This window comes from Streptomyces sp. CLCI03 (assembly GCF_053615355.1).
Window position 1 is genome coordinate 5045504 of the sequence record NZ_CM132132.1, and the last position, 56068, is coordinate 5101571.

Annotated in this window: 52 protein-coding genes, 1 tRNA gene, 1 pseudogene and 1 riboswitch (1 of these 55 only partly in view); of the genes and pseudogenes, 31 read left to right on the forward strand and 23 right to left on the reverse strand. The window is 70.9% G+C overall.

Features of this window, described 5'->3' with window-relative positions:
* Positions 1 to 366, reverse strand: partial view of an SsgA family sporulation/cell division regulator gene (locus ACWG52_RS23255; protein WP_389816261.1) — the 5' portion only. Its footprint begins 114 nt before the window's first position; only the first 366 of its 480 coding nucleotides appear in the window; its start codon is at positions 364 to 366; its stop codon lies off the left edge, out of view.
* A gap of 257 nt (positions 367 to 623) precedes the next feature.
* Here ACWG52_RS23255 and ACWG52_RS23260 point away from each other — a divergent pair, with 257 nt between their 5' ends.
* Together ACWG52_RS23260 and ACWG52_RS23265 are read left to right on the forward strand one after the other, a co-directional pair.
* Positions 624 to 2132: an RDD family protein gene (locus ACWG52_RS23260; protein ID WP_453125796.1), complete on the forward strand. Its 1509-nt coding sequence runs from the start codon at positions 624 to 626 to the stop codon at positions 2130 to 2132.
* Between the two features lie 99 nt (positions 2133 to 2231).
* Positions 2232 to 2981 (forward strand): RDD family protein, encoded by a 750-nt coding sequence (locus ACWG52_RS23265; RefSeq protein ID WP_389816266.1) that lies wholly within the window; start codon positions 2232 to 2234, stop codon positions 2979 to 2981.
* A gap of 82 nt (positions 2982 to 3063) precedes the next feature.
* On the opposite strand, the gene ACWG52_RS23270 is transcribed toward ACWG52_RS23265, so the two are convergent.
* Positions 3064 to 3369: a hypothetical protein gene (locus tag ACWG52_RS23270; protein WP_389816269.1), complete on the reverse strand. Its 306-nt coding sequence runs from the start codon at positions 3367 to 3369 to the stop codon at positions 3064 to 3066.
* 484 nt (positions 3370 to 3853) lie between these two features.
* Here ACWG52_RS23270 and ACWG52_RS23275 point away from each other — a divergent pair, with 484 nt between their 5' ends.
* Positions 3854 to 6208 (forward strand): immune inhibitor A domain-containing protein, encoded by a 2355-nt coding sequence (locus ACWG52_RS23275; RefSeq protein WP_389816322.1) that lies wholly within the window; start codon positions 3854 to 3856, stop codon positions 6206 to 6208.
* A gap of 112 nt (positions 6209 to 6320) precedes the next feature.
* The gene (locus ACWG52_RS23280; protein WP_033226620.1) at positions 6321 to 6623 is read left to right on the forward strand and encodes a hypothetical protein; all 303 of its coding nucleotides are present in this window, start codon (positions 6321 to 6323) and stop codon (positions 6621 to 6623) included.
* 28 nt (positions 6624 to 6651) lie between these two features.
* On the opposite strand, the gene ACWG52_RS23285 is transcribed toward ACWG52_RS23280, so the two are convergent.
* Positions 6652 to 7254, reverse strand: coding sequence for an isochorismatase family protein (locus ACWG52_RS23285; protein WP_389816271.1), 603 nt, complete (start codon positions 7252 to 7254; stop codon positions 6652 to 6654).
* Positions 7255 to 7513: 259 nt separating this feature from the next.
* Positions 7514 to 8842 (reverse strand): nicotinate phosphoribosyltransferase, encoded by a 1329-nt coding sequence (locus ACWG52_RS23290; protein WP_033226622.1) that lies wholly within the window; start codon positions 8840 to 8842, stop codon positions 7514 to 7516.
* A gap of 145 nt (positions 8843 to 8987) precedes the next feature.
* Here ACWG52_RS23290 and clpS point away from each other — a divergent pair, with 145 nt between their 5' ends.
* From clpS to ACWG52_RS23325, 7 genes are all read left to right on the forward strand, one after another.
* A complete protein-coding gene (clpS, locus tag ACWG52_RS23295) occupies positions 8988 to 9302 on the forward strand; it encodes an ATP-dependent Clp protease adapter ClpS (RefSeq protein ID WP_030010601.1) in 315 nt (104 codons plus the stop codon).
* Positions 9302 to 9904: a DUF2017 domain-containing protein gene (locus tag ACWG52_RS23300; protein ID WP_389816275.1), complete on the forward strand. Its 603-nt coding sequence runs from the start codon at positions 9302 to 9304 to the stop codon at positions 9902 to 9904. Before clpS ends, ACWG52_RS23300 begins: the two co-directional genes overlap by 1 nt.
* A gap of 318 nt (positions 9905 to 10222) precedes the next feature.
* On the forward strand, positions 10223 to 11662 hold the full coding sequence (locus ACWG52_RS23305) for an amino acid permease (RefSeq protein WP_389816278.1): 1440 nt from the start codon (positions 10223 to 10225) through the stop codon (positions 11660 to 11662).
* Between the two features lie 145 nt (positions 11663 to 11807).
* Positions 11808 to 12230 (forward strand): M67 family metallopeptidase, encoded by a 423-nt coding sequence (locus ACWG52_RS23310; protein ID WP_266357140.1) that lies wholly within the window; start codon positions 11808 to 11810, stop codon positions 12228 to 12230.
* A gap of 77 nt (positions 12231 to 12307) precedes the next feature.
* Complete coding sequence (locus tag ACWG52_RS23315; protein ID WP_311736929.1) at positions 12308 to 12415, forward strand: putative leader peptide; 108 nt, start codon at positions 12308 to 12310, stop codon at positions 12413 to 12415.
* Between the two features lie 85 nt (positions 12416 to 12500).
* Complete coding sequence (locus ACWG52_RS23320; protein ID WP_389816280.1) at positions 12501 to 12788, forward strand: MoaD/ThiS family protein; 288 nt, start codon at positions 12501 to 12503, stop codon at positions 12786 to 12788.
* Positions 12788 to 13738 (forward strand): PLP-dependent cysteine synthase family protein, encoded by a 951-nt coding sequence (locus ACWG52_RS23325; RefSeq protein ID WP_389816283.1) that lies wholly within the window; start codon positions 12788 to 12790, stop codon positions 13736 to 13738. The genes ACWG52_RS23320 and ACWG52_RS23325 overlap by 1 nt, the downstream gene beginning before the upstream one ends.
* Before the next feature lie 139 nt (positions 13739 to 13877).
* Here the strand turns inward: ACWG52_RS23325 and ACWG52_RS23330 are convergent, their stop codons facing one another.
* Positions 13878 to 14267 (reverse strand): DUF488 domain-containing protein, encoded by a 390-nt coding sequence (locus ACWG52_RS23330; RefSeq protein ID WP_389816285.1) that lies wholly within the window; start codon positions 14265 to 14267, stop codon positions 13878 to 13880.
* Positions 14264 to 14683 carry a hypothetical protein gene (locus ACWG52_RS23335; protein ID WP_389816288.1) on the reverse strand — a complete coding sequence of 140 codons (420 nt, stop codon included), beginning with the start codon at positions 14681 to 14683 and terminating at the stop codon, positions 14264 to 14266. Before ACWG52_RS23335 ends, ACWG52_RS23330 begins: the two co-directional genes overlap by 4 nt.
* 195 nt (positions 14684 to 14878) lie before the next feature.
* On the opposite strand from ACWG52_RS23335, the gene ACWG52_RS23340 reads away from it, so the two are divergent.
* Complete coding sequence (locus ACWG52_RS23340) at positions 14879 to 15631, forward strand: MBL fold metallo-hydrolase (RefSeq protein WP_389816291.1); 753 nt, start codon at positions 14879 to 14881, stop codon at positions 15629 to 15631.
* Positions 15632 to 15708: 77 nt separating this feature from the next.
* On the opposite strand, the gene ACWG52_RS23345 is transcribed toward ACWG52_RS23340, so the two are convergent.
* Positions 15709 to 16983 carry a PTS transporter subunit EIIC gene (locus ACWG52_RS23345; protein ID WP_389816293.1) on the reverse strand — a complete coding sequence of 425 codons (1275 nt, stop codon included), beginning with the start codon at positions 16981 to 16983 and terminating at the stop codon, positions 15709 to 15711.
* A gap of 291 nt (positions 16984 to 17274) precedes the next feature.
* Complete coding sequence (locus ACWG52_RS23350) at positions 17275 to 18576, reverse strand: PTS transporter subunit EIIC (protein ID WP_389816325.1); 1302 nt, start codon at positions 18574 to 18576, stop codon at positions 17275 to 17277.
* Positions 18577 to 18794: 218 nt separating this feature from the next.
* On the opposite strand from ACWG52_RS23350, the pseudogene ACWG52_RS23355 reads away from it, so the two are divergent.
* The 4 genes and pseudogenes from ACWG52_RS23355 to rdgB form a co-directional block, all read left to right on the forward strand.
* Positions 18795 to 19037: pseudogene (locus ACWG52_RS23355) on the forward strand (glucose PTS transporter subunit EIIB); the annotation flags it as partial.
* Positions 19038 to 19141: 104 nt separating this feature from the next.
* Positions 19142 to 19867 (forward strand): ribonuclease PH, encoded by a 726-nt coding sequence (gene rph / locus ACWG52_RS23360; protein WP_030724328.1) that lies wholly within the window; start codon positions 19142 to 19144, stop codon positions 19865 to 19867.
* Positions 19868 to 19972: 105 nt separating this feature from the next.
* Positions 19973 to 20353 carry a hypothetical protein gene (locus tag ACWG52_RS23365; protein ID WP_389816297.1) on the forward strand — a complete coding sequence of 127 codons (381 nt, stop codon included), beginning with the start codon at positions 19973 to 19975 and terminating at the stop codon, positions 20351 to 20353.
* 37 nt (positions 20354 to 20390) lie between these two features.
* Positions 20391 to 21005 carry an RdgB/HAM1 family non-canonical purine NTP pyrophosphatase gene (rdgB, locus tag ACWG52_RS23370; protein ID WP_375945171.1) on the forward strand — a complete coding sequence of 205 codons (615 nt, stop codon included), beginning with the start codon at positions 20391 to 20393 and terminating at the stop codon, positions 21003 to 21005.
* Between the two features lie 84 nt (positions 21006 to 21089).
* On the opposite strand, the gene ACWG52_RS23375 is transcribed toward rdgB, so the two are convergent.
* The 4 genes from ACWG52_RS23375 to bcp all read right to left on the reverse strand — a co-directional run bounded on the left by ACWG52_RS23375 (position 21090) and on the right by bcp (position 22981).
* A tRNA-Leu gene (locus ACWG52_RS23375) sits at positions 21090 to 21165 on the reverse strand.
* Between the two features lie 41 nt (positions 21166 to 21206).
* On the reverse strand, positions 21207 to 21683 hold the full coding sequence (locus tag ACWG52_RS23380; protein ID WP_390169497.1) for an HNH endonuclease signature motif containing protein: 477 nt from the start codon (positions 21681 to 21683) through the stop codon (positions 21207 to 21209).
* Between the two features lie 38 nt (positions 21684 to 21721).
* Positions 21722 to 22363 (reverse strand): HNH endonuclease, encoded by a 642-nt coding sequence (locus tag ACWG52_RS23385; RefSeq protein WP_390169495.1) that lies wholly within the window; start codon positions 22361 to 22363, stop codon positions 21722 to 21724.
* Between the two features lie 150 nt (positions 22364 to 22513).
* A complete protein-coding gene (bcp, locus tag ACWG52_RS23390) occupies positions 22514 to 22981 on the reverse strand; it encodes a thioredoxin-dependent thiol peroxidase (RefSeq protein WP_030009033.1) in 468 nt (155 codons plus the stop codon).
* Positions 22982 to 23085: 104 nt separating this feature from the next.
* Here bcp and ACWG52_RS23395 point away from each other — a divergent pair, with 104 nt between their 5' ends.
* From ACWG52_RS23395 to ACWG52_RS23405, 3 genes are all read left to right on the forward strand, one after another.
* On the forward strand, positions 23086 to 23406 hold the full coding sequence (locus ACWG52_RS23395; RefSeq protein ID WP_208869448.1) for a DUF3618 domain-containing protein: 321 nt from the start codon (positions 23086 to 23088) through the stop codon (positions 23404 to 23406).
* A 43-nt stretch (positions 23407 to 23449) separates the two neighbouring features.
* The gene (locus tag ACWG52_RS23400; RefSeq protein ID WP_030009035.1) at positions 23450 to 23791 is read left to right on the forward strand and encodes a GroES family chaperonin; all 342 of its coding nucleotides are present in this window, start codon (positions 23450 to 23452) and stop codon (positions 23789 to 23791) included.
* 42 nt (positions 23792 to 23833) lie between these two features.
* Positions 23834 to 23905: riboswitch (guanidine-III (ykkC-III) riboswitch) on the forward strand.
* Positions 23906 to 23936: 31 nt separating this feature from the next.
* Positions 23937 to 24257: a DMT family transporter gene (locus ACWG52_RS23405; protein ID WP_030158619.1), complete on the forward strand. Its 321-nt coding sequence runs from the start codon at positions 23937 to 23939 to the stop codon at positions 24255 to 24257.
* Between the two features lie 6 nt (positions 24258 to 24263).
* Here the strand turns inward: ACWG52_RS23405 and ACWG52_RS23410 are convergent, their stop codons facing one another.
* Positions 24264 to 26714, reverse strand: a complete 2451-nt coding sequence (locus ACWG52_RS23410; protein WP_453125805.1) for a transglycosylase domain-containing protein — start codon at positions 26712 to 26714, stop codon at positions 24264 to 24266.
* 198 nt (positions 26715 to 26912) lie between these two features.
* Between ACWG52_RS23410 and ACWG52_RS23415 the strand changes: the two genes are divergently transcribed.
* From ACWG52_RS23415 to ACWG52_RS23435, 5 genes are all read left to right on the forward strand, one after another.
* Positions 26913 to 27716 carry an ABC transporter permease gene (locus ACWG52_RS23415; RefSeq protein ID WP_389816307.1) on the forward strand — a complete coding sequence of 268 codons (804 nt, stop codon included), beginning with the start codon at positions 26913 to 26915 and terminating at the stop codon, positions 27714 to 27716.
* Positions 27709 to 28605, forward strand: coding sequence for an ABC transporter permease (locus tag ACWG52_RS23420; RefSeq protein ID WP_390169491.1), 897 nt, complete (start codon positions 27709 to 27711; stop codon positions 28603 to 28605). The genes ACWG52_RS23415 and ACWG52_RS23420 overlap by 8 nt, the downstream gene beginning before the upstream one ends.
* A 4-nt stretch (positions 28606 to 28609) precedes the next feature.
* Entirely contained in the window at positions 28610 to 29578 is a 969-nt protein-coding gene (locus ACWG52_RS23425) for an ABC transporter ATP-binding protein (protein WP_389816309.1), read from the forward strand.
* A 97-nt stretch (positions 29579 to 29675) separates the two neighbouring features.
* Positions 29676 to 30326: a DUF1707 SHOCT-like domain-containing protein gene (locus ACWG52_RS23430; protein ID WP_389816311.1), complete on the forward strand. Its 651-nt coding sequence runs from the start codon at positions 29676 to 29678 to the stop codon at positions 30324 to 30326.
* 697 nt (positions 30327 to 31023) lie between these two features.
* Positions 31024 to 32313 (forward strand): DUF445 domain-containing protein, encoded by a 1290-nt coding sequence (locus ACWG52_RS23435; protein WP_389817221.1) that lies wholly within the window; start codon positions 31024 to 31026, stop codon positions 32311 to 32313.
* On the opposite strand, the gene ACWG52_RS23440 is transcribed toward ACWG52_RS23435, so the two are convergent.
* A complete protein-coding gene (locus ACWG52_RS23440; protein ID WP_453125807.1) occupies positions 32283 to 33305 on the reverse strand; it encodes a hypothetical protein in 1023 nt (340 codons plus the stop codon). The genes ACWG52_RS23435 and ACWG52_RS23440 overlap by 31 nt on opposite strands.
* A gap of 34 nt (positions 33306 to 33339) precedes the next feature.
* Entirely contained in the window at positions 33340 to 33876 is a 537-nt protein-coding gene (locus tag ACWG52_RS23445; RefSeq protein ID WP_389817226.1) for a GNAT family N-acetyltransferase, read from the reverse strand.
* 184 nt (positions 33877 to 34060) lie between these two features.
* On the opposite strand from ACWG52_RS23445, the gene ACWG52_RS23450 reads away from it, so the two are divergent.
* Positions 34061 to 34252, forward strand: a complete 192-nt coding sequence (locus tag ACWG52_RS23450) for a hypothetical protein (protein ID WP_389817229.1) — start codon at positions 34061 to 34063, stop codon at positions 34250 to 34252.
* 39 nt (positions 34253 to 34291) lie between these two features.
* The gene (locus ACWG52_RS23455) at positions 34292 to 34588 is read left to right on the forward strand and encodes a hypothetical protein (RefSeq protein ID WP_326748155.1); all 297 of its coding nucleotides are present in this window, start codon (positions 34292 to 34294) and stop codon (positions 34586 to 34588) included.
* A 134-nt stretch (positions 34589 to 34722) separates the two neighbouring features.
* Here ACWG52_RS23455 and drmB read toward each other — a convergent pair whose 3' ends face one another.
* From drmB to ACWG52_RS23475, 4 genes are read right to left on the reverse strand one after another with little or no spacing between them, the layout of a single operon-like run.
* Positions 34723 to 36579, reverse strand: a complete 1857-nt coding sequence (gene drmB / locus ACWG52_RS23460; RefSeq protein ID WP_389817232.1) for a DrmB family protein — start codon at positions 36577 to 36579, stop codon at positions 34723 to 34725.
* Positions 36580 to 39783 carry a helicase-related protein gene (locus ACWG52_RS23465; protein ID WP_390169458.1) on the reverse strand — a complete coding sequence of 1068 codons (3204 nt, stop codon included), beginning with the start codon at positions 39781 to 39783 and terminating at the stop codon, positions 36580 to 36582.
* Positions 39780 to 41684, reverse strand: a complete 1905-nt coding sequence (locus ACWG52_RS23470) for a UvrD-helicase domain-containing protein (RefSeq protein WP_453125811.1) — start codon at positions 41682 to 41684, stop codon at positions 39780 to 39782. Before ACWG52_RS23470 ends, ACWG52_RS23465 begins: the two co-directional genes overlap by 4 nt.
* On the reverse strand, positions 41681 to 46354 hold the full coding sequence (locus tag ACWG52_RS23475) for a DEAD/DEAH box helicase (RefSeq protein ID WP_453125813.1): 4674 nt from the start codon (positions 46352 to 46354) through the stop codon (positions 41681 to 41683). Before ACWG52_RS23475 ends, ACWG52_RS23470 begins: the two co-directional genes overlap by 4 nt.
* Before the next feature lie 404 nt (positions 46355 to 46758).
* Here ACWG52_RS23475 and ACWG52_RS23480 point away from each other — a divergent pair, with 404 nt between their 5' ends.
* From ACWG52_RS23480 to ACWG52_RS23490, 3 genes are read left to right on the forward strand one after another with little or no spacing between them, the layout of a single operon-like run.
* Positions 46759 to 48840: a helix-turn-helix domain-containing protein gene (locus tag ACWG52_RS23480; RefSeq protein WP_389817243.1), complete on the forward strand. Its 2082-nt coding sequence runs from the start codon at positions 46759 to 46761 to the stop codon at positions 48838 to 48840.
* A complete protein-coding gene (locus ACWG52_RS23485; protein WP_389817245.1) occupies positions 48837 to 49820 on the forward strand; it encodes a hypothetical protein in 984 nt (327 codons plus the stop codon). Before ACWG52_RS23480 ends, ACWG52_RS23485 begins: the two co-directional genes overlap by 4 nt.
* Positions 49817 to 50737, forward strand: coding sequence for a DUF6339 family protein (locus ACWG52_RS23490; protein WP_389817248.1), 921 nt, complete (start codon positions 49817 to 49819; stop codon positions 50735 to 50737). The genes ACWG52_RS23485 and ACWG52_RS23490 overlap by 4 nt, the downstream gene beginning before the upstream one ends.
* Here the strand turns inward: ACWG52_RS23490 and ACWG52_RS23495 are convergent.
* From ACWG52_RS23495 to ACWG52_RS23510, 4 genes are all read right to left on the reverse strand, one after another.
* Positions 50728 to 52080: a DNA cytosine methyltransferase gene (locus tag ACWG52_RS23495; protein ID WP_389817251.1), complete on the reverse strand. Its 1353-nt coding sequence runs from the start codon at positions 52078 to 52080 to the stop codon at positions 50728 to 50730. The two genes, ACWG52_RS23490 and ACWG52_RS23495, sit on opposite strands and share 10 nt — an antisense overlap.
* Positions 52077 to 53108: a DNA cytosine methyltransferase gene (locus tag ACWG52_RS23500; RefSeq protein ID WP_389817254.1), complete on the reverse strand. Its 1032-nt coding sequence runs from the start codon at positions 53106 to 53108 to the stop codon at positions 52077 to 52079. Before ACWG52_RS23500 ends, ACWG52_RS23495 begins: the two co-directional genes overlap by 4 nt.
* Before the next feature lie 51 nt (positions 53109 to 53159).
* Entirely contained in the window at positions 53160 to 53582 is a 423-nt protein-coding gene (locus ACWG52_RS23505) for a very short patch repair endonuclease (RefSeq protein ID WP_389817257.1), read from the reverse strand.
* Positions 53583 to 53734: 152 nt separating this feature from the next.
* Positions 53735 to 54739: a tetratricopeptide repeat protein gene (locus ACWG52_RS23510; RefSeq protein WP_389817259.1), complete on the reverse strand. Its 1005-nt coding sequence runs from the start codon at positions 54737 to 54739 to the stop codon at positions 53735 to 53737.
* Between the two features lie 56 nt (positions 54740 to 54795).
* On the opposite strand from ACWG52_RS23510, the gene ACWG52_RS23515 reads away from it, so the two are divergent.
* Entirely contained in the window at positions 54796 to 55620 is an 825-nt protein-coding gene (locus ACWG52_RS23515; RefSeq protein ID WP_389817262.1) for a class E sortase, read from the forward strand.
* A gap of 97 nt (positions 55621 to 55717) precedes the next feature.
* Positions 55718 to 56068, forward strand: coding sequence for a DUF6412 domain-containing protein (locus ACWG52_RS23520; RefSeq protein ID WP_375942032.1), 351 nt, complete (start codon positions 55718 to 55720; stop codon positions 56066 to 56068).

A 56068-nucleotide genomic window follows, 5' to 3' on the forward strand; every position in this document is an offset into this window, starting at 1 on the left:
GGTCTCGGTGCCGGGCGGAACGACGCGCAGGGTGCGCTCCAGCCAGGCCGACACCGAGCCGGCGGGGGCCTCCAGGAGGGCGTCGCCGTCGGGGGAGGTGAGCGCCATGCAGAGCACGGCCTTGTTGTCGACCTTCGTGGGCCAGATCCGGACGTCGCCGTGGCCGCAGGGGCGGAACACCCCCTCGACCAGCAGCTCGCGGGCGAACGTCCAGTTGACGGGGGTGTCCGAGCCGGTGTGGAAGGTGATGTGGACGGCGTACGGGTCGTGCGTGACGTAGAGCAGCCGGGCGGGCACGGCGATGCTGCGCTCGGGGGACAGGACCAGCTTCAGTTCCAGCTCGCGCTCGATGACGGGGTGGTGCATGACGGCCTCACTTCGGTTCGGTGCGTGGGGCCGGACGGTGCCCCACACCCGGAGAGAGCGGCAGTGTGCCCGGGTATGACGCGACTTCGTGCGGCGAACCGGAGATTGGCCGATTTCTTTCGGCTGACCGAAAACCGTCGTGCAGGGTGACGTTCGCTCGTTTGCTTGGATTCTCCCGTTACCGGACCTGTCGGGGGTCGGTTCTTGGCTATGGTCCTCCCTTGCACAAGCCTCAAGCCACGATCGGAGTTGGGGACATGACGGCCTCCCCTGGTGACGGCGAGCACGCGGCCCGCGAGGGCTACTACCCGGATCCGTCCATCCCGGGGTACATCCGCTACTGGAACGGAGCGGCCTGGGTTCCGGGTACGAGCCGCCCTGCCCCGCAGCAGGCACCTGTCGCGCAGGCCGCCCCCGCCCCCGCCGCCGCGCCCGCGGCACCCGCCGTACCGATGGTTCACGGCGGGCACGCCGTGCGCGCGGACGAGACCGGGCCGGTGTTCCTCGACCAGACCTCCATGACCGAGGCGCTCCCGGAACCCCTGCCCGCGCCCGTTCCCGCCCCCGCGGCCGTCGCCGAGCCCGTGGTGTGGCAGGCCGACCCCGTGCACCAGGCCGGCTTCGGCGGGCCCCGCGACCACCGGGTGTCGTGGGGCAGCGCGCCGGATCCGGAACGCGCCGCGCAGCCCGAACCGGAACCCGAACCGGAACCGGAACCGTCACCGCGGTCGGCGGGCATCTCCCTGGCCCGGACCGCAGCCGCCGCGGCCGCACCCGCGGCGGCCCCCGCGAGACATCCCGAGCAGGCCTCCGCGGGCATCCTGTCGGTGCGCTCCCCGGCCGCCCAGACCCCGGCCCGGACCCCGGCCCCGACCCCGGCTCCGGACCGGAACCCGGCCTGGCCCGACGCCCCCGGGACCGGCGGCCCCGGAGGGTCCGGGCTCACCTCATCCTGGCCCGAGGCGGTGGCCGTCCCCGCCCCGGCTCCCGCGCCCACCCCGGCCCCCGCCCCCACCCCTGCTCCCGCGCCGTCCCGGCCGCTCCCCCTCACCCCCGAGGCGCCGGCCGCCCCGGCCGCCGACCGGCCCGAGGTGTGGGCGCCGCGCCCCGCCGGAGTGCGCCCGAGGATCGCGACCCGGCCCGAGGCGCCGGCCGCGTCGGAGCCCGGGCCGCCGGCGCGGCCCCAGCCGCGGAGCCGGGAGCCGCTCGGGCCCGAGGAGGCCCGCCCCGACGGCGCCGGCTCCCGCCCCGCGGGGGCCCGTACGCCCCGGGAGGTGTTCGAGCGGATGGCCGAGCGGGCCGTACGCCCCGCCGGACTGCCGCGCCGGGCCGTGGCCCGCCTCCTGGACTCGCTCGTCCACGCCGCCGTCGCGGTGGCCGTGGCCCGGCCGCTCCTGCCCGAGGCCACCGCCCATGTCGAGGCCAAGGTGGACGCCGCCCGGGCGAGCGGCCGCACCACCACCGTCTGGCTCCTCGACGGGACCATCGCCGCCCACCTGGGCGTGGTCCTCGGCGCCGTCCTCCTCTTCGGGATCCTCTACGAGGCGCTGCCCACGGCCCGTTGGGGCCGCACCCCGGGCAAGAAGCTGCTGGGCGTCCGGGTCCTGGCCACCGCCACCCTGCGCCCGCCCACCTTCGGCGCGGCCCTGCGCCGGTGGCTGGTGTACGCCTTCCTCGGCCTTCCGGGCAGCCTCTGGTGCCTCGTGGACCGCCCGCGCCGCCAGGCCTGGCACGACAAGGCGGCCCGGACGTACGTGGCCCGCTGAGCGCGCCCGATGGGTCCGGTCGCGCCCCTGGGACGGCCCCTGCCCCCGAATGGACGCGGTCCCGTTGCGAGGCCGTCGGAGCCGGGTTCGACTCGGGCCATGAGTACCGACCAACCGCCGGGCCAGCCGCCCGAGGACGACCCGTTCCTCAAGAAGCCCCAGGAACCGACGCCTCCGTCGGGCGGTTCGCCGTACGGCTCGCCGCCCCCCGGCAGCGGTGGTCCGCCGCCCCCGCCCGGAGGTCCGCCCGGTGGTCCGCCCGGTGGTCCGCCCGGTGGCGGGGGATACCCGCCCCCGCCGCCCCCGTACGGCGGCGGGGACCCGTACGGCGGGAGCGGCGGCTACGGCATGCCCGATCCGCTCGCCGGGATGCCCCCGCTCGCCGACTTCGGCAAGCGGCTCCTCGCGCGCATCATCGACGTCGTGATCATCGCCATCCCGCTGGCCCTCATCCAGTGGGCGTTCGGCGCGAACCGCTACCAATACGACACCGACCAGGGCGAGGACATCGGCGATGTCTTCAGCAAGTCCTACAGCGGCAGCGGCCTGATCATGACCCTGATCTCGATCATCGCGTACGTCGGCTACGACTGGTGGTTCACCAAGAAGAACGGCCAGACGGTCGGCAAGAAGGCGATGAAGCTGCGCGTCGCGATGCTCAACGACGGCAGCGTGCCGAACTCCAACGCCGCCCTGTCGCGCGCCGCCGTGCTCTGGCTGCCGACCCTGATCTGCTGCGCCTGCCTGTGGCCGATCGCGCTGGTCGTCTCGATCCTGGTCGACAAGCCGTACAAGCAGGGCCTGCACGACAAGGTCGCCAAGACCGTGGTGGTCCAGGTCACCGGCTAGGCATGACGCATCACATGACGCATCGCCACACGGGCGGTCTCCCTCCGGGGGAGGCCGCCCGCGCCGCGTCCGGCGTCGATCGTCAGTGATGCACGGGGTGTTCGGCCGAAGCCGTCCGGGGCTCGGGCACCCGGGCGTCCCCTGTCGCGCCCTCCTGGGCGGCGGGGGCGGCGGCGGCCCGGGAGGCGCTCGTACGCGCCGCGTGGCGGCCACGGCGCCGCGGCAGGGGCACGGTGAGCGCGACGAGCAGACCCAGGGCGAGCGCGGCGGCGGAGATGACCGCGACGCCGAGCCCGGTGCTCGTCCGGGAGAGCAGCAGCATGGCGATCGTCGACACGACGACCGTGGCGGACCCGTACGCGAGCTGTGCGGCAGTCGGACGCGGCATGGCGATATCCGTCCTCGGTGAGGGGAGGGGGAGTCGGCTCAACCCGTTCGCGCGTCAAGTGACTCTATGACGGGAGATGCCCGAGTCGGACCGCCGGTAAGCGTGACCTAACACACGGTGCCGGAGCACAGGGGGCGCACGGGATCATTTTCCGGGCGACGGCAGGGCGACGGCAGTGGGAGAAAGGGGGACGGGACGGACCGTCGGCGGGGTCGGGAAGGGCCCTTCGCCCCGTATGGCTGCGGAACGTCCGGATAGCGGAACTCCCTGACCGCATAGTGCAGTTGTAAGGGTCAAGTCAAGGTCTGTCTTTTCTTGCTTCCCTCCGGTCAAATGTCGTCACTTGAGACGCGCGCCGCGCGGAACCCCCCGCTCCTATGGAGAAGTTCCGACCAACGTTGCGGCCGCGGGAGGGGAACGACATCAAGTGACCAGCAATTCCGCCAGACGGCGTGCGATACGCGCTGCCGCTGTCACCGTGACCATGGCCGCTTGTGCGACAAGCGCCACCTTCTTCACCGTTACCGCGGCTCAGGCCGAGGGTAAGGCTCCGGCCGCCCCGGCGGCCGACCGGCAGGACCCGACCTCGCCTTCGAAGGTCGTCGAGCACGACCTCAAGGGCCCGTTCAGCGACCAGCAGGCCAAGCAGCGCGCGGCCGCCCTGGACCAGGTCCTGACCGGCAAGAAGGGCGTCGAGCAGCGCGGCGCCTCCAAGGTCGTCAAGCTCGACGACAAGAAGTACGTCGAGCTCGGCCGCGAGAAGACCGACAAGATCTTCACGATCCTCGTCGAGTTCGGCGACCAGGTCGACAACACGACCATGTACGACCCGGACGGCCCGGGCCCCAAGCCCGAGGCGCCCAAGTACGGCGGTACCCCCGGTCCGCTGCACAACACGATCGCCCAGCCGGACCGCGCCAAGGACAACAGCACCGCCTGGCGCAAGGACTTCAGCCGTCAGTACTTCCAGGACCTGTACTTCGCGACGGGTCAGGGCAAGGAGTCGCTGAAGACCTACTACGAGAAGACCTCCTCGGGCCGTTACTCGGTCGAGGGTGAGGTCGCCGACTGGGTCAAGGTCCCGTACAACGAGGGCCGTTACGGCTCCAACTACTGCGGCCAGACCAACTGCTCCAACGTGTGGGACACCGTCAAGGACGGCGTCACCGCATGGTCGGAGGCCCAGAAGAAGGCCGGCAAGACCGACGCCCAGATCAAGGCGCAGCTGTCCCAGTACGACCAGTGGGACCGCTACGACTTCGACAACGACGGCAACTTCAACGAGCCCGACGGCTACATCGACCACTTCCAGATCGTCCACGCGGGCGAGGACGAGTCGGCCGGTGGCGGCGTTCAGGGCACGACCGCGCTGTGGGCGCACCGCTGGTACGCCTACGGCACCGCGGCGGGCAAGACCGGCCCGGACAACAACAAGGCCGGCGGCACCCAGATCGGCAACACCGGCATCTGGGTCGGCGACTACACGATGCAGCCCGAGAACGGCGGCCTCGGTGTCTTCGCGCACGAGTACGGTCACGACCTCGGTCTGCCGGACCTCTACGACACCACCGGTGGCGGCGACAACAGCGTCGGCTTCTGGTCCCTGATGTCGGCCGGTTCCTGGCTCGGCAAGGGCAAGGACTCCATCGGTGACACCCCGGGCGACATGACCGCCTGGGACAAGCTCCAGCTGGGCTGGCTGAACTACGACACGGCCAAGGCCGCGACGAAGTCCACCCACAAGCTGGGCGTGTCGGCGTTCAACACCAAGGACAAGCAGGCGCTGGTCGTCGAGCTGCCCAAGAAGCAGGTCAAGACCGAGGTCGTCAAGCCGGCCGAGGGCTCCACCCAGTGGTGGAGCAACATGGGTGACGACCTCAAGAACACCCTGACCCGCTCGGTCGACCTGACCGGCAAGAAGTCCGCCGCCCTGTCCCTCAAGGGCTGGTGGGACATCGAGGCCGACTACGACTACCTCTACACCGAGGTGTCCACGGACGGCGGCGCCACCTGGACCGCGCTGGCCGGCACCGCCGACGGCACGGCCCTCCCGGTCGACGCCTCCGGCAGCCCGTCGCTCACCGGTGTCTCGGGTGCCTGGAAGAACCTGAACTTCCCGCTCGACGCCTACGCGGGCAAGAAGGTCGACCTCCGCTTCCGCTACCAGACGGACGGCGGCGCGGGCGGCAAGGGCTTCGCGGCCGATGCCATCTCCCTGACCGCGGACGGCTCCGCGCTGTTCACCGACGGCGCCGAGAACGGCGACAACGGCTGGACCGGCAAGGGCTTCTCGCGCATCGGCGCCGACTTCTCCAAGGAGTACGCGCAGCGTTACATCGCGGAGAACCGCCGCTACGTGTCGTACGACTCCACCCTCAAGGTGGGCCCGTACAACTTCGGCTTCGGCAACACCAAGCCGGACTGGGTCGAGCACTACCCGTACCAGGACGGTCTGCTCATCTGGCAGTGGGACACCAGCCAGAAGGACAACAACACCAGCGTCCACCCGGGCCAGGGTCTGATCCTCCCGATCGACGCCAACGCCAAGCCCATGAAGTGGGCGGACGGCACGCTGCTCCGCAACAAGATCCAGCCGTACGACGCCACCTTCAGCGCGTACTCCACGGATGCGTTCACCCTGCACAAGAACGGCGAGGAGCTCTTCCTCAAGCCGAAGCCCGCGAACCTGGTCTTCGACGACCACAAGGGCAAGTACTACTACGACGAGAACCCGACCGGATCGGTGAAGGTCACTGACACCAACACCAAGATCAAGATCCTGAAGGAGTCCTACGACGGCGAGGTCATGACCATCGAGGTCGGCCCCTCCTCGAAGTAACTCGTTAAAACCGCAGGTCAAAGCATGATCGGCCGTCGCCCCCTAGCGGGCGGCGGCCGTTCGCGTTTAGATGCCCGGTACGAGTTTCTTATTGACGGGGGAGATGACAGCGATGCCAGGCGGCGGTTTCGTGAGGTTGCCGGGCGGCAGTGTGGTGGTTGCGCTCACACTGCCGAGGCCGTCCGGAGAAGGCGGAAATGTCCGCGTGCTGGTGCACGCCGCGAACCGGGCCCGCGCCCTGACCAGGCTGCGGAACCTCGGAATGCGGGCGGTGTACCTGCGGGGCAACGCGCACCCGCCGACCCCGGACGAGGTCACGGCGGTCCTGCACCACCCGGACGGCCTGCTCTGGCGTGGCGCACCGGACCGCGCGCAGGAGCTCTGGCACCCCATCCGCGCCCTGCTGGGCACGTAGGGGGTGCCTTGGGGGCGCCCCAGGTCCCTCAGGGGGCCTGGTCGGCGCGGCCGCCGACGAGCTTCACACCGGCCGTACGGAGCTCGTCCAGGGCCCGTGCGGTCGTGTGCGGGGCCACGGCGGCCGTCAGGTCCAGCAGGACCCGGGCGGCGAAGCCGGCGCGGGAGGCGTCGAGGGCGGTGGCCTTCACGCAGTGATCGGTGGCGATCCCGACCACGTCCACCTCGGTGACGTTCCGGTCCCGCAGCCACTGGCCGAGCGTCGTGCCGTTCTCGTCGGCGCCCTCGAAGCCGCTGTACGCGGCCTCGTACGCGCCCTTGTCGAAGACGGCGGAGACGGCCCCCGAGGCCACGGCGGGGGCGAAGTTCGGGTGGAAGCCCACGCCCTCGGTCCCGGCCACGCAGTGGACGGGCCAGGAGGTCTCGTAGTCCGGCTCGGCCGGCGGGTGCGCGAAGTGCGACCCGGGGTCGACGTGGTGGTCGCGGGTGGCGACGACGTGTCGGTACGCGGGCGTGGCCTGGCCGATGTACTCGGTGACGGCGGCGGCGACGTCGGCTCCGCCGGTGACCGCGAGGCTGCCGCCCTCGCAGAAGTCGTTCTGTACGTCGACGACGATCAGTGCGCGGTGCATTTCGCGTGCCCTTCGGCTCGATGGTGTGCTGCGGCGGGCCCTGCGGGGGGCTCTTCCCCCACCCCGCCCCTTCCCGAAACTGGGGCTCCGCCCCGGACCTCTACGGCGCTCCGAACAGCCTCGCCGGCGATTGAGGCGCGGGGGCTCGGGCGAGGGGCCCCCGCAACGGCGCCGCGCGGGCCGGACCGGTGCAAGATCAGCCCCTCCGGCGAGCGAGGAGCGGGGTCCGGGGCAGGGCCCCGGCGGCGGACCCGCGGGGTCAGACGTACTCCGTGGGGAGCACCGCCTCGCCGCGCGAGAGCTGCGTCGCGGACAGCGGCAGACTCGCCCGCACCGCGCGGTGGCGGTCCCGGGCGGCCTCCAGCGGCTCGCGGGCCACCACCTCGCCGGCCTTGACCAGCTGGGTCAGGAGCTGGTCGTCGGCCAGGGCGGCCGGCACCGGGCCCACGCCGATGACCTCCGCCTCCGCGACCCCCTCCGCGTCCCGCCGCCGCGCCGCCCACTTGCGGCCGCCGATCGAGGTCTTGCCGCCCGAGGACTTCTTGGCCACCGGGGCCAGCGCCGCCTTCGGGTCCGCCGACGTGGCCCGCGCCACCAGCTTGTAGACCATCGAGCACGTCGGGTGCCCGCTGCCGGTCACCAGCTGCGTGCCCACGCCGTAGGCGTCGACCGGGGCCGCCGCCAGCGAGGCGATGGCGTACTCGTCGAGGTCCGAGGTGACCACGATCTTCGTCGAGGTCGCGCCCAGCTCGTCGAGCTGCTGCCGCACCCGGTGGGCCACCAGCAGCAGGTCCCCGGAGTCGATCCGGACCGCGCCCAGCTCCGGTCCGGCGATCTCCACCGCCGTGCGGACGGCCTCGGCCACGTCGTACGTGTCCACCAGCAGGGTGGTGCCCCGGCCCAGCGAGTCCACCTGCGCCGTGAACGCGTCCCGCTCGCTGTCGTGGACCAGGGTGAAGGCGTGCGCGCTCGTGCCGACCGTCGGGATGCCGTACCGGAATCCGGCCGCCAGGTCCGAGGTCGAGGTGAAGCCGCCCACGTACGCGGCCCGCGACGCGGCGACGGCCGCCAGTTCGTGGGTGCGCCGGGCGCCCATCTCGATCAGCGGGCGTCCGCCGGCCGCCGAGGACATCCGGGAGGCGGCCGCGGCGATCGCCGAGTCGTGGTTCAGGATCGACAGGATCACGGTCTCCAGCAGCACGCACTCGGCGAAGCTGCCCTCCACCCGCAGGACGGGGGAGCCGGGGAAGTAGACCTCGCCCTCCGGGTAGCCCCAGATGTCGCCGGAGAAGCGGTAGGAGGCCAGCCAGTCCAGCGTCCGCATGTCGACGACGGCCCGCTCGCGCAGGAATTCCAGCACCGCGCCGTCGAAGCGGAAGTTCTCCACCGCGTCCAGCACCCGCCCGGTTCCGGCGATCACCCCGTAGCGGCGGCCCTCGGGCAGCCGGCGGGTGAACACCTCGAAGACCGAGCGTCGGTCGGCGGTGCCGTTGGCCAGGGCGGCCTGCAACATCGTGAGCTCGTAGTGATCCGTGAAGAGCGCTGTCGACGGCACGTCCACCGGCAGGCCCAGGTCCGCAGGGTTCATGGCTGGGATGCTAGCGCACATTTCGTCAAAGTGACGAGATGTGTGGGGGCGATGGTGGGCCCGGGCCGTCAGGGGGGCACGGGAGCGGTCGGTCGCAGGGGCTGTCCGGCCTCGGTTTGGGCGGCGGCGCAGTCGAGATGGCAGCATGGGACGAGTGAGTGTTGCTCCTGTTGAGATCGAACGCACCGAATCCGCCGAAGAGACCTTCGCGGTCCCCGAACCCGACGTCCCCTGGGTGACCCTGGTGCACAACGACCCGGTCAACCTCATGAGCTACGTGGCGTACGTGTTCCAGGCGTACTTCGGCTACTCGAAGGACGTGGCACACAAGTTGATGCTCGACGTCCATCACAAGGGGCGGGCGGTCGTGTCGAGCGGCACCCGCGAGGAAATGGAGCGCGACGTGCAGGCCATGCACGGCTACGGCCTGTGGGCGACCCTCTCGCAGGACCGCAACTGATGGGCGGCACCTTCGAGTCCCTCAAGGGCGGCGGCGCCGCCATCGCGCTCGACGAGATCGAGATCTCGATCCTGCGCTCCCTGGCCGTCCAGATGCTGGAGCTGATCGGCCCCGGTGAGCCGGAGCCCGCCGAGGACGCCGACCCGCTCGCCGCGCTGTTCGCGGAGGGTCCCTCCGAGCCCCCGTCCGACCCGGCGCTGGCCCGGCTCTTCCCCGACGCCTACGGGGCCCCCGACGGGGCCGGCGACAAGGGGGTGGACCCCGAGGAGCTGGTGGCCCGCTCCGCGGAGTTCCGCCGCTTCACCGAGAACGACCTGCGCGCCCGCAAGCGCGAGGACGCGCTGGCCGTCGTACGCAGCCTGGACGGGCTGACCCCGGCCGGCGACGGGGCGGCGGTGCTGGAGCTGTCCGGCGAGCTGCCGCTGCGCTGGCTCGGCGCGCTCAACGACCTGCGCCTGACCATCGCGGCCCGGCTCGACATCACCGAGGACGACGAGAGCGCGGTGCTGTTCCGGCTGCCGGACGAGGACCCGCGCAAGCCCATGGTGATGGCCTACCTCTGGCTCGGCGGCCTCCAGGAAACCTTGATCGAAACCCTCTGAGAATCCTCAAGAGGGAACACTGTTCGCTCAGCGGACGCTCAAATCCGGATAACGATCAGATCACCGCCATGCGGTGATCTGATCCATTTCTGGGTCTTTGGGGTGAATTTTTGATGCCCTGCGCCACATTTCTCCCCCTCGGGCAGCCGTAAGGCCGTGATAAATCTTCACGACTGCCGAAGGGACGCCACCCATGTCCCCCGGCTGGCTTGGCCCGGCTGATCGCCGGCGTGCAACTCCATCCGTATCCGGGGGGATCGAGGACCCGATCCGCAGCCAACGAAGGCGCGGGTCGGCGTGGAGAAAGGCGCACCAGACATGACCTCTGTGCAGGTCGAGCAGCACGACAAGACGCCCGGCGAGGGCGGCCCGGGCGAAGGCGGCGAGGGGTACCACCGCACGCTCGGCGCCCGTCAGATCCAGATGATCGCGATCGGCGGGGCCATCGGCACCGGCCTGTTCCTCGGAGCGGGCAAGGCCATCTCCAAGGCCGGCCCCAGCCTGATCCTGGCGTACGCCATCGCGGGCCTGGTCATCTTCTTCATCATGCGGGCCCTGGGCGAGCTGCTCATGTACCGCCCCGTCTCCGGCTCCTTCTCGGACTACGCCCGCGAGTTCCTGGGCCCGTTCTGGGGATACGTCACCGGTTGGACGTACTGGCTGTTCTGGGTGGTCACCGGCATCACCGAGGTCACCGCGGCCGCGCAGTACATGTCGTACTGGACCCACGACAGCTTCCCGCAGTGGGCCTACGCGCTGATCTTCACGGTCATCCTCTACGCCGCCAACCTGATCTCCGTGAAGCTCTTCGGTGAGCTGGAGTTCTGGTTCTCCATGGTCAAGGTCACCGCCATCGTCGGCATGATCCTGATCTGCGCCGGCATCCTCACCATCGGCTTCTCCGACGCGGCCGACACCGCCACCGTCTCCAACCTCTGGAACGACGGCGGCTTCTTCCCCAAGGGCATCGGCGGCACGCTGATGACCCTGCAGATCGTGATGTTCGCCTTCCTCGCGGTCGAGCTGGTCGGCGTCACCGCCGGCGAGTCCAAGGACCCCGAGAAGACCCTCCCCAAGGCCATCAACACCGTGCCGTGGCGCATCGCCGTCTTCTACGTCGGCGCGCTGATCATGATCCTGTCGGTCGTCCCGTGGACGCACTTCCAGCCGGGCGTCTCGCCCTTCGTCGCCGCCTTCGAGCGCATGGGCCTCGGCATCGGCGCCGCGATCGTCAACTTCGTCGTCCTGACCGCCGCCCTGTCCTCCTGCAACTCGGGCATGTACTCCACCGGCCGCATGCTGCGCGACCTCGCCATCAACGGCCAGGGCCCGAAGGTCTTCACCAAGCTCACCAAGAGCGGCACCCCGCTCATCGGCACCACCTTCTCCGCCGCGCTGATGCTGGTGGGCGTCTGGATCAACTACGTCGCCCCGGGCAAGGCCTTCGACTACGTCGTCTCCTTCGCCACCATCTCCGGCATGTGGGCCTGGATCATGATCCTGGTCTGCCAGATCCGCTACCGGGCCAAGGCCGACCGCGGCGAGCTCCCGCAGTCCGCGTTCCGTGCCCCCGGCGCCCCGTACACGAGCTGGTTCGCGCTGCTCTTCATCGGCATGGTCATCGTCATGATGGGCGCCGACAAGGACTCCCGCGTCTCGCTGTACTGCGCCCCGCTGTGGGGTCTGATCCTGGGTGTCTCCTACCTGGTCATGAAGTCCCGCGACCCGCGCGGCGCGGCCTTCACCAAGGCCTCGTAGCACCGGGACGCCGCGCGTCCCGGCCGCCTGCCGCGGCCGGGAGCCGCGCTCCCACGACGTTGTCCCCAGGGCGGCGTGTCCACCATGCGGGCCCCTGCGTACCACTCCTCGGTACGCGGGGGCCCGTCTGCTTATCCTGTCGCTCATGCTGACCCTCACCCAGGACCTGTACGACCGGATCGTCGAGCACGCCCGCCAGGACCACCCCGACGAGGCGTGCGGTGTCGTGGCCGGCCCGGCGGGCACCGACCGCCCCGAGCGGTTCGTCCCGATGCTCAACGCGGCCCGCTCGCCCACGTTCTACGAGTTCGACTCGAAGGATCTGCTGAAGCTCTACCGCGATCTGGACGACCGCGACGAGGAGCCGGTGATCGTCTACCACTCCCACACCGCGACCGAGGCGTACCCCTCGCGCACGGACGTCACCTACGCGAACGAGCCCCACGCGCACTACGTGCTCGTCTCCACGGCGGACAAGGACGGCCTCGGGGAGTTCCAGTTCCGCTCGTACCGGATCGTCGACGGGGTGATCACCGAGGAAGAAGTGCAGGTCGTCGACGCCTACTGACCAGTATGTGAGCGGTGGGCGTCCATGATGCGGGATCACACTCCAAACGGGGGACCGGGAATCGTTAACATGACCGCATGGTTTCCCACGACGTGAGCATCGAGACGCCCGGCAGGCTGCTGCTCGTGGCGCGGCTGCACGTCGACCTGTGCCGCCTCGCCAGCGCCATCTGTCCTGCTGCCTGAGCACCAGAGCCCTCGCGCGGGGGCTGCACGACCGCGCGCCCCTTTCTCACGCACACCTGCCACGCCCTGACGACTGGAGCCCAGCATGGCCATCGAGGTCCGCATCCCCACCATCCTCCGCACCTACACCGACGGCGAGAAGGTCGTGTCCGGGGAAGGTGCCACGCTCGCCGACCTCTTCGCGGACCTGGAGACCCGTCACAAGGGCATTGAAGAGCGACTCATCGACCAGGCGGCCGGCGGCCAGCTGCGCCGCTTCGTCAACGTCTACCTCAACGACGAGGACGTCCGCTTCCTCGACGGCATCTCCACCGCCCTCAAGGACGGCGACAACGTCACCATCCTCCCGGCCGTGGCCGGCGGATCGAAGTAATGCGCTACGACTCCCCGCTGGCCGCGGTCGGCAACACGCCGCTCGTCCGGCTGCCCCGGCTGTCGCCCTCGGACGACGTCCGCATCTGGGCGAAGCTGGAGGACCGCAACCCGACCGGCTCGATCAAGGACCGCCCCGCGCTCCACATGGTCGAGCAGGCCGAGAAGGACGGCAGGCTCCGCCCCGGCTGCACCATCCTGGAGCCCACCTCCGGCAACACCGGCATCTCGCTGGCGATGGCGGCCAAGCTCAAGGGCTACCGCATCGTGTGCGTGATGCCGGAGAACACCAGCCAGGAGCGGCGCGACCTGCTGGCCATGTGGGGAGCCGAGATCATCTCGTCGCCGGCCGCCGGCGGCTCGAACACCGCGGTCCGGGTGGCCAAGGAACTCGCCGCCGAGCACCCCGACTGGGTGATGCTCTACCAGTACGGCAACCCGGACAACGCGGGCGCCCACTACGCCACCACGGGCCCGGAGATCCTCACGGACCTCCCCTCCATCACCCACTTCGTGGCGGGCCTGGGCACCACCGGCACCCTCATGGGCGTCGGCCGCTACCTGCGCGAACACGTCCCGGGCATCAAGATCGTCGCGGCCGAACCGCGCTACGACGACCTCGTCTACGGGCTGCGCAACCTGGACGAGGGCTTCGTCCCGGAGCTCTACGACGCCTCCGTGCTCACCACCCGCTTCTCGGTGGGCTCGGCGGACGCGGTGACGCGGACCCGGGAGCTGCTGCAGCAGGAGGGCATCTTCGCGGGCGTCTCCACCGGAGCCGCCCTGCACGCGGCGATCGGCGTCGGCCGCAAGGCGGTGGCCGCGGGCGAATCGGCGGACATCGTCTTCGTCGTGGCCGACGGCGGCTGGAAGTACCTCTCGACGGGCGTCTACACCGCGGCGACGACGGAAGAGGCCATCGAAGTCCTCCAGGGCCAACTCTGGGCGTAGCCCTGCCCCCGCGCGCCTCGAACGCCGGCGGGGCTGATCTTTCAGCCTCGCCGGCGTTCGAGGCGCGGGTCCGGGCAGAGCCCGGGAAACGGCGAAAGGGCGGGGCGGGGACCGGCTCCGCGCAGCGGTACCGGCACCGTCAGCCGGACAGCAGCTCCGCGAGCACCGCCGCGTGGCTGGACGCCGGGTCCTTGACCGCGGTCAGCAGCGTGATCGGCCCCGCCTCGGCGAGCCCGCGGAGGCGATCCAGCTCCGCCACCGCCCCCGGCTCCGCCAGCTCCGCCTCGTACCGCTCCCGGAACTCCTGCGCCGACCCCCCGTCGTGGAACCACTTCCGCAGCTCCGTCGACGGCGTCACCGCCTTCGGCCACTCTCCCCCAGCTACCGCTGGGAGGTGCCCCCGGACCCCGGCCACCGCCTTCGCCAGGCCGCGCGGCCAGAGCCGGTCCACGAGGATCCGCACCCCGTCCGCCCCCGGCTCCGGCGGGTCGTACACCCGCCGCAGACGGGTCGCCGGTTCCCGCTTCACCGCGCGCCTCCCAGACCCTTGATCTCGTCCCACACCGCGGGGTCCAGCATCCCCAACCGGCTCCGGAACTCCCACAGCGACACCTCCGCCGGCCGGTCCGCCTCCAGGAAGCTCGCCCGGCCCTGCCCGCCCACCGTCCCCGGGGGCAGCGGGATCACCCCGGCCCGCCGATCGTCGTACTTCCCGGTGATCCACGCGACCCGCGCCCGGTGGCCCCGTACCGACCCCACCGCCAGGACCAGGCACGTACGACCGTCGGCCAGGGACCACAGCTCGCCCGCCCGCGGCTGCGGCGGCGGACCGGACCCGTGCGCCGGCGGCGCCCGGCGGGGCAGCCCGGAGCGGCCCCCGGCGACCAGCACCAGCAGCGCCACGGCCACCACCGCGGCCACCGCGGGCCACCAGGACGTGTCCATGCTTCGACCGTAACCGCGCGGGAACGCCCCGGCATGGCAACGCCCGTGCCCACCGTCGCTCCCCCGGGTGACAGCGCAGGTGATTCCCCCCACAACGGCCTGCCGCGGAGGAGCGACCGGACGTTTCGCGCCTTACGCTCGACGCACGCACGGCCCGCATTCCGTCCACGGACCGTCCTCGGAGGTTCACGCTCCATGAAGCTCACCGTCGTCGGCTGTTCGGGGTCGTTCCCGTCCGCGGAATCGGCCTGTTCGAGCTACCTCGTCGAGGCCGACGGCTTCCGGCTGCTCCTCGACATGGGCAACGGCGCCCTCGGCGAGCTGCAGCGCCACATCGGCCTCTACGACCTCGACGCGATCTTCCTGAGCCACCTGCACGCCGACCACTGCATCGACATGTGCGCGTACTTCGTCGCCCGCTACTACCGGCACGAGGGCGGCCGCTGCGGCACCATCCCCGTCTACGGGCCCGAGGGCACCGAGCGCCGGCTGACCACCGCCTACGACGACGTCCCCGACGAGCGCTCGATGAGCGAGGTCTTCGACTTCCGCACGCTGAAGTCCGGGACCTTCGAGATCGGCCCGCTGCATGTCCGCACCGAGCGGGTCTCCCACCCGGTCGAGGCGTACGGCATCCGCGTCGAGCACGGCGGCCGCTCGATCACGTACTCCGGGGACACCGGTACCTGCCCCGAGCTGGGTCTGCTCGCCGACGGCACCGACCTCTTCCTGTGCGAGTCCTCCTTCACGCACGGCAAGGAGGACATCCCGGGTCTGCACCTGAACGGCCGTGAGGCGGGCGAGTACGCGGCCGGCGGTCGCGTGGGCCGACTCGTCCTCACCCACATCCCGCCGTGGACCGACCCCGAGCAGAACCTCGCCGACGCCCGCGCGGTCTACGACGGCCCGGTCGACCTGGCGTACTCGGGCGCGGTCTACGAGGTCTGACCCCGGCCACGACGCACGAAGGAGCCCCCGCCCTCCCGGAAGGGAGAGCGGGGGCTCCTTCGTGCCTACGGGACCGCCTACTTGGCGTCGGCCTTGGCCATCTCGGCCAGCTCCTCGTCGGACTCGCGGCCCGGCGTCGGGAGGTTGAACTTGACGATCGCGAAACGGAACCCGAAGTAGTAGATCGCTCCGAAGACCAGACCGATCGGGATGATCATCCATGGGTTGGTCGCCTTGCTCCACCCGAGGCCGAGGTCGATCAGACCCGCGGAGAAGGTGAAGCCCGCGTGGACCCCGAGCGCCCAGGTGATCGCCATGGAGAGGGCGGTCAGGACGGCGTGGATCGCGTACAGCACCGGCGCGATGAACATGAACGAGAACTCGATGGGCTCGGTGACACCCGTGACGAACGAGGTGAGGGCGAGCGAGACCATCATGCCGGTGACGGCGTTGCGGCGCTCCGGGCGAGCGGTGTGGGCGATGGCCAGGGCGGCGGCCGGCAGGCCGAACATCATGATCGGGAAGAAGCCCGTCATGAACAGACCGGCCTCCGGGTCACCGGCGAAGAAGCGGTTCAGGTCACCGTGGACGACCTCGCCGGCGGCGTTGGTGAAGTCACCGATCTGGAACCAGGCGACGGTGTTGACGAACTGGTGCATGCCGATCGGGATCAGCGCGCGGTTGATGACACCGAAGATGCCGGCGCCCGCGGCGCCCAGACCGGTCATCCACTCACCGAAGTTGGAGATGACCTCGCCGATCGGCTCCCACACCAGGCCGAAGAACACACCGGCGATGACGCCGACGAAGGCCATGATGATCGGGACGAGGCGGCGGCCGTTGAAGAAGCCGAGCCAGTCCACCAGCTTGGTGCGGTGGTAGCGCTGCCACAGGACCGCGGCGAGCAGACCCATGATGATGCCGCCGAGGACGCCGGGGTTGTTGTACGTCGCGGCGACGTCGACACCCTTGTTCTCGGTGGTGTTGATGACGACCTCGGTCACCGGGAAGGCGGTGAGGACGTTCTTGTAGACCAGGAACCCGACGAGCGCGGCGAGCGCCGTGGAGCCGTCCGCCTTCTTGGCGAAGCCGATGGCGACACCGATGCAGAACAGCAGCGGCAGGTTGCTGAAGACCGCGTCACCGGCGGTGGCGAACACCGTGGCGACCTTGCCCCAGCCGAGACCGTCCGCGCCGAAGACGTCGGGCTGACCGAGACGCAGCAGGATGCCGGCGGCGGGCAGGACGGCGATGGGCAGCTGGAGGCTGCGGCCGACCTTCTGCAGGCCCTGGATCAGGCCGGATCCCCGCTTCTTGGCGGGCGGCGCAGCGGCGTCAGTAGCCGTACTCATAACTTCCTCCGGGGGGAGCAAGGCGCCGCCAAGGGGTGCAACCACGAGGGACGGCGACGTCTCAGAAAGGGGGACACGCCGCCGGGGGAAGCGGTCGTGGTCTACACCAATTCATGGTGTAGACCAGTTGTAACACGGTGAGGGTTAGATAAGGAACCTTCGATTTCCTGTGGCCTGGATCACATGTCCCGAGGTGTGCCGAAGGGCCCCCGGATCGTGATCCAGGGGCCCTTGACGGACCGTACGGTAACCCTTCGAGAACCGGCCCGAACCGGTTCGAGCGGGCCCGGCTCAGGCCTTCGTCGTCTCCGACTCCATCGCCGCGATCTCCTCGTCCGACTCCCGACCCGGCGTCGCCAGATCGAACTTCGTGATCGCGAAACGGAACACCACGTAATAGACGAGCGCGAAACACAGACCGATCGGAACGATCAGCCAGGGCTTCGTCGCCAGGTTCCAGTTGATGACGTAGTCGATCAAGCCCGCCGAGAAGCTGAAACCGTCCTTGACGCCCAACCCCCACGACACCGCCATGGACACACCCGTCAGCACCGCGTGCACCGCGTACAACATGGGCGCCACGAACAGGAAGGAGTACTCCAACGGCTCCGTGATCCCGGTGACGAACGACGTCAGAGCCACCGACAGCATCAGACCACCGACCTCCTTGCGCCGCTGCGGCTTCGCGCAGTGCGTGATCGCCAGCGCCGCCGCCGGCAGCGCGAACATCATGATCGGGAAGAAACCGGTCAGGAACAGGCCCGCGGTCGGATCACCGTGCAGGAACATGTTGATGTCACCGTGGTACGTCTTCCCGTCCGCCGCCGTGTACGACCCGAACTGGAACCAGACCGGCACGTTCAGGAACTGGTGCAGGCCGATCACCAACAGCGCGCGGTTCGCGACACCGAAGATGCCGCCACCCCAGGCACCGAGCCCCCGCAACCAGTCGGAGAAACTCTCCAGCGCGTCCCCGACCGGCGGCCAGACCCACAGACAGAGCGCCGCGAACGCGATCGCGACGAACGACATGATGATCGGGACCAACCGCCGACCGTTGAAGAAGCCCAGCCAGTCCACCAACTTCACCCGGTGGTACCGCTGCCAGAAATAGGCCGCCAGCAGCCCCATGATGATGCCGCCGAAGACCCCCGGATTCTGGTACGTGTACGCCACGAAGGTGTCGTTCGGCCCCAGGCAGCCACCCCCGATGTCCTTGGTCCCCTCCGGGCAGGCCTTCTGGAACGCGTGCAGCACCCCCCGGTAGACGAGGAACCCCGCCGTGGCCGCGAGGGCCGTCGAACCGTCCGCCTTCTTCGCCATACCGATGGCGACCCCGATGCAGAACAGCAGCGGCAGACCGAGATCCGGATCGAGCAGCGCCCCACCCGCACCCGCCATCACCTTCGCGACGTCCGTCCACTGCAACCCGTCCGCGCCGAACACGTCCGGCTGCCCCAGCCGCAGCAGGATGCCCGCCGCCGGCAGCACCGCGATCGGGAGCTGCAGGCTGCGCCCCATCTTCTGCAGCCCCTGGAACAGGTTGTTCCGCCAATTCGGCTGTGCCGTTGCTTTGGAGCTGCTCACGCTCATCGGCGTCCTCCCTGGCCGGCCCGTTTTGGCTGCCGCAACACTTACGGCACACTGGTGTAGACCAGTTGTGGGCGGGTTGCTGCTGATCGTCATCATTCGACAGAAGCCCGTCATGTGCCTGCGTAGATGGGCCAACCGTGCGTTACCGTGACGAAGCGGACCGTGCAGGTGGGTAGCCATGTACCGGCCGCCGAGACCCGTTCTTCGAAACACTCAGGGAGAAACACATGGCCACCAAGGCTGAGAAGATCGTCGCCGGGCTCGGCGGCATCGAGAACATCGAAGAGGTCGAGGGCTGCATCACCCGCCTGCGCACCGAGGTCATCAACCCCGACCTCGTCGACGAAGCCGCGCTCAAGGCCGCCGGCGCCCACGGCGTCGTCAAGATGGGCACCGCGATCCAGGTCGTCATCGGCACCGACGCCGACCCCATCGCCGCCGACATCGAAGACATGATGTGATCCGGACCTCCTGAGCAGGCCCGACGGACCCCGTCCCGGAAGCCCCGGACGGGGTCTTCGCACACCGACACAGCCCCGGGCCGGCACCGACTAGGCTCGGAGCCATGTCTCGCATCGACGGCCGTACGCCCGAACAGCTCCGCCCGGTCACCATCGAACGCGGATGGAGCAAGCACGCCGAGGGCTCCGTCCTCGTCTCCTTCGGAGACACCAAGGTCTTCTGCACCGCCTCCTTCACCGAAGGCGTCCCGCGCTGGCGCAAGGGCAGCGGCGAAGGCTGGGTCACCTCCGAATACTCGATGCTGCCCCGCTCCACCAACACCCGCGGCGACCGCGAATCCGTCCGCGGCAAGATCGGCGGCCGCACCCACGAGATCTCCCGCCTGATCGGCCGCTCCCTGCGCGCCGTCATCGACTACAAGGCCCTCGGCGAGAACACCATCGTCCTGGACTGCGACGTCCTCCAGGCCGACGGCGGCACCCGCACCGCCGCCATCACCGGCGCCTACGTCGCCCTCGCCGACGCCGTCGCCTGGGGCCAGAAGAAGAAGTTCGTCAAGGCCGGCCGCAAGCCCCTCACCGGCACCGTCGCCGCCGTCAGCGTCGGCATCGTCGACGGCGTCCCGCTCCTCGACCTCTGCTACGAGGAGGACGTCCGCGCCGAGACCGACATGAACGTGGTCTGCACCGGCGACGGCCGCTTCGTCGAGGTCCAGGGCACCGCCGAAGGCGAGCCCTTCGACCGCAAGGAACTCAACGCCCTCCTCGACCTCGCCGCCGGCGGCTGCGCCGACCTCGAAGCCATCCAGCGGGGCGCGCTCGAACTGTAGCCGGCAACCGCCGGGCCCGGCCCGGCGTCCAGGAAGATACGGGCGCACGGTTTCGCCACCGTGCGCCCGTCCTCGTAGCGTCCAAGCCCTCAGGGGGAGAACCGCATGAAGCTCCGCATAGCGGCCGTAGCCGTGGCCGCCGTACTCACCGTCCCGGCCCTGTCCGCCTGCGACGCGATCTCCACGGCCATGGACTGCGCGAACACCGCCGTGGCCATCACGGACGGCGCCAACGACCTCCAGCAGGCCGTCTCCCAGGCGGGCAACAGCCCCCAGGACGCACAGAACGCGCTCAACCAGATCGAGACGAACCTGAAGAAGATCGGCGACCAGACGGACAACGCCGACCTCGGCAAGGCCATCGACTCCATGAACACGGCCGTCAAGAACGTCCGCGCCTCGATCGAGAGCGGCAACACCGCCCCGGACATCCAGCCCGTCGCGGACGCGGCGAGCGAGCTGTCGAAGGTCTGCACCCCGGGCTGATCCGCCCCCCGGGACGGCCCCCGGGATAATGGGGGGCATGACCTCGACGCCCAGCCGCCTCATCCTGGCCACCCGCAACGCGGGCAAAGTCTCCGAACTCCGCGCGATCCTGTCCGACGCCGGCCTGCCGCACGAGCTGGTCGGCGCGGACGCGTACCCCGAGATCCCGGACGTCAAGGAAACCGGCGTCACCTTCGCCGAGAACGCCCTCCTCAAGGCCCACGCCCTGGCCCAAGCCACCGGCCTCCCGGCGGTCGCCGACGACTCCGGCCTCTGCGTGGACGTCCTGCACGGCGCCCCCGGCATCTTCTCGGCCCGCTGGGCCGGCACCCACGGCGACGACAAGGCCAACCTGGACCTGCTGCTTGCCCAGCTCGGCGACATCGCCGACGAGAACCGCGGGGCCCACTTCGCGTGCGCGGCGGCCCTGGCCCTGCCGGACGGCACCGAACGCGTCGTCGAGGGCCGCCTCCTGGGCACCCTGCGCCACACCCCGTCCGGCACGGGCGGCTTCGGCTACGACCCGATCCTCCAGCCGCAGGGCGACACCCGCACGTGCGCGGAACTGACCCCGGCGGAGAAGAACGCCATCTCCCACCGCGGCCAGGCCTTCCGCGCCCTGGTCCCCTTCGTTCGCGCCCTCCTGGGCTGACCGCCGCGTCCTCCGGGCCCCGTGGACGTACCGAAACGCCGAAGGCCTGCCTTCCCGGAGCCCGGGAAGACAGGCCTTTCGTGCTGGTACGCCCGATCGGATTCGAACCGACAGACACGACCACCTAAAGATCGCCGCTCAGCCGTTGGCGTACGGGCGCAAGCCAAGACCACTGTACTTGGTGGCGGCTGGATAGGGGGACTAGCTGCCGGATCTGCGGGGTCTTCCACCGCGGCACCATGTGCTGGTGACCGCGTGACAGTTGGGGCACAGGAGCCGGAGGTTCTCGCGCTGGTCGTTGCTCCAGTCGCCGTCGATGTGGTCGACCTCCAGCGTCATCGGCTGTCCCCGCCAGACAGGGGGCGTCCCGCACATCGAGCAGCATTCGGGGACGCCGACCTCGCGCAGCGCCCGCAGGAGCAGGTGCGAGCGGGTTCGGCGCCGACCGTCGTGCCTCACGAGGATGTCCGCGGCCTTCCGCACGCTGACGGTGCCGGGTTTGCCACGCTGGTGGGCCTGGCCGAGGAAGTGCGTGGTCGACAGGCCGTCCTCGTGGATCCAGCTCCTGAGGGCCTGGTTCATGCTTCCCGAGGGCTCTCGGCCCAGCCGCCGCAGGGTTTCGGCCAGCGAGTGGGACGTGGCAACGGCCTCGCGGAGGATGGCGGCTTCGGGCTTCACGCGCCTCGCGTACGTCCGGCGCCGAGGCGCTGGGTTCGTCATCGCCGGCGACCCTTTGCTCGACCGCGGTAGGTGTCCGTGGCGGAGTGGCAATTCGGGCAGAGCAGCCGCAGGTTCTCCGGTCGGTTGTTGCGCCAGTCGCCGTCGATGTGGTCGACCTCAAGGGGGAGCGGCCGTCCCTGCCAGACGGCTTCGACGCCGCACAGCCGGCACGCTTCGGGAATTCCGATGGCTGTGAGGGCCTGCTTGAGGTGGGCGCTCTGCGTACGGCGAGCCTGCGGGTCTTCCTGCCTGATTAACACCGTTTCCGGGGTCCGCCGGACTTTTGGGCGCCCCGCCGGTGAGGGCAACACGAAATGGGACGTGTCTATCCCGAACGCCTTGACCCTGCGGCTGATGTGGGTGTGGTGGCCGCCCACCACGTCGAGTCCCAGGCGCCTGAGTACCTCGCACATGTTCGTCGACGCGGCAACGGCCTCCGCCAGTACTTCCCGCGTCCACCTCGCCCCGTCCCGCTCGAAGTGCGAGACGTCCACGCCCAGGCTTCGCATGCGGTCGTGCAGATACCTACGCGACGGGCCGTTCGGGTCCACTCCCAGCCGGCGCAGCGCCTCCGTCAGTGTCCGCGCCCCTTCGGCGGCTTCCGCCAGGCGTTCCTTCGTATACGGGCTGATCGGCATACCCGCCCCCCTCCGCTAGGACCGGCCGCGCGTGCGGCCCTCGTACAGAGCAACGACACCGGAAGGCGGACGGTCACGGGCTGTTTCGTCCGATAAGCGGAGCGGCCCGCACCGGATGGGTGCGGGCCGCTCCGGGGGGTGGGGCGGGGGTCAGAGGCCCAGGTCTTTGATGATCTTGGCTACGTGGCCCGTGGCCTTGACGTTGTAGAAGGCGTGCTCGACCTTGCCCTCCTCGTCGACGACCACCGTCGAGCGGATGACCCCGGTGACCGTCTTGCCGTACAGCTTCTTCTCGCCGTACGCGCCGTACGCCGTCAGCGTCTCCTTCTCCGGGTCGCTGACCAGGGTGACCTTCAGGTCCTCCTTCTCGCGGAACTTCGCCAGCTTCTCCGGCTTGTCCGGGGACACGCCGATGACGTCGTAGCCGTGTCCCGTCAGGAAGGACAGGTTGTCCGTGAAGTCGCAGGCCTGCTTCGTGCAGCCCGGGGTCAGCGCGGACGGGTAGAAGTAGACGATCACCTTGCGGCCCTTGTGGTCGGCGAGCGAGACCTCGTTGCCGTCCGCATCGGGCAGGGTGAAGGCGGGGGCGGTGTCGCCCGGCTGGAGTCGCTCGCTCATCGTGACACTCTCCTCGGGAGGGGATCGGTATGCCATGAGACTAAGCTGACAGACTGTTCATGGCGGACTACGCCCCACACGACCACGACGACGGAGGCAGCGCGGTGCCGGAAGCCAGGACCCCCGCACAGATCGAGGCGGACATCGTCCGCCGCCGTGAGCAGCTCGCCGAGACGCTCGACGAGATCGGTGTGCGCATGCACCCGAAGACGATCATCGGGGACGCGAAGGCACGGGTCGCCTCGACCGTCGACCAGACCGCCGGGCGGGCCTTCGCCACGGTGAACCGGCTCGTGACGGATCTGCGGGACGGTCTGCGGCACGACGACGGGGCTCCGCGCGTCGACCGGATCGTGCCCGTCGCGCTGGTCGCGGTGAGCCTGGTCGGGTTGATCGTGGTGTCGGCGCGCCGCAAGCGCGGATGACCCTGAGGGGTACGGGGCGGGCGTGGGCAGGTAGGTTCGTGGCGTGAGCGAGAACACCACCCACGACAAGCTGCCCATCCGCATGTTGCACGACCGCGTGCTCGTGAAGTCCGATCTGCCGGAGGGCGAGCGGCGCTCGGGCGGCGGCATCCTGATTCCCGCGACGGCCGCGGTGGGCAAGCGGCTGGCCTGGGCCGAGGTGGTCGCGGTCGGGCAGAACGTCCGGACGGTCGAGCCGGGTGACCGGGTGCTGTACGACCCCGAGGACCGTGCCGAGGTCGAGGTGCGGGGTGCGACGTACGTGCTGATGCGCGAGCGGGATCTGCACGCCGTGGCCGCGGAGCGGCTGGAGGGGTCGGAGGACTCCACCGGGCTGTATCTCTGAGTTGTCGGAAAAGGGCTGGTGGCGCAGGTCACCGGCCGTTTTCGCGGCCTTTTGCTACGGTGGAGGGGAACCCCGACGAGACGCGCCGTACCGGGTACGACAAGACGACGCACCCCGTATCGCTCGTTGTCTCGGAGGTGCCGTCATGGCATGGGTTCTTCTTCTCGTCGCCGGTCTGCTCGAGGTCGGCTGGTCGATCGGCATGAAGTTCACCGAAGGTTTCACCCGGCTGTGGCCGAGTGTGTTCACGGGTGCCGGGATCGTCGCGAGCATGGTGTTGCTGTCCTACGCCGCGAAGACCCTGCCCATCGGTACGGCGTACGGGGTGTGGGTGGGCATCGGTGCCGCCGGCGCGGCCGTGCTCGGTATGGCGGTGTTGGGTGAGCCCGTCACCGCCGCCCGGATCTTCTTCATCTGTCTGTTGCTGGTCGCCGTGGTGGGGCTGAAGGCGACCTCCGGTCACTGATCCTCGTCATTCGAGGAAGGCGGACGGTGGTCGCAGGCCTTCGGCCGGGCCGCCGTCGCCGCCCTGGGTGCTGCCTTGTGCGCCGCCCTCGGTGTTGCCCTGGCCGGCGCCCTGGGTGCCTTGGGTGGTGCCGGCCTGGTCGCCGCCCTGGGTGGTGCCGCCGTTGTCCTGACCGCCGTTGTTCTGGCCCCCGTTGTCCTGGCCGCCCTGGTTCTGGCCTCCGTTGTTCTGTCCGCCCTGGTTGCGCCCGCCGGTCGTGTCGGTCGGTGAGGGGCGGCGGGTCGGGCGTTCGGGGGTGCTGGGCGAGGGTTCGCCGGGGGTCTCCGGCGGCGGTTCGGACTCCGGCTCGGTCGGCGGTGGGGGTGGGGCGGCGCCGGGCTGGAGTTCCAGGTCGAAGTCGACGGGGTCGGTGCCTTCCAGGGCGGTCTTGGTGTACGCGGCCCAGATGCGGGCGGGGTAGCCGCCGCCGCCGATGCGGGCCTCGCCGAGGGCGCCGTAGAGGGATTCGAGGGTTCCGGTGTCCGGGTCCTGGCCCATCATGGAGATCACGGTGACCAGGTCGGGGGTGTAGGCCGCGAACCAGGCCGAGCGGTCGAGTTCGCCGGTGCCGGTCTTGCCCGCGGCGGGGTGGCCGGCGGCGAGGGCGGCGGTACCGGTGCCGTTGTCCACGACGCTGACCAGCATGGACGTGGTGGTGTCGGCGGCTTCGCGGCTGATGGCCTGGGTGGGGGTGCGCTCGGGGAGGCCGATGGTGTCGCCGCCCTTGGTGATCTTCTCCACGAAGGTGTAGGGGGTGCGGCGGCCGTGGTCGGCGAGGGTGGCGTAGGCCTGGGTCATGTCCAGGACGCTCGCCTGGAGGGTGCCGAGTGCCATGGCGGGGCCGGGGACGAAGTTGGGGGTGTTCTCGGGGATGCCGAGGTCGATGGCGGTCTTCTTGACCTTGCCGGTGCCGACGTCGACGGCCATCTGCGCGTACACGGCGTTGACGGAGAGGTCGGTGGCGGTGTTGACGGTGATGTTGCCGTAGGAGATCTGGCCCTCGTTCTCGGGGGCGAAGCGGATGCGGCCGCCGACGACGGGGCGTTTGTTGTCGCCGCTGTAGATCGTGTTCGGGGTGATCCGGCGGCCGTCCTGGGTGCGGGAGTCGTTCTCGACGGCGGCGGCGAAGACGAAGGGCTTGAAGGTGGAGGCGACCTGGTAGTCGTGGCGGGTCGCGTTGTTCACGTACTGCTTGGTGTAGTCGATGCCGCCGTACATGGCGAGGACCTTGCCGGTGGCCGGGTCGATGGAGACTCCGCCGGTGCGGACCAGTCGGTCGGCCTTGCGCGTCTCGGGTTCGAGTTTGCTGACCATCTGGCTGTCGACGGCGTCGACGAGGGCGCTCTGGCGGCGTTTGTCGATGGTGGTGGTGATGCGGTAGCCGCCTTCGGCGAGGGTCTTGTCGTCGAGGATCTCGTTGTCGACGATGTAGTCCTTGATCGCCTCGACGAGGTAGCCGCGTTGGCCGGACAGGCCGGCGGCGGCGCGGACCTTGCCCGGTTCGGGGAACTGGGTCGTCGCGCGTTCGGCGGGGGTCAGCCACTGCTTCTTGACCATGCCGTCGAGTACGTAGTTCCAGCGGGCGAGGGCGCGGGGGCGGCTCTGGGGGTGGGAGACGACGTCGAAGGCGCTGGGGGAGTTGAGGAGGGTGGCGAGGTACGCGCCCTCGGCGGTGGTGAGTTTGCCCACGTCCTTGCCGTAGTAGGCCTGGGCGGCGGCCTGGATGCCGTAGGCGTTGCGGCCGAAGTAGCTGGTGTTCAGGTAGCCCTCAAGAATGTAGTTCTTCGACTTCTCGCGACCGAGTTTGATCGCGATGAAGAACTCTTTGGCCTTGCGTTTGAGCGTCTGTTCCTGGCCCAAGTAGTAGTTCTTGACGTACTGCTGGGTGATCGTAGAACCGGACTGGGTGCCCTTGCCGGTCGCGGTGTTCCAGGCGGCGCGGATCATCGCCTTGGGGTCCACCGCCCGTTCGGAGTAGAAGTCCCGGTCCTCGGCGGCCAGTACGGCCTCCTGCACGGACCGGGGGATCTGCGACAGCGGTACGTTGACGCGGTTGACCTCGCCGTCGCGGGCGATCTGGGAGCCGTCGGAGTACAGGTAGACGTTGGACTGCGCGGTGGCCGCGGCGTTGGCGGGCGGGATGTCGACCAGCAGGTAGCCGGCGACGAGGGCGCCGCCGATCAGCAGGGAGACGAGCAGGATGCCGCCCAGGACCATGCGCCAGGTGGGCAGGAAGCGGCGCCACCCGGTTCTCTTCCGCCGGGCCTTCTTCCCCGGCCGGCCGTCCCGCTGCGGTTCACCGCGCTGTGCCTGCTGTGCCTGCTGTGACGCCGACGGGTCGGTGCGCGGCTGCGGTACGTCCGGCGGGGTGTCGGGGTCGCGAGGGGTCCAGCCCGGGGGTGGTGACTGGTCGCTCATCTCCAGGACTCCTCGACGCCGTTCAAAATATCCACTTCTGTACCTCATGGTGTCTACCCGATGGCCGCTGATTACGCTCCGGACGGGCATAAATCGGTCGCGTGGCTCGCCCCTCCGCACTAAGCTCGCGCGCTTTGGCCGACGTAGGAACGACGTGGGAAACGGAGGGATACGGTGCGCCGAAGAGTGCGACGCGGAGTGGATCTCTACCTGGCGGTCGCGGCAGGCGGATTCAGGCGGTACGCCACCTACGGCATCGCGACAGCGGCCGGGGTGTTCACCAACACCGTGTTCGGGTTCATCGTGGCCTACACGTACATCGCGCTGTGGGACGAGCGGCCCGGACTCGGCGGCTACGACCAGGCGCAGGCACTGACCTTCGTCTGGGTGAGCCAGTCGCTGCTGGCCGCCGCCGCCCTGATCGGCGGCGGCTTCCAGGAGGAGCTCCAGGAGCGGATCCGGACCGGCGACATCGCGGTCGACCTCTACCGGCCCGCGGACCTCCAGATGTGGTGGCTCGCGGCCGATCTGGGGCGGGCCGGCTTCCAGTTGCTGGGCCGCGGGGTGGTGCCGCTGGTGGCGGGGGCGCTGGCGTTCCCGCTGGCGCTGCCCGTCGACCCGCTGCGCTGGCTGCTGTTCCTGGTGTCCGTCCTGCTGGCGCTGGTGGTCAGCTTCGCGCTGCGCTACATGGTGGGGCTGGTGGCCTTCTGGCTGATGGACGGGGCCGGCATCAACATCATGGCCACGGTCGCCTCCATCTTCTTCTCCGGGATGCTGCTGCCGCTGACCGTCTTCCCGGGCGGCTTCGGCGAGTTCGTCCGCGTCCTGCCGTGGTCGGCGATGCTGCAGGTGCCGATGGACGTCCTGCTGGGCAAGCACTCCGGGGCCGGGGCCGCGGCCGAGGCGTTGGGCTTCCAGGCCGGGTGGGCGCTCGTACTGCTGGGGACGGGGCGGCTGTTGCAGTCGGCCGCGACGCGGAAGGTGGTGGTCCAGGGTGGCTGAGGCGGAAGCGGAGGCAACGGCGGTCCCGGTGCGCGTACGGGACCGGGACGTCGTGGTGGCCGATGAGCCCCGGCGCGGCGGCCCGGTCCGGGAGGGGCTGCGCGGCTACCGGTTGATCGTGGCGATGTGGATCCGCTCCACGATGACGTACCGGACGTCCTTCGTCATGACGACCGTCGGGCACGCGGTGATCACGCTCCTGGACTTCGTCGCGATCGCCGTCATGTTCTCCCACGTGGACGCGCTCGGCGGCTTCACGCTGCCCGAGATCGCCCTGCTGTACGGGTCCTGCTCGGCCTCCCTGGGCCTGGCGGACATGCTGCTGGGGAACACCGACCGGATCGGCGCCCGGATCCGTGACGGCTCGCTGGACACGATGCTGGTGCGGCCGGTCCCGGTGCTCGCGCAGGTCGCGGCGGACCGGTTCGCGCTGCGCCGACTGGGCCGCATCGGACAGGGCCTCGGGGTGATGGGCTGGGCGGTCTGGACCCTGGAGGTGGACTGGACGGCCGGGAAGGTGCTGCTGGTGCCCGTGATGGTGATCGCGGGTGCGGCCATCTTCGCGGCGGTGATGGTGACCGGGGCGGCCTTCCAGTTCGTCACCGGGGACGCGGCGGAGGTGCAGAACTCCTTCACCTACGGCGGCTGCACGATGCTGCAGTACCCGCCGACCGTGTTCGCGAAGGACCTGCTGCGCGGGGTGACCTTCATCGTCCCGCTGGCCTTCGTCAACTGGCTGCCCGCACTGCACGTGTTGGGGCGGCCCGATCCGCTGGGACTGCCCGGGTGGGTCGCGTACCTGAGCCCGCTGGTGGCCTTCGTGGTGTTCCTGCCCGCGTCGCTGGCGTGGCGCGCGGGAGTCCGTTCGTACCGAAGCACGGGGAGCTAGAGCTGTGGCGGATGCGCTGATCTCGCTGGACGGGGTTGAGAAGGTCTTTGACGTACGGCGCCGGGTGAGCCTGATGCGTCGGGAGAAACGCCAGGTCAGAGCGGTGGACGGGATCAGTTTCGAGGTCGCCCGCGGCGAGATGGTCGGCTACATCGGGCCCAACGGCGCGGGGAAGTCCACGACGATCAAGATGCTGACCGGCATCCTGACCCCGAGCGGCGGCCGGCTACGGGTCGCGGGCATCGACCCGGCAAGGGAACGGATGCGGCTGGCGCACCGGATCGGGGTGGTGTTCGGGCAGCGCACCACGCTGTGGTGGGACCTGCCGCTGAAGGACTCGTACGGGCTGATGCGGCGGCTGTACCGGGTGCCGCGGGCGCGGTTCGAGGAGAACCTGGAGCGCTGCGTGGAACGGCTCGACCTGGCCGAGCTGCTGGACGTACCGGTACGGCAGTTGTCGCTGGGGCAGCGGATGCGCGGGGACATCGCGGCGGCGCTGCTGCACGACCCGGAGGTGCTGTACCTGGACGAGCCGACGATCGGGCTCGATGTCGTGAGCAAGGCGAAGGTACGGGGCTTCCTGCGGCAGCTGAACGAGGAACTCGGCACGACCGTGCTGCTCACGACGCACGACCTCCAGGACATCGAGCAGCTGTGCGAGCGGGTGATGGTGATCGACCACGGGCGGTTGATGTACGACGGGCCGTTGGGCGGGCTGCACGCGGCCGGGGCGGTGGGGGAGAGCGAGCGGACGCTGGTGGTGGACCTGGAGCGGGAACTCGCGCCGATCAGTGTGGCGGGGGCTCGGGTGGTGAAGGTGGAGGGGCCGCGGCAGTGGCTGGCGTTCCCGGCGGGGACCTCGGCGGCGCCCTTGGTGGCGGCGGTGGCGGCGGACTACCCGCTGGTGGACCTGTCGGTGCGGGAGCCGGACATCGAGGACGTGATCGCGCGGATGTACGCGGGCCGGGGCTGACGGTCCCCTGCATCAGGGGAAAGCCGGGGGCGATCCGGGGGCGATCTCAGGGGCTGAGCCATACAACTCCCCGACAACCCTGCATAGTCTGGTCCACATGAGTGACGAGCGGCCGGAGAAGCCGTTGCCGGAGCTGAGGGCGTCGGACGCCGACCGGGACCGGGTGGTGGAGCGTCTGCGGGACGCCGTCGCCGAGGGCCGGCTCGACATGGAGGAGTTCGAGGAGCGGCTGGAGGCGGCGTACACGTCGCGGACGTACGCGGAGCTGGAACCGCTGACGCGGGACCTGCCGGCTCCGGCGGGCGGTCCGGTCGCCCGGCCCGGGGCGAGCACCGAGCCCTGGACGGGGCGGATCGGCGGGGCGGGCAGCTCGGCGACGGCCGTCGCGGTGATGTCGGGCTTCCAGCGCAAGGGCCGGTGGACGGTGCCGGCGCGGTTCGACGCGGTGGCGTTCTGGGGCGGCGGGGAGCTCGACCTGCGCGAGGCGGACTTCGCGCAGCGCGAGGTGGTGATCAACTGCGTCGCGGTCATGGGCGGTATCCAGATCACGGTGCCGCCGGGGGTGGAGGTGGACGTCCGGGGCTTCGGCTTCATGGGCGCCTTCGACCAGCGCGACAATCCGGGGCCGGCCGAGCCGGGCGCGCCGCGGGTGGTGGTGACGGGCTTCGCCTTCTGGGGCGGCGTGGAGGTGAAGGTCAAGAAGCGGAAGCGGCCTCTGGGTGGGCCCTCGCTCCGCAAAGAGCTGTAGCCGCGGGGGCTCCGGCCGGTCGGTGGTTCCGGGGCTCCGCCCCGGACCCCGCGCCTCAAACGCCGGCGGGGCTGGGTGGTGTGGGTCGGTGCCCCGCCGGAGTGTCTCCTCGGCTCGCGCGGTTCGGCATGTCTCGGCTGTTCGCGGGGGTGCGCGCTCGTCCTGCGGGGACACTCCGCCGTGTCCCCGCCCCACGGCAGGACTTCGACAGTGCCCCCCGAAGCCGGCCCGACGCGTGGGGAGCGGGGACGGGCAGGGGTGTCCCCGCAGGACGAGCGCGCAACCACCGCCCACAGCCGAGACGCGCCCGCATCGCGCGAGCCGAGGAGACACCCCTGCCCGGCCCCGCGCACCCGCCCGCGCCGTCACCGGACCCCGCCCGCCCCGCCCGGAGGGAACGGCGCGAGCCGAGGAGACACCCCTGCCCGGCCCCGCGCACCCGCCCGCGCCGTCACCGGACCCCGCCCGCCCCGCCCGGAGGGAACGGCGCGAGCCGAGGAGACACCCCTGCCCGGCCCCGCGCACCCGCCCGGACGGCAGTCCGGATTCCGGCCCGCAGGCCGATACGGACCGGCTAGGTCGACCCGGACCGCTACCCGCCGCGGGAGCGGACTGGCGTGGCGGGAACTCCTCGGGGCTCCCGGGAGTCGGATGCTATGCAGACAAAACCGGCGCCCCCGGGGGAAGGCAGGAGCACGTGGAGAACCGCAGCACCACCGGAGGGTTCGTGTTCAGTGCCGCCGACGAGGAGCGCCGGCGTGGGGTCCGGCGGATGAAGGCCACCGCGACCGGTCTGTTGCTCCTGGTCGCGGTGGTGTACGTACTCGCCAAGTACGCCCAGCACGCCTGGGGGGCCGGCGGTTGGGCCGCGTACGTCGCCGCCGCGGCCGAGGCCGGGATGGTCGGCGCGCTCGCGGACTGGTTCGCCGTGACCGCCCTCTTCCGGCACCCGCTCGGGCTGCCCATCCCGCACACCGCGATCATCCCGACCAAGAAGGACCAGCTCGGCGCCACCCTCGGCGAGTTCGTCGGGGAGAACTTCCTCTCCGCCGACGTGGTGCGGGCCCGGCTCCACGCCCTCGGCATCGGCGGCCGTCTCGGCTCGTGGCTCGCCGAGCCCGAGCATGCCGACCGGGTGACGGCCGAGCTGGCCGCCGCCCTGCGCGGTGCGCTCACCGTGCTGCGCGACTCCGACGTGCAGGCCGTGGTCGGTGAGGCCATCACGCGGCGCGCCGAGACCGCCGAGATCGCGCCGGGTCTCGGCAAGACCTTGGAGCGGGTCGTCGAGGACGGTGGCCATCGTCGTGCCGTCGATCTGATCTGTGCCAAGGCCCACGACTGGCTCGTCACCCACGGGGCCTCGATCACGGACGCGGTCCAGGGGGGTGCCCCGGGCTGGACCCCGCGGTTCGTGGACCGGAAGGTGGGCGAGCGGGTCTACAAGGAGTTGCTGCGTTTCGTCACGGAGATGCGGGACATGCCCGAGCATCCGGCGCGTGCGGCGGTGGACCGGTTCCTGACGGACTTCGCGGCCGATCTCCAGTCGGACACCGAGACCCGGGCGAAGGTGGAGCGGCTCAAGTCCGAGATCCTGGCGCGTGACGAGGTCCAGGACGTCATCGCCTCGGCGTGGTCGGCGATCCGGTCGATGATCATCTCGGCGGCGGAGGACGAGCAGAGCGAGCTGCGCCTGCGGGTCCGGGCCTCGCTGCTCGCGCTCGGTGCGCGTCTGGCCACGGACGGCCGGCTGCAGGCGAAGGTGGAGGGGTGGATCGAGGGCGCCGTCGTCTACGTCGTCACCACCTACCGGACGGAGATCACCTCGCTGATCACGGACACGGTGGCGGGCTGGGACGCCGAGCACACCTCCCGCAAGATCGAGGCCCACATCGGCCGTGACCTGCAGTTCATCCGTATCAACGGCACGGTGGTCGGCGCCTTGGCGGGCCTGCTGATCTATACGGTCTCGCGCGCCTTCGGGGCGTAGGCCCTGGGGAGCGGCAGTTCCAGTTGGGCGTGCCCGCGGGCGGTGACCCGTAGGGGTTCGGGGCGGGCCGCGCCCAGGGTGAGGAGTGCGCGTAGGGCGGCGATCACGTCGGCCGGTCTGTCGCGGAGGATCCCGGGTGTCGTGCCGGCGACCAGGACGCCTCGGGCCTCCAGGCGCAGCCGCCGCAGGAGGGTGGCCTGCCAGGCGTCGCGCGTGTAGTGGTATTCGGCGGAGTCGATCTCCAGGGCCACGCCTTCGTCGGGCCAGTACGCGTCCGGGCTGGCCAGGAAGGTTCCGTCGGGGCCGTGGAGGCGGGCGTTCCAGAGCGGGGCCGGGAGGTCGGTGGCGGCGAGGGTCTCGCGCGCGCGGCCCTCGGCGATCGAGCGGACCCCGGCGACCAGTTCGGCGGCCGCGGCGCGGACGGCGGGGCGGCCGTGGACGCGGCCCGTGCGCAGTTCGGCGCGCAGGTCGTGCGGGTGGCACCAGCCGCCCTGGACGACGTTGGCCAGGACGGAGCGCACCAGATCGGCGTCGTCCGTGCGGGTGGCGAAGTCGGCGGCGGCTCGGATCGGGCGGGTGCTGGGGACTCCGGAGATGTGGATGGTGGCGGGCCAACGTGTGGTGGGGCGGGGTCGGACCCGGCCTGCCGCGGCCGGTGAGCGTGGGGCGCGGACGAGGACGTCGAGGGGTTCGGGTGGGGCGTCGCGGATGCCGAGGAGGGCGAGCGCGGCGCCGCCGGTGAGCGCGGCGGTGGTTCCGGAGAGGGGGTCGGCCGCGGGGTGGGCGGCGTACAGGACGGCGGACAGCGCCTGCTGGCGGGTGTCGGGCGGGCCGGTCTGCAGCAGGTACACCCGTGGCAGGAGCCGTTGCCAGGGCCCTCCGTGGCGGCTGCGGCCGCTGATGGTGGTGGACGGGATCCCGGCCTGCGTGAGCTGGTGGTAGGTGGCCAGGTTCAGCTGGCGTCGGGCGGTACGGGCGATGGCGGTGATCATGCCCCCGGTATGCCCGGTGGGGCGGGTCCGATGCTCAGGCCGAGGGGTGGTTCGGGGCGAGGAAGACGACGACGCCGTTCCGGGTGCCGGGCAGGGGGGTGACCTCGTGCCAGCCGAGGCGCCGGTAGGTGGCGACGGTGTCGGTGGCCACCCGGGCGGTCAGCAGCCAGGCGCGTTCGTCGGGGGCGTCGGCGGTGATCTCGGCGAGCAGGGCGCGCCCGGTGCCGTTGCCGCGCGCGTGCGGGCGTACGGCGAGTTCGTCGATCTCCAGGGCGCCGATGAGGAGTTCTCGGACGCGCTGTCGGCCGAGCTGTGCGGAGACCTGTCCGTAGGCGCGGTCGCGGGGGAAGGTCTTGGGGGTCAGCCAGGCGGTGGCGAAGCCGTCGATGCCGGCGGGGGACTGTGCGAAGGCGGTGCGGAATCCGGTGCGGCGGCTGTCGGCGTGGAGTCGGGGGGAGAACTGGCGAATGGTTTCTTCATCCTCGTTCCACGGTGGCGCGGAGAACACCTCGCTGTAGGCGTCGGCCAGTTCGTCCGTGAGGTCCAGCACGGCCGGTCCATAACAGATCACGTTTGCAGCTCCTTGGGCCGGCTTGGGCGGCTTCGGTCGGATCGCCCGTGTAGGAGAGTGAATCTACGCCGGGGAGGTTCCACGGAGGGCACCTGCACGGATCCGGAGGGTGTGCGACAAATCCGACTTCCGTACGTGGCCGGGTCGCCCGTATCGCCTTCCCCCGGACCGGCGTTGAACCGGTGTGCCCAGCTCTCTCCTCCGCAAAGCCCTGATCGGCCTCGCCGCGTGCGCGGTGGCGTTCTTCATCACCCTCGGCGTCATCGCGGTCCTGCCCCGCGCCGTCCAGGACACGGTCCCGCCCGGCGTTCTCGGCGGAGCCGTGGTGGTCCTGGGCGTGGGCACCGCGCGCCGCTTCGCACGGCGTGCGCGTTAGCCTCGTCCGGAGACGTTCGAACGGCTGGAGGACTCCACGATGGCGCAGATTCCCACCTCGGCGATAGCGGCGGCCGGCCTGGTCGGCGGCTACGCCACGGCCCGCTGGACCGGCGTACGCCCGCTCGGCGGCGTGATCCTCGCGGCCGCCGGTACGGTCGCCGCCCGCGAATGGCACCGCCGTACGAGCCCGACGACCACGGCCCTCCTGGGCGCGGGCTACGTGGCCGCGTTCGCGGGATCGCACCCGCTGGCGAAGAGGATCGGGGCGTGGCCCGCGGTCTTCACGGCGGCGGCCGCGGTGGCAGCGGCCTCCTACGCGGCGGCGGACCGCTAGGTCCTGTCGTCAAAGTGGCGCCGCGGGCCAGGCGCCACTTTGACGACAGGACCTGGATTCCGCCCGGGCCCGGGGGTGTCCCGCCGATCGGCCGCGATCGGCAGGACCCCTCGGGCCGGACGGTGGCCGGTCCGTCAGAGCGTCCCGTGGAAGAAGCCGACCTCGGGATCCTGCGGGGTGCCGATGAGCAGGGCGCGGTCCAGGAAGCGGTTGAACTGCTCGCAGCTGGTCTCGGGGAGCAGGACGCAGCAGTGGCAGGCGGCGAGGTTGACGTTGTCGGCCCCGCTGACCGGGGATTCCATGCACAGCGGGTCGGCGGAGCACCACGCGGCCCGGGTCAGGGCCGAGGTGAGGGATCGCGTGAGCGCGTCCGGCTCGCCCTGGCTGACCAGTCCGCCGAGGCTCCCGGCGGAGTCGCTGGTCGCGGTGTAGAGCAGCACGCCGGTCATCTCGTCGTCGACGTAGAGGCGTTCGCGCAGTGCCGAGGCGGGATAGCCGCAGTCGAGGCTCCACTCGTTGATCAGCACGTGCGCCAGGGTGTGGACGAGCAGCATGCGGGGTGTGACCGGGGAGAGTTCCGGGTCGCCGTCCGGGCCGGCCTGCTCGGCGAGCAGCGCGAGATGGTGCTCACGCACCACGTCGGCGCGACGGGTCACCTCCGGATGCCGCTGTTCCCAGCGGGCCACGCGTTCGCGGTCCAGTCGCAGGAACACGCCCTCGCCCACGACCTCGATGGCCGGCAGCCATCCCTGCGGGTTGCGCGACAGCGAGGAATGCCGTTCGGGGGCGGCCGAGGTCGGGGCGGTCAGCCGGGTGAAGGAGGTCAGGGCCCGGACCTCCCGCAGGCGGGGGACCAGCATCACCTGGTCGATGCCCGTGCGGTCGGGGAGGTCACCGAGGTCGCCCGGGTCCTGCGTCTCGAAGTCGGGGCTGACGCGGTGGTCGTACTCGGTGCTGCGTTGCAGCTGCTCGTACTCGTCGCGGCGCAGCGGATCGATCAGCACCGCCGCGGCGTCCTCCTCCTTGGCCTCACGTGCCTCGGTGGCCCGTTGGCCGACGCGTACCGCGGCCAGGAGAGCGGCGGCGTCGTAGCCGGACTTCTGCAGCTGAGGCGTCATCCCGATGTAGACGAGGATCTCCGCGTCGGTCCGATCGCGGAACTTCGACATGAAGGGGCGGACGAGCTTGTTGGCGCCCTGGGACCACGGGGGGATGGTCAGCGCGGAGGAGACCATGGGGAACCAGGCGGCGGAGGAACCACGCTGTATGGCTCGCGGGTCCTCGGTGCATTCCTCGGGGGCGGAGTCGTCCTTCAGCCAGGGCCGTCGCCCGGAGCAGCGGATCCCGAGCGAGGCCAGCGCCTTGCGGCCGAGGGCTCCTTCGAGGGACTTGGGGGCCACTCCGCACGAGCAGTGGATGCGGATGGAACGCAGGGAGGCGGTGCGGCCCGCCGTGCGGATTTCGAGGCGGTGGGGCTGGGAGCCGCCCGCCGGGCGTTCCTCGGACTTGTGGACCCAGAGCCAGTACGGGAAGTCGGCGAGGTGTCCGTTCTCGCAGACCATGACGAAGCGGGACGGGGTCAGCTCCGTGGTCTCGCACCTGCCGCACTTGTTCTTCTTCGGGTCCGCGGTCAGCCGGCGGTGCTCGTCGAGGGAGTGGCAGGTGGAGCAGGAGTACCACTCGGGGAAGCGGGCGACGTGGACGCCGTCGCTCGGCGCGTTCTCGTCGGTGGTGGCGGGCGGCAGGTGGAATCCGTCGACGTTCAGCCGGTACTGGAGGCGGGGCTCGGTGAGTTCGAACTCCGACGGCACGTGCCAGGAGTCGAGTCCGCGCACGATGAAGGACTCGCTGTCGATCGCGATCATCGATCCGACACCGTAGGTGGTGATCATCTGGGCGCGCCGGGCCGAACCGAGCTTGCGGGGTCCGCTCTCGGCGCGCAGTCGCTGGAGGCGGGAGCCGGAGCGGGAGCGCCGGGGGGACTCTGACATCTACTTCTCCTCGAACAGGTCGGACTCGGCGTCGACGTCGCGCAGGCTGGTGAGCGTGCGGAAGGACTCGCCGTCCTCGGCCTCCGCGAACGGCACCAGCAGGGCGGGGCGTTTGCCGAACCAGCCCTCGTACACGAGGGTGTCCGGATACGTCTCGGCGAGCAGTCGCCAGTCGTCGATGATCTCTTCGAGTTCCGCGTCCACGTCGTCGGCGTGTTCGGGGGCGATGTCCCGGGCCCGACAGGTGATGGCGGTGCGGATGTCCTTCAGCCGGTCCTCGAACCGGTCGATCTTCGTGGCGCCGCTCTTGGGGCGGGCCGCCTCGATGGTGAGGCGGGCGAGGCCGACGAGGACGGCGTGCAGGGCCCGGTCCCGGGCGCGGGGGGAGAACGGGGTGACGCTCGTCGACTCGACCTGGCGGTAGAGGGCCGAGTGGTAGGTGGTGAAGTTCTCGTAGTGCGAACGGTCGCGCGAGCGAGCCGAGTTCAGGAGGGTGACGACGAGTCCCGGGTGGCTGCGTCCGACCCGGCTGGTCGCCTGGATGTACTCGGCGGTGGTCTGCGGCTGCCCCATGACCGCCATGAGGCCCAGCCGGTCGATGTCGACGCCCACCGAGATCATGTTCGTGGCGAGCAGGACGTCGACCGCGTCGGGGTGCGGGTGGCGGCGCTCCAGATCCTTGAGGTACTTGGGGATGTCGCTCGCGTCGATGCGGCTGGTGAGTTCGGACGGCTCGTTGATCTCACGCGTCCGCGTCTCGGCCTGGGCGGCGAGCAGTGCGATCCGGTCGTGGACGTCGTCCCTGACCTGCAGTTCGGCCGCGGCAAGCAGGCGCAGACTGTTGAAGTAGCCGACGAGCGTCCAGTAGGCGTCCCGGACGGCGCCGGGGCCCTCGATCAGTGCGGCGTGGTGGAGCAGCGCGGCGTACGCGCGCACGAGGAGGGTGGCCTGGCTGGTGGACGGGGTCAGCAGGCCGACGTAGCGGCGGGTGGCCTTGCGGTCGGCCGGCGCCTCGCGGGAGAACCACGAGTCGCGGGAGTCGAGCGCGGTGGGCGGGAACTGGTGGACCTCACGGTGGAACAGGGCGTGGCCCTGCTGCTTGGCCCGTCGGATCGTCGCGGTGGAGGCGATCACCTTGGGTGTCTCCGCGGCGAGGTCGATCATCGTTTCGTACAGCCCGGTCATGGTCCCGAGCGGGCCCGAGATCAGGTGCAGCTCGTCCTGGACGATCAGTTCGGGCGGCGGGGTGTCGTCGGCGGGCCGGTTCAGGTTGAACAGGGCGGCGGTCCGCTCCTCCCACGGGATGAGGGCGAACTTGTCGACCGTCGCGATCACCAGCGTGGGGCGTGCCTGGTAGACGGTCTGGTCCACCACGTGGATCGGCAGGCCTTCGTGGAAGTCGCAGTCCTCGGCGGGGCACGCGACGACCATCGCGGCGGGTTCCAGGGTGACCGTGTAGTCGTGGGCGTCCAGAGCGGATCCGCACCAGGGGCAGGCGCGGAGCTGGACGGGGTTCTCCTTGGCGACCGATTGGCCGTTGCGGAGCTTCTGCAGGCTCTTCTGCGCGGTCTTGAGGTCGTTCGGGGTGGCCGACTGGCCCACCCACATGCCGATGGAGATCCTTTCCGTGCCCAGCGGGCGCGCGGAGTTCTTCGCCTCCAGGCGGATGCGTTCCATCGCGCAGATCAGGATGGTCGCCCGTTCGAACTGCTGGAGGGTCAGCAGGCGGAGCGTGTACCGCATCAGTACGGTCACCCCGCCGCCGGATTCGCGGCGGCGCAGTCGCCGCAGGAACACGGTGAACGCGATGAGGCCGAGGTAGGCCTCGGTCTTGCCACCGCCGGTCGGGAACCACAGGAGGTCGGCGATCTGCCGGTCGTCGTGCTGGGGATCGGCGATGCCGTCGAGGCACAGCAGGACGAAGCCGATCTGGAAGGGGCGCCAGGCGTTGGGGCGGCCCGGCTCACCTTCCTTGATCGTGATCGCGCGGGTGCGCTGGTCGTCCATGGCGCGGTTGGCCAGCCGGAAGGCTTCCAGGCAGTCGTCGTCGACGCGCAGCAGCTCGACGCCGGAGCGCATGCGTCCCAGAGCGGTGGCGCAGTGGTCGATCTGCAGCAGGGCCAGTTCGGCGAACTCGGAGGAGCCGAGCCGTTCGGCGTCGGTCCTGCGCTCCGCGATCCAGTTCTCGTAGGAGGACAGGAGCGCCAGGAGGGCGGGCACGATCTCGTCCCGGGGCGCGGTCGAGAGCCACTTCATGCCCAACGAGGTCGCGTCGATGTCGGGGTTCGAGTCGGTGAGCATGACCTCGTACGTGGGCACGAGCTCGGTGTGCACGGCGTCGATGCGGTACGGCCCGGCGTCCGCCCGCAGGTGGTTCGGAGGGGGCGCCACCCAGTGCCAGTCCGCGGCGCAGCCGTGGCCCGTGGCGAAGGAGGGGGCGTGCCGGTGCAGGAGCCGGCTGACATCCAGCTCGGGGTCGGCCGAGCGGCCGTGGACGGGCCGTTCCACCAGACCGCCGGAGCCCGCGGGCGCGGTCACGGTCAGGCGGGGCTGGAAGAAGCAGGCCTCGTCCTGGGGGCCGGTCCTGGGGGCGGGCGTGGTGTTGATGAGGGTGACGGTCACCGCGACGGCCCCGGAGGCGTCCTCGCTGCGCACGATGATCTGCAGGGACAGGAGGTGGGGCAGGATCTCCACCGTCCGGGTGCCGGGCGCGGTGACGTCGACGGGTACGTCGCGGGCGGGGACGGCCTGGCGCGTCCATCGTTCGCCGGTGTCCTCGGTGGAGCGTCGTTCCGCGGCCTTGGCGGCGGTCGCCCGCCCCGACGCGTCGACCGGTAGGTAGCGGGCGGCCTCGACGCGGACGGTGACCTCGGGGGCCGCCACCCGGTCGACGGCGAAGGTGATGCCCATGGCCGAGGGGCGACGTACGTTGGAGAGGGCGACGCCGGAGTCGTCCCGGTCCCCGTCGCGCTGCTCCCGGCGGGCCACGTCGGCCGCGGGGTCGGGGTCGTCGTCGGCGGCCCGCTCGGTCCGGTCCTCGGCGGCGTCGCCCTGCGGGAACAGGGCCCCGACGGGATAGGTGGTGACCGGCGGGTCCTCCAGCACCTCGTCCGGTCCGCCCTTGGGACCCATCAGGTCGAGGACGAGCCGGTGCACCAACTCGTCCCGGAACTCGTAGTGTTCGTCGTGCTCGCTCTTCATCATCCCTCGCCGTCCTCCGTGCCCTTCCGCTCCCACTCGTAGCGCCCCAGCCCGATCGGCCGGGGGGCCAGCCATACGCCCCGCTCGCCCAGGCCCGCGCCGAGAGCGACGTTGTCGCTGCCCACGACGGTTTCCACCGAGTCGAGGAACAGGTCCGTGATGGTGAGTGGCCATGCGAGTGCGGCCGCGTCCTTGCGGGTCCTGCGGATCGTGTACATGTCCTTGCGGAAGGCCTCGGAGGCGCTTCCGATGACGCGGCCGGCATGGCGCAGCAGGTAGGGAGGGCTCGCGTCCGGTCCGGTCGGGAGGGCGTGCGCGCGTACGAACTCGACGGGGTCGCCGGGGTGCACCTCCTGCGCGAGGTAGTGCTGCAGGTCGACGGCGTCGTCCTCGATGTCGTGGGCGCCGGCCGGGGCCTCGCGTGACACGTCGCCGCCGATGACTTCGATGCCGTACCGCTGTCCGCGCTTGGGACCCGTTCCGCCGCGGTACCAGCGGCCGGTCGGGGGCCGGCCGTCGTCGTCCTTGCGGAGGAAGGGGTCCCTGCGCAGGTCCAGGTGGTACAGGTCGGTGCGCGGTCGGGTCATGGCCACGTAGAGGGCGCGGGCCGCCGCGGCCGGATCGCCGTCCTTGGTGTCCGAGGCCGGCGCGGGACCGGGGTCGATCACGACGACCCGGTCGAACTCCAGCCCCTTGGCGCGGTGCACGGTGGAGACGACGAGTCTTCGCGTGTCCTGGGTGGTCAGTTCGTCCGGTGTCCGGCCGGCGGCGAGGGCGGTTTTCACCCGGTTCAGATCGATCCCCGACCGGTGCCCACGGCCGTCCAGCCGGACCAAGGCGTGCCACAGGACGTCGCGGGCCTCGCCGTCCGGGAGGTCCAGCTCGTCGGCGATCGCGTCGAACCGCGCCCTGGCCAGGGCGGATCCTTCGCATCGGCGGTAGAGCAGGCTCAACCAGGCGGGCAGCACGCGGTCCTGGGCGGAGCGCTGCACCCTGTGGGGTATGCCGGACGTCCACAGGGAGCGGGAGACGGCCAGGGCCTGGCCGTTGGTGGTGCACAGGATGGCGTTCGTGCCCTGGTCGGAACGGAGTGCGGAGGCGGCGAGTTCGCTGTCGAGGGGGGCGAAGGGAAGGTTCGACAGCAGCGCGGCGTGCAGCCGGCTGTGGACCGACCGGTGGCCCTCGGCGGTCAGGTCGTCCTGCTGGAGGTGGTGGCCCAGGTGGAGGGCGGTGCGGGCGGAGTCCGTCGTGGCGCGGAAGTTGCGGGTGAGCCGTAGCTCGCGCAGGTCCGCGGGGAAGCTGTTGCGCAGCCAGGGGAAGAAGCTGTTGACCTCCTCGGCGCGTCGTGCCACCGGTACCTGGAAGCCGTACAGGGACTGGGCGGGATCGCCGACGACGGTGAATCCGGCGTCCCGGTACTCGTCGAGCAGGGCCTCGATCATGCGGCTTCGATCACCGACGAGGTCCTGCACCTCGTCGACGACGACATGGGCCAGGTCCTCGGTGAGGTACGCGTCGAGCCTGCCTTCCCCGATCGCTTCCGTGGCGTTGCGGATGCGTTCGTCGAAGGGGACGGTGTGCCACTCGCCGGTGGGGGCGATCTCGGACAGGAAGGCGGTGGCCCAGCTGTCGAAGGTCTGTACCCGGACCCGGTCGGCGGCGACGGCGTGCCGCTGGATGCGTCGGCGCAGCTCGCGTACGGCGGCGTTGGAGAAGCTCAGGACGAGTATCTCGCCGGGCAGTACGTCGTCGCGCTCGACCAGGGCGTCGAGGCGGCGCACCAGGGTGTGGGTCTTGCCGGCGCCCGCCCCGGCGACGACCAGGCATTTGGCGTCCCAGGGCAGTTCCACGACGGCGCGCTGTTCGTCCGTGAGCGTGGGAGACGCTCCCGGGGTGTTCGTCACGTGCGCTCCCAGAGGTGCTCGAACTCGGTGAAGGCGAGCTTGTGACCGTAGTTCTCGATGTTGTCGTCGACGTTGAGGATGAGGCAGGTGTCCTTGCCTCCGTTCGCGGGTCCGCGGAGCCCGCGACCGATCATCTGCTGGTAGACGTTGGGGCTGTAGGTGGGGCGGGAGACGACCACCACGCGGGTGGCGGGGGCGTCGAAGCCCTGGGTGAGGACGCCGTAGTTGGCCAGGACCCGGATCCTGTTCTCCCGGAAGTCGTCCACCCGCTTGCGGCGGGTGGCGGTGGGCGTGGCCGAGTCGATGGAGTCGGCGGACACGCCCATGCCGTTCAGCTTGGCCGCGATCACCTTGGCGTGGGCCACGGAGGTGGCGAACAGCAGGACGGGCCAGTCGGCGGGCAGGGAGGCGATCTCGTCGACGAGCATCCGGTTGCGTTCGTGGTCGAACGCGAGCCGGTCCTCGACCGTGGCGGGCAGCGCGCCGAAGGTGTCCACCTTGCTCAGTTCCGAGGCGCTCATGGTCACCGTCGCGCCCCGCAGGACCCGCTGCTCGACCCTGGCCAGCACCTTCATGTCCTGCAGCTGGGGGTACGGGTCCGGGTCGAGGACGCCCTTGTCCAGTCGTGACCGGCCGTAGCGCTGGACGAGGCGCTGGGTCTCGTCCTCGTTCGTGCTGCGGAAGGGGGTCGCCGTCAGTCCGACCAGCGGCCGCTCGGTCCTGTTGTTGCGGGAGATCCCGAGGAGTTCGAAGAGCCGGGTGTAGCGCTTGGAGAGGGAGGTGTGCGCCTCGTCGACGATGACGGCCGAGGCCTCGCGCAGCCAGGCGTACGCCTCGGTGTCCAGGTGCCGTTCCAGTTTCGCGTCGACGGCGACCACGAGGTGGACGGTGGAGCGGATGTCGGTGGCGGAGTTGGCCCCCCACAGCCGGCTGATGGACAGCGCCTCGCGTTCGGCGCCGACCTTGGACCAGACGAACTTCCAGCTCTGCACGGCCTGCTCGCACAGTTCCTCGCTCTGCGCGATCCACAGGATCGGACCGGTGGGCCGGCGGTGCTTGATGGCCCGGATCACCGCTTCGGCCGCGACCCGCGTCTTGCCGGAGCCGGTGGGCATGCACAGCATGGCGCGTTTGGGGTCGGGGTCCGTCAGCAGGTAGAAGAGGTTCTGGGCGAGCTGCTCCTGGTAGTCGTGCAGGCGGGGGAAGTCCACGGGCCCCGCCACCTGCTCCATCGCGGGCGGGCTGACGGGGCGGGCGCCGGCGAACGCCTCGGGGAAGCCGAGGCGGTTGACGAACTGGCGCGCGGCGGTGTCGCCGCCGTAGCTGTTCGGGGCCTCGGCCCATCGGGAGGCGATCGCCTTGGCGTAGTGGCGCAGGACGCCGTCCTTCTCCGAGTTGTAGGCCAGTTCCGCGATCCGTCGCCCGTCGGGCTCCTTCCCGGACACGTGGAGCTCGTCCTCCCACAGGCCCGGCGGGAGTCCCGTGCGCAGGGCTTCCTCGCCGATCAGCAGCAGGAGCTTGTCGGTGACGCTCTCCGCGTGGACGACGCGCTGGAGCTTCTCGTTGGCCCGCTGCTGTTCCTGGAGCGCGATGACCTGCCGGCACTCGGCACGCGACAGTCGCCAGCCGAACACCTTGGACGCCTCGTGGAGGATCTCCAGCTCGTCCTCGGGGTGGCTGATCAACGCGACCCGGCCGTCGAGCGCGCTCTTCAGGGCGACGGGGCGGTAGTTGTGGTCGGTGCGGATGATCTCTTCGAGTCGGGTGCAGGACTGGAACCAGGCGTCGGCGGTCGCGAGGTCGGTGCGCAGGCGCAGGGAGGGGAAGCGGTTCAGGAGCAGCTCGGGTTCGGCCTCGGAGGCGTGACTCAGCTCCTTCGTGATCTTGTCGCCGGGGCTGCACATGTCCCACCGCTCACGCAGCAGTTCGGCGTCCTCCGGGGTGTCGACGAGGAGCGCCGGGACGGATTCGCGTACGAGGCTGTCGTACTCCTCGCGGACGGAGGTCACGGCGATGTCCGTGTCGGGTCGATGTCCCCATTCGGTGCCGATGCGGCAGCGGGTCTCGACGCCTTCCGGGAAGCCGGCGTCGGCGCGGGTGAGCAGGGTGTAGGCGTTGCCGAGGAAGGTGTCGTCCTCGCTGACGGCGATCCGCTCGTGGACCGTGTTCCACACCCGCTGCGGCACCTTGTCGAGGGTGCCGGGCATCTCCAGGGCGTCGGCCTGGGCGGGGGAGAGGCGGGCCACGGGGAGGACGGCCGCGTAGGGGGACAGCTGCGGTCCCACGCAAGCGCGCAGCGGGAGCAGTTCCCGGTCGGTGCGGGCGTACCCGTACCGGGTGACCATCCAGCGCAGCGGGGACGGCGCGGGTTCCTGGGTGCGGCTCTGCTTGCCGACCTGCCGGGTCCAGTTGCGGACCATGCCCCGGTCGGGCATCGCGGCGACGAAGTCGGCCCTGCCCTCTTCGCTCAGCCGGGTCAGGAATCCCAGCGGGCCGGCGGGCGAGGCGCCCTGCAAACGCATGGTCGCCCTGTTCGGACGGGCCGAGCTGGCCGGGAGGGTGGCGCAGTACGCCTTGTGCATGGCCTCCGCGTAGGACTCGAACCAGGGTTCGCCGGTCGGGTCCTGATCGACGTCCGGGCCCGAGCGCGCACCGAGGTCACGCAGGACGAGGAGGTCGTCCCGATGGAAGCGGGGGTCGACTGCGAGGGCCGCGTCGCGCGAGCCGTCGGCGGGGACGACGGGGCCGGGCAGCAGGCACGACTCGATGCTGCTGAACGCACCGGCGAGGGTACGCACCTTCAGGACGGCCGTCGGATGCGGCACCCTCTCGTTCAGGATGCGGATCGACTGGCCCGCCCCGGCCCGGCGGGACAGCTTCCAGAACTCCTCCCACGAGGATTCGCCGTACCGGGCGAATCCCTGGTCCACGACGGCTTCGAAGCGGCCGAGGGCGTCGGCCTCGTGGATCCCGATGGTGTCGAGGTCGGTGGAGAGCTCGCGCACCGTGGCGATCTCGGGGTGGACGTAGACCATCTCGTTCGGGAGGGAGTCGTCCAGGACCCGGCGGAAGACCGTGTTGGGGCGCGGGGCCACCAGGCCGTGCGCCTCCGTGAGGAGGATGCGGGCCTGTCGGGCCTCCGGGACGTACGGGCTGTTGCCGCGGATCATCGCCGCGAGGATCCGCAGCGCGCACGCGGACGCCGCGGGCGTGCCGTCGGTGACCAGGGCCTCCAGCCACTCCTGGACGGTCGCGCGTTCGTGGTGCGCGGCGTCGAGGATGTGGCCGAGCTTGCCGCGCCGGTCCCGGTCGGTCTCGACGGACCGGTGCACCCAGGCGGTGGGCCGGGCCGGGTGGGAGGCCCACAGGTCCAGCCACTCGGGCCGCAGCTCCTCCGGGTGGACGCGGAGGGCGGAGGGCTTCCGCAGTACCCCGTCCTGGTCGGGGAGGGAGGGTCTCGCGGCCGCCTCGCGCCACACCCCTTGGATCACCTGCCCGTCGGCCCAGTTGCGGCGCTCCTTGTAGCGGCCGGGCAGGTGGGCGAGGTGGCGGGCGGGGTCGGCGGGGTCCGTCAGGGCGGGCAGGGACGCGGCCACCAGACCGGCGGCGGCCCCCAGCAGCTCGTCGTTCAGCGGGGTGCCGTCGACCAGGTGCTGGCGGTCCTCGTTGGTCTTCCAGGCGGCGTTGAGTATGCCGCGCAGGGTCATCGGGTAGTGGGTGGGGAAGTAGGCCCAGAAGGCGCCCAGTTCACGTCGGCTCTCGGGCACGGCCCACGAGATGTCGATGACGGGCCGGTCGTGGAGTTCCCCGGAGGCCTCGCGGGTCTTCGCGGTGGGGGAGTAGGGCACGGTGAAGACGCGCCACGTCTCCCGCTCCGGTGGTCCGTCGTCGTCCGAGACGAGAAGGGTGTGGACGGTCCCTTCCCGGGTCCCGCTCAGGGAACGGCGGAAGCGCGCGTTCTCGCGCCGGTCCTCCAGGTCGATCGTCCCGACATGCGGGGAGAAGAGCGGGAATTCCCGGGGGAACGCGCGCAGGTCCCGGCCCAGGCGCGCCGCGGCCCCGGGCAGCAGCGGGAGCCGGACGACCGTGACGGCCCCGCAGGAGAAGAGGTCGTTCAGCACGTGGTCCTCGCGCAGTTCGCGCGCGAGGTCGAGCGGGCGGGCCATGCGCAGTACGGGAGTTTCCTTCGCCTGCGGATGGACCTCGTGGATGAGGTGCGCCGACCATTCGCGGTCGAATCCGAAGCTGCCCGTGACACTGAAGAACTGCGGGGTGTCGGTGATCGACAGGACGGACTTGACGCCCACGCCGAAGCGCCCGATCTGCCCTCCGCGCTTCTTCGAGACGCTCATGCGCAGAATGGTCTCGGCGCCGTCGGCGGAGAGCGGGTTTCCCTCGTTGGCGCAGTACAGATGGTTCTGCGTGAGGACCACGGCGACGCGGCCCGGCGTATCGCGATCCCTCAGTTCGTCCGCGCCGTTCTGCACGAGTTCGTACAACTGGCGATCACCGTAGCCCCCTTGCTGGATTCGCCGCTCGCCGTTCGCGTCCTCCAGGATCCGGCCGGGATCGTTGCGATAGGTGCTGAGGCTTCGGTCCGACTGGTCGAGGACGACGCGCAGCACGTCGGACAGGGGACCTGACTGCGCGGGGGACGGCTGAAAGGACACGAAGAAGCTCACTCTCCGGTTATCGCAAAGGTCGGCGCGACGAAATCAAGACGTGGGCGCGAGAGGGCGTGCGAGGGATGTCGCGGGGGCGCGAGGCAGCCTTGATGAGGGCATGGCAAATAGCCTGTAGGCGCGCACCCCCCGGTGGTTCTCGCGGAATCCTCACCCGGCGAGTGATCGAAAGGGTCGCACGGGTGAAGGAGGTGGCACAAGGGGCGCTGTGGGCACTTCAGCCGGTCGGGTTGCCGGGAAACGTACCGATTCCTTGGGGCCCGGCCGCGGGTGGCAGCCGAATCCGCACGATGGTTCGATGAGTAAATTTTGACACATTCTCCGCTGTCAAATGGTCAGTTGTATGATGCGCGAGGTCGTTCCCGCACGATGACATGGAGTGCTGACGGATCGTGGTCGACAACTACGGAGCCTGGCTGGGGCGTCAGCTGCAGCGACAGGGGATGACCCAGACGGAGCTCGCGGCACAGGTGAACGTCACCCGGGCCGCCGTCTCCACATGGGTGAGCGGCCGGGTGACGCCCCGACCCGACACGGTGAAGCTCATAGAGGAGGCCCTCGGGGTCGTCCCCGGGGCCTCCCTGTCGATGGACGAGACCGTCGGGCACGAGCGGCTCACCTGGTACCACCGCCCCGCACACGTCGACGGCGGACGCGAGTACGGCAACGCCGCCGCCTTCGCCTTCGACGCCGACCTCTCGGTCCTGGCCCGCGAAGCGACCCAGAACAGTCTTGACGAGATCCTCGACACCGGTCGACCGGTACGCATCCGGCACGTCCTCCACGAGATCTCCGGCGAACGACTCGACGCCTTCCGGCGCGTGATGCGCTGGGACGCGCTGCGCGAGCACTACGAATCGGCCGCGAGCGCGGGCAACAAGGCCTCCCGCGCACTGGCGCGGGCCCTGCGCGACATCGAGGACCGCGCGAGCCTCGTCCTCCTGCGCGTGGACGACTACAACGCCAACGGGTTGACCGGCGACGACTACGACGACGGCCGCTTCGCCGCGGTCGTCAGGCGCCAACTGGACAGCGTGAAGTCCAACGCCAGCGCCGGTGGATCCTTCGGCCTCGGCAAGGCGACCCTCTGGTCGGCCAGCTCCCTGGGCATGGTCCTCATCAACAGCACCCTGAGCCGGCCGCACGACGGACACCGGGAGCGGCGCCTCATCGGCCGCATCGACCTCCCCTGGCACACCGTCGGGGACCAGGCCTACGCCGGCCCCGCCTGGCTGGGCGAGGCCGACCCGGACCGCGACGGCGCGGCCCGTTCCTGGTGGGCGGACGAGGCCACGGTCGAGGCGCTGCACCTCGGACGCGACAGCGACGAGCCCGGAACCTCCTTCCTCGTCGTCGGCGCACACCAGGGGGACGACGAGGACGCCGACCTCGAAGCGCTGCACGAGAAGCTGTCGGCCGGGCTGGGCCGGAACTTCTGGGCCTCCATGATCGCCGCCCCGGGATCCGAGCCCCTCGTCCAGGCGTCGGTCGTGGCCCTGCGCGACGGCGTCGAGGTCGTCGCCGAGCGACGCGTGGTCCCCGACGAATACGAGCCGGCCCGCTCACGCGCCCTGCGCGCCTTCCTCGAAGGGGCGACGGTCGACCGACTGACCGCACCCGAGCAGGTCGTCGAGCGACGCGTCCGACTCGACGTACCCCCCTTGCGCTCCCCGGAGACCGAGGCGGACGGCAAGCCGGTCCGGCACGAGGCCGTCCTGCTCGTCACCGCCGCCGAACCGGACGACCCGCGCCCCAACCAACTGGTCTGCATGCGGGGCAACCGCATGGTGGTGATGACGCAGACCATCAACCCCCCGCTCGGCGGGAACGCCTACCAGGCCCTGCTCCTCGCGGGCACGGCCGCCGGGGACTCCTCCGACGGCGCACGCGCCGCGGAACGCTTCCTGCGCACGGCGGAACCGCCCGAGCACGACACCTGGAAGCGCACCGAGGACCTGGTCGTCACCTACGCGCGCGGCGTCGTCCGCAGCATCGGCGACTTCCGGTCCGCGATGCGCGAAGGGGTCCTGGCCGTCGTCGCCACCCGCAACGACGCATCCACCGAGGACGAGGCCGTTCCGTCCGTCCTGCGCGAGGTGCTGCGCATCGACGCCCCCAAGGGGCCGCCCCGCAACGCGCGCAGCCACCCCCAGGTCGACGACGTCGACGGCCACGTCGACGACACCGGCGCCTGGCAGGTCCGGGTCGAGGTCAACCTGCCCCCGCAGGCCGATCCGTGGACGCTCGTCCCCGTCCTGCGATTCGTCACCCGCTCGGGACCGAAGCCCGTCGTGAAGTGGGCCCGACTGGTCGCCGAGCGCAACTGCGAGGTCACCGCCGAAGGTTCCCTGCTGTTCAAGGCGGGGGCCCGCACAGCGGTCTTCGTCGGGGAGAGCGACGTGCGGGACCATCCCGTACCCGCGCGGCACGCCCGCGTCGAGGTGGACGTGCAGCGCGCGAAGGAGTCGATGTGAAGCAGCTCGTCCCCTACCCGACCCTGCGCCGATCCGACGGACTCACCACGATCGAGGTGCGGGAGGGACGCGTCGACGAGGACGCCCTGCCGCTGGAACTCGTCAACCGGCAGGAACGCCGTGTCGCCGTGCACGGTGTGGGCTACGCCGACTGGTCCACCGCGCGGCTCGCGGTCCGCATGCGGGTACCGGCGGTGGCCGACGCCGAAGGCCGGGGCTGGCGGGACGTGCGGGCGGCGGTGACGATCGCCAACCGCACCTCCAACGTGCGCTCGGTGACCCCGCTGCGCCAGGACGCCTCCGGCGACTGGATCGGCGAGGTACGCGTCGACCGCGACGAGCACCTGGGACGACTGCAGCTCACCGGCATCGTCACGGCGACGGTCGACGGAGTGCCCGGCCGCCTCATCGGATCCGCCGAGGACACCTGGACCGTGGACGTGGACGCGCGGACCGCCCACCGCGAGCAGGACATCCGCATGACGGAGGTCGACTTCGGCTCCGACGAGCACCCCCACCTCCACGACTTCCGGCACAACGAATGGGCGATCGACGCGAACGGCGCCGTCCCCACCGTCTACGTCAACACCGCCCTCGAAGGAGTGGCGCGGCTGCTCGGCGCACCCGCACGGGGCATGTCCCCCGCGGAGGGCGCCCTGCAGAAGGCGCTCGCCGCCAAGCTCGGCACCGACCTGTGGGTCACCCTCTTCCACAGCGCCGCGGACGAGGTCTTCGCCGAGGACGGAGAGCCCCAATGGCCGGGCGGCTGGCGGGACAACGTCCTCAAGCGGATGCTGCCCGACGTGTGCCCCGACCTCTCCCCGTCCGACGCGCTGCGGGAACTGCTGTCCCGCCGGGTCGGTGGCGCGGGCCGGGACCTGCACATGCGCGTACTCCACGCGGCCGGGCGACAGTCCCGGTCGGCACGCTCGCTGGGCGAGGCATTGCGGGACATCACGAAGGGGAGCGCGAAGCAGTGAGCTGGGAATCCGTCTACGAAGGAGCGGCCGCCGCACCCGAGCGGCTCGCACTCCTTCCCGACGCCGTGGCGCGGCGCGAACTCGACGACGAGGTTCTGGGCGGCCGGAGCGCACTGCCCCACGAGAAGCTGGACCGCGGCTCCCGCGCGTTCGAGGACGACGGCGACCGATGGCGCGCGCGGCCCGTACGCGAGCTGTTCGACGCCGCGATGCGCAGGTTCGTCGAGGCGCACCCCGGGGCCAGTGACGCGTGGCTCGCCCCCCGCCTGCACGCGACGCTCCGACTGACCCGCCGGGAAGCCGGCGACTCGGAACTCTGGAACCACCTGGCGTTGCGCGTCGCACCGGACTACGTCCTGTGGCGCTGGCTCGGCGGCGAGAACGAGAACGGCGGCGGGGGCGAGGCGCGGGTCAACCCACGGCGCTTCACCGGCCCCTTCCACGTCCAGGCCATGGCCCGGCTCTGGTGGGCCGCCGAGATATACCGCGACGGGCGCAACTACGCGACGGCGGAGGCGGCCTGCGCCAACCAGGAGATGTTCAACTCCGCACTGCGACAGGACGTGTTCCTGCACCGGCCCACCGCCCAGACCGTGATCCGGATGCTGCGCGACGGCACCGTGACCAGCACCAGGGCGGCGAACGCGCTCATCAAGGCGGTCAACACCGCCGGGAGCACCATCCAGTACGAACTGGTCGCACCCGACGAGCCGTTGGACACCAAGGCCCGGCGCCTGTGGATGGAGGACCTCACCTACGCGCCACCCGTCCCGCACGATTCCCTGCCGGACGGACCGGACGACGGGGAGGTGGACTTCTCCTCGGTCGCCCGGCTGCTGCCGCTCTTCCAGGAGCTGTTCACCACCGCGCCGATCCGCGGCAAGGAGGAGGAGCCGGTGGAGAACCCCTACGCCTGAGCCGTGTCCGACGTCAGGTCCTCCGCCTCGTGCCGATCTTCGAGGCCCGCCCCGCCCTCCAGGGCGTGATAGACGTGCTCGGCCAGCGCCCGTGCCAGCGGTACCGGTACCGCGTTGCCGATCTGGCGCGCGATCTGGGACTTGCTTCCGCACCACCGGAAGCCGTCGGGGAACCCCTGGATGCGTGACGCCTCGTAGTGGGTGATCGGGCGATGGTCCACCGGATGCAGGTACCGCCCCTTCTCCGGCTTGAAGAATTCGGTGCGGATCGTCACGGAGGGCTTCTCCCACACGAGCCGGCCCATGACGTCACCCGAGCCGCTGTTGTGGCGGTTCCAGCTCTCGGTCGAGAGCGGGACCAGCTTTCCTTCCACGAGCGCCGGGGGCGCGTTCCTCAGCGCGTGTCGGTTCTGACCCGGTTCGATGGCCCGGTAGCGGGCCAGGGAGAGGTCCGTCGGCCGGCGACCGATGTGCAGCGATTCGCTCGTGAACGGTCCCGGGATCATCTCGCGGAGCCGCGCGACGAACTCCTTGTCGAGGACGCCCGTCTCGGTGACCTTCCGGGAAATGGTGACGGACGGGACGTTCTCGTCGTTCAGTTCCGGCAGGTCGAACCGGCTCGGCTTGTACGGGATCGGGTCCTTCTCGCCGTCCAGGCATTCCTTGAGGGTCTTCCAGGCCGCCTTCGGCTCCTCGGCCGCGAAGAGGCCCGCCTGGCGCGCCTTGCCGGCGCCCGCGTGCGACGGGGCGGGGTAGGAGATGTGCCGCTTCCCCCGCACCCCGATCACGATCGTCCGCTTCCGCAGCTGCGCGGCGCCGTAGTCGGCCGCGTTGAGGACCTGCGGATCCTCCAGCGTGTACCCGAGTTCGAGAAAGGCGCTCTTCAGATCGGAGAGCTGGCTGGACGAATTGAACCGCTCGACGTTCTCGATGATGAAGATGCGCGGCTGCACCAATTCGACGATCTTGAAATACTCTTCCCAGAGCCGGTTGCGCGGATCGTCCGGATCGCCCTTGCCGAGCCCGGAGAAGCCCTGACAGGGCGGGCCCCCCAGGATCACGTCGGCGTGCAGGCCCTTGGACCTGACGACGTCCACCCAATCCGCGATGTCACCGAGGAAGAAATGGTGATCGCTCCCGGTGGTGTCGTCCGCCCATTTCTCGAAATTCGTGAAATAGGTCAGAGCGGCCGCCGGATCGATCTCGACCCCGGCAATGGGGGCGAAGGAATGCACGCCGTCCTTCATGGTGTCCCGGGAGAACTCGAAGAAGCCCCGGGTGAAGCCGCCGCAGCCCGCGAAGAGGTCGACGACTTTGTAGGGGGGCTTGTTCTCGGAGTTCATGGCGCGAGTCTAGCCGGCGTCGGCCCTTCCGCGGGCCGGAGGTCGATCACCGGCCGGAGGGCGACCGCGAGCGCGCGACCGACCGCCGACGCGACCGGCGGAGGGCACGCGTTGCCGATCTGGCGGTACGAGGACGTCTTGCGGCCGGCCGGCACCCAGTCGGCGGGAAAGCCCTGAAGGCACGTCACCTGCGGGACGGTGAGCTTGGGCAACAGGTCGGCGGGAGCGGAGGCGTCCGGTACGTCGTCCCCGATCCCGCCCCCGTTCACACCCAGCCGTTCCCACGCGCGCTTCGAGCCGGTCGGGCCGAGGTCCGGACCGCCGCGCCTGTCCGAGCCGCCGACGATCGTCGGGGCGGGCTCGTCGGCACGCCGGGCCCACGCGGCCGCACCGGGCCAGCCCCGGCGGGCCATCGACTCGTACAGCACCGTGCCGACGCTCCGGGTGGGCGGACCGGACGGCTCCGGCCACGAGAACCGCCCGAACTCGGGCTCCCGCAGCGCGACCAGGAAACCGTGCGGGCGCCGCTGCGGAACGCCGAAGTCGCAGGCGTCGACCACCCCCCACGTGGAGCGGTAGCCGACCTCCCGCAGGTTCTCCTCCACCCACCGCCGGGTCGGCGCGTACGCGTCGGCGAGGGCGAGGCCGGGGATGTTCTCCACCAGGACCGCGCGGGGCAGGGCGGCCTGCGCCAGCCAGATCACGGCCTTCAGCAGGTACTGCTCCTCGTCCGCGTTCTTCCGCATGGTCGAGGCCGCCGAGGGCAGGCGGGGCAGACCGGCCGCCAGGAGATCGACGGAGGTGCCTTCGGCGAAGAGATCCGGGCGGTCGGACGGCAGGAAGTCGCGGAGGTCCTGCTCCAGCACGGTCCAGTCCGGACGGTTGCCCCGCAGGGTGGCGCAGGAGTCGGGCTTCGTGTCCAACAGCGCGATCGGGTCGAATCCGGCCGCCTCCAGGCCCAGCGTCAGACCGCCCGCGCCGGCGCACAGCTCCAGAGAGGTGAGCCGGTCCGGCCCCGAGAGCGTCATGTCGTCCTGTCCGCGTCGGTCGGACGCATGTCGATCGCCCCGGAGGGCGGGTCAGCCGGTCTTCGCGCCGCGGCGGGCGTCGATGACACGGGCCGCCACCGACTCCGGTGCCTCGTGCTCCCAGAACCGCAGGACGGTCCAGCCCGCCGCCGCCAACAGCTCGCTCGTCTCGCGATCGCGCGCCATGTTCTTGTCGAGCTTCTCACGCCACCACTGTGCGTTGGCCTTCGGCTGCGTCGCGTGCTCGGGACACCCGTGCCAGAAACATCCGTCGAGGAAGACGGCGACCTTGGCCCCGGGGAAGGCGATGTCGATCGTGCGGCGCGGCATGCCGGGCACCTTCACCTGCAGGCGATAGCGCAGGCCCGCCGCGTGCAGCAGTCTGCGCACCGCCAGTTCGGGGGTGGTGTTCCGGCGTGCCTGGCGACTCATACGGGCCGACACGGACGGGGAGGAAGGCACGGCCGCGGTCATGACGCTCTCCCTCCTCCACTGTCCGTCCGCAGGTCCGGGGAGGCGTGCTCGGTCGAGCCACGACGAGGACTCGGCACGGCACCCCCCACCTGAAGCCGATGGTACGTAATCACCGGACCGGCGACATCGTGTCCCCGGCCTGAGCGTCCCGCTCAGCCGCGGGACACCTCGTGGCACTCCGCGTACGGCTTGCCCGAGCCGCACCAGCAGGACGCGGTGGGGATCGGGGGCCACGGGGTGGCCTTGCCGCGGGCCGCCAGGGTCGTGGCGTATTCGGCGAGGAGGGACGGGGAGGCCGGGGAGGTCTTCTCCGAAGCCGCGAAGGCCTCGTAGGAGGGGACGCTCGCCGTGACGATGCCCAGGTTCGTGGTGCCCGAGGCGGCCAGGGCGCGCAGCGAGGTCTCGATCTCCCGCAGGTGGGCCTCGTGCGAGGGGTACTCGGAGGCCAGGGTCGGGTAGCTGGTCAGCAGCTCCGACAGTTCGCGCTGCGGCCAGTGCAGGATCGCCACCGGGAAGGGCCGGGAGAGGGCCGCGCGGCGGTCGCCCAGTTCGGCGCGCAGGCGGGCGATCTCGGCGCGCAGTTCGGTCGGGTCGTCGGAGCCCAGGGCCCAGATGCGCTTGGGGTCGTGGAGCTCGTCGAGGGGGATCGGGCCGATGTGGCGGGTGTCCGCGACCATGTCCCAGTCGTCGTGCGGGCGCCCGAGGAGGCGGCGTACGCGATGGCGGCCCGTGAGCAGGGCGGTGGTGGCCGGGGTCAGCGGGTCGTCCTCCGCGATGAGGAGGGTGGCCGCTTCGGTGAAGCAGTCGTGCGAGGCCTCCAACTCGTCGTGGGCCTCCAGGGCTTCCGCGATGACCTCCCACGGTGCCGGTTCCTTGGGCGAGGCGGCGCGGATGCCCGAGATGAGGGCGCGGGCCTCCGCCTCGTGACCGTACTCCCAGAGGTTCGCCGCCTGGAGGGCCTTGATCAGGTGGGGGTCGGACGGTGAGGCGGACAGGAGTTGGTCGTACAGGGCACTCGCCCGGTCGCGTGCGTCGGCCAGTTCGAGGTGGGCCGCGGCCTGGAGGAGCAAGGGCTCCTGGTCCTCGGGGTAGCGGGTCGCCGTGCGGATGAGGCGCTCGGCTTCGGCGATGTGCTCGGCAGGCGTGTCGGGGCGCATGGTTCACACCGTACTGCCGCTGGTCAGTTGACGGGGGAGGACTTAGGGTGCCGCCCGTGCGAGATCGCGTACCTGTGGTGGTGCAGGGGAGCGGCCGGCGGGGGCGCCGGGCCGGTCTCGCGGGGGTGCTGTGGGCGGGCGCCGAGCTGATCGTCACCGTGGGGGTGGTGGTCCTGTTGCTGGTGGTGCATCAGGTGTGGTGGACGAACCGGCAGGCCGCGGCCGCCGCTCAGGAGCAGGTCCAGGCCCTGGAGCGGGCCTGGGAGGCGGATCCTCCCGACGCTCCCGGAGCGGAGCCGGCCGGGGCGGCGACGGGAGCCGAGTCCGGGGCGGAGGGGGGTCCGGCGGTGGGCGCGGAGCCGAGCGGGCCGGCGGCCACCGGCGCGGCGCCGGCCGCGAGCCGGGCCGCGCGACCCGCCGCCGGGACTCCCGCGCGGGACCGGGCGTACGCCGTGCTCCGCGTCCCGCGCCTCGGGCTCGTCGTTCCCGTCGCGCAGGGCGTCGACAAGCGGGCCGTCCTGGACAAGGGCTACGCCGGGCAGTACCCGGGGACCGCCGGGCCGGGGGAGCGGGGGAACTTCGCGCTGGCCGGGCACCGGAACACGCACGGCGAGCCGTTCCGGTACATCAACCGGCTGCGGGCCGGCGACGAGCTGATCGTCGACCTGCGCGGGCACCGGTACACGTACGTGGTCGGGAAGATCCTGAACGAGACCACCGAGCGGGACACCGGGGTGATCGCGCCCGTGCCGCGCAGCGTGGTGAGACCGGACCAGGGGTACGGCGAGCCCGGGGCGTACATCACGCTCACCACCTGCACGCCCGAGTACAGCTCGAAGTACCGGCTGGTGGTCTGGGGGACCCTACTCAAGTCTTCCTGACGTCGATACTTGCGGCCGATGGATCCGTAGGCGGGGCCGGTTACCATCGGTGTCGTACGGGAGTTCGTGCGCGGGAGTGGAGAGGGGGAGGTCGGTCATGGCTCGGCGACGACGCGACGGCGACCTGCTGTCCTTCACCTTGTTCGCGCGGACCTCGCGGGCCCTCGCCGTGCTGCTCCCGCTCGTGCTGCTCGGGGGCCTCCTCGGGCTGTTCGCCGGGGAGGGCGGGCTGGGCGCCGTGGTGGTCGCCCTCGCGGCCACCGTCGCCGTGGGCACCGAGGCCCTCGCCGCCGCCACGCGGCTCGTGCGGCCCGTGCCACCGCACCGCATACGCACCGCGATCCGTGATCGCGAGCAACGCACGGCGTTCCTGCCGCAGCGTGATCCCGATGCCTCCGGCCGGTCGCGGCCCAGGGCGCCCGGTCGTCTCCTTCCGACGGCCGCGTAG

Excerpts from the sequence above, each read along its gene's own strand:
- ACWG52_RS23260 (WP_453125796.1), top strand. The coding sequence starts at position 624 with ATGACGGCCTCCCCTGGTGACGGCGAGCACGCGGCCCGCGAGGGCTAC.
- ACWG52_RS23265 (WP_389816266.1), top strand. The coding sequence starts at position 2,232 with ATGAGTACCGACCAACCGCCGGGCCAGCCGCCCGAGGACGACCCGTTC.
- ACWG52_RS23270 (WP_389816269.1), bottom strand. The coding sequence starts at position 3,369 with ATGCCGCGTCCGACTGCCGCACAGCTCGCGTACGGGTCCGCCACGGTC.
- ACWG52_RS23275 (WP_389816322.1), top strand. The coding sequence starts at position 3,854 with ATGGCCGCTTGTGCGACAAGCGCCACCTTCTTCACCGTTACCGCGGCT.
- ACWG52_RS23280 (WP_033226620.1), top strand. The coding sequence starts at position 6,321 with ATGCCAGGCGGCGGTTTCGTGAGGTTGCCGGGCGGCAGTGTGGTGGTT.
- ACWG52_RS23285 (WP_389816271.1), bottom strand. The coding sequence starts at position 7,254 with ATGCACCGCGCACTGATCGTCGTCGACGTACAGAACGACTTCTGCGAG.
- ACWG52_RS23290 (WP_033226622.1), bottom strand. The coding sequence starts at position 8,842 with ATGAACCCTGCGGACCTGGGCCTGCCGGTGGACGTGCCGTCGACAGCG.
- clpS (WP_030010601.1), top strand. The coding sequence starts at position 8,988 with ATGGGACGAGTGAGTGTTGCTCCTGTTGAGATCGAACGCACCGAATCC.
- ACWG52_RS23300 (WP_389816275.1), top strand. The coding sequence starts at position 9,302 with ATGGGCGGCACCTTCGAGTCCCTCAAGGGCGGCGGCGCCGCCATCGCG.
- ACWG52_RS23305 (WP_389816278.1), top strand. The coding sequence starts at position 10,223 with ATGACCTCTGTGCAGGTCGAGCAGCACGACAAGACGCCCGGCGAGGGC.
- ACWG52_RS23310 (WP_266357140.1), top strand. The coding sequence starts at position 11,808 with ATGCTGACCCTCACCCAGGACCTGTACGACCGGATCGTCGAGCACGCC.
- ACWG52_RS23315 (WP_311736929.1), top strand. The coding sequence starts at position 12,308 with ATGGTTTCCCACGACGTGAGCATCGAGACGCCCGGCAGGCTGCTGCTC.
- ACWG52_RS23320 (WP_389816280.1), top strand. The coding sequence starts at position 12,501 with ATGGCCATCGAGGTCCGCATCCCCACCATCCTCCGCACCTACACCGAC.
- ACWG52_RS23325 (WP_389816283.1), top strand. The coding sequence starts at position 12,788 with ATGCGCTACGACTCCCCGCTGGCCGCGGTCGGCAACACGCCGCTCGTC.
- ACWG52_RS23335 (WP_389816288.1), bottom strand. The coding sequence starts at position 14,683 with ATGGACACGTCCTGGTGGCCCGCGGTGGCCGCGGTGGTGGCCGTGGCG.
- ACWG52_RS23340 (WP_389816291.1), top strand. The coding sequence starts at position 14,879 with ATGAAGCTCACCGTCGTCGGCTGTTCGGGGTCGTTCCCGTCCGCGGAA.
- ACWG52_RS23345 (WP_389816293.1), bottom strand. The coding sequence starts at position 16,983 with ATGAGTACGGCTACTGACGCCGCTGCGCCGCCCGCCAAGAAGCGGGGA.
- ACWG52_RS23350 (WP_389816325.1), bottom strand. The coding sequence starts at position 18,576 with ATGAGCGTGAGCAGCTCCAAAGCAACGGCACAGCCGAATTGGCGGAAC.
- rph (WP_030724328.1), top strand. The coding sequence starts at position 19,142 with ATGTCTCGCATCGACGGCCGTACGCCCGAACAGCTCCGCCCGGTCACC.
- ACWG52_RS23365 (WP_389816297.1), top strand. The coding sequence starts at position 19,973 with ATGAAGCTCCGCATAGCGGCCGTAGCCGTGGCCGCCGTACTCACCGTC.
- rdgB (WP_375945171.1), top strand. The coding sequence starts at position 20,391 with ATGACCTCGACGCCCAGCCGCCTCATCCTGGCCACCCGCAACGCGGGC.
- ACWG52_RS23385 (WP_390169495.1), bottom strand. The coding sequence starts at position 22,363 with ATGCCGATCAGCCCGTATACGAAGGAACGCCTGGCGGAAGCCGCCGAA.
- bcp (WP_030009033.1), bottom strand. The coding sequence starts at position 22,981 with ATGAGCGAGCGACTCCAGCCGGGCGACACCGCCCCCGCCTTCACCCTG.
- ACWG52_RS23405 (WP_030158619.1), top strand. The coding sequence starts at position 23,937 with ATGGCATGGGTTCTTCTTCTCGTCGCCGGTCTGCTCGAGGTCGGCTGG.
- ACWG52_RS23410 (WP_453125805.1), bottom strand. The coding sequence starts at position 26,714 with ATGAGCGACCAGTCACCACCCCCGGGCTGGACCCCTCGCGACCCCGAC.
- ACWG52_RS23430 (WP_389816311.1), top strand. The coding sequence starts at position 29,676 with ATGAGTGACGAGCGGCCGGAGAAGCCGTTGCCGGAGCTGAGGGCGTCG.
- ACWG52_RS23440 (WP_453125807.1), bottom strand. The coding sequence starts at position 33,305 with ATGATCACCGCCATCGCCCGTACCGCCCGACGCCAGCTGAACCTGGCC.
- ACWG52_RS23455 (WP_326748155.1), top strand. The coding sequence starts at position 34,292 with ATGGCGCAGATTCCCACCTCGGCGATAGCGGCGGCCGGCCTGGTCGGC.
- drmB (WP_389817232.1), bottom strand. The coding sequence starts at position 36,579 with ATGTCAGAGTCCCCCCGGCGCTCCCGCTCCGGCTCCCGCCTCCAGCGA.
- ACWG52_RS23465 (WP_390169458.1), bottom strand. The coding sequence starts at position 39,783 with ATGATGAAGAGCGAGCACGACGAACACTACGAGTTCCGGGACGAGTTG.
- ACWG52_RS23495 (WP_389817251.1), bottom strand. The coding sequence starts at position 52,080 with ATGAACTCCGAGAACAAGCCCCCCTACAAAGTCGTCGACCTCTTCGCG.
- ACWG52_RS23500 (WP_389817254.1), bottom strand. The coding sequence starts at position 53,108 with ATGACGCTCTCGGGGCCGGACCGGCTCACCTCTCTGGAGCTGTGCGCC.
- ACWG52_RS23505 (WP_389817257.1), bottom strand. The coding sequence starts at position 53,582 with ATGACCGCGGCCGTGCCTTCCTCCCCGTCCGTGTCGGCCCGTATGAGT.
- ACWG52_RS23510 (WP_389817259.1), bottom strand. The coding sequence starts at position 54,739 with ATGCGCCCCGACACGCCTGCCGAGCACATCGCCGAAGCCGAGCGCCTC.
- ACWG52_RS23520 (WP_375942032.1), top strand. The coding sequence starts at position 55,718 with ATGGCTCGGCGACGACGCGACGGCGACCTGCTGTCCTTCACCTTGTTC.